The following is a 57,671-nucleotide window of genomic DNA, read 5'->3' as shown; positions in this document are numbered from 1 at the left end:
GGGCAGCTGTGGTCGTTGGTCAACCCACTGGCGACGATGCTGGTGTACACAATTGTGTTCGCGTTTATTCTCCGGGTCACTCCACCTCCCGGCAATCCCAGTGGGCTCAACATCTTCGCGGTCTGGCTACTCTGTGGCTTGCTGCCGTGGGCCTTTTTCGCGAACGTCGTGCAGACCGGCATGGGATCGATCATTGCCAACGCGGGCCTGGTGCAGAAGGTCTATTTCTCTCGAATTGTGCTCCCGCTCTCGACGGTCGGTTCCATCGGCTACAACTGGCTCTTCGAGATGGGCGTCCTCGTCCTCGTCCTGGCGATCTGCGGTTCGTTCGTCTGGCCGTGGATCCCGCTGGTGATCTTCGTCATGGTGCTGCTCGCTATTTTCGCGTCAGGCCTGGCCCTGATGCTCTCGGTGGCGAACGTCCGTTTCCGGGACACGCAGTACCTCGTCTCGATCGTCATGCAGATCTGGATGTACCTCACGCCGATCATCTATCCCATCAGCCTGGTCGAGGACCAGTCGCGGGCGCATGGGGGGCTGTTCGGGACGTCCATCACCCTGATGGACATCTACCGGCTCAATCCGCTCGAACGGTTTGTCGCCGTTTTCCGGCAGTTGCTCTATGACAACACCTGGCCCAACCCACAGGACCTCTTATTCTGTGCTGTGTGGGCGTTCGCGGCAATCGTCGTGGGCGTGTGGGTGTTTCGTAAGAGTGAGAAGGGCCTGGCGGAGGCATTATGAGTGACATTGCAGTGAGCGTTGACCATGTCAGCAAGAGATTCCGTTTGTATCACGAACGAAACCAGTCCCTTAAATCCGCGATTATGCGAGGGCGCCGGTCGGTTCACGAGGATTTCTGGGCGCTCAAGGACGTGAGCTTCGAGGTCCCGACCGGGTCGACGTTCGGTCTGATCGGCAGCAACGGTTCCGGCAAGTCGACCTTGCTCAAATGCCTCGCCAAGATCTACTTCCCGCAGAAGGGCTCCATCACCTACAACGGGAAGATCGCAGCCCTGCTGGAAGTGGGCTCCGGCTTCCACCCGGAGCTGTCCGGCCGTGAGAACGTGTTCCTCAACGGATCGATCCTCGGGATGTCCAAGCGCGAAATCACCCGAAAGTTCGACGAAATCGTCGACTTCTCCGGGGTGGAACAGTTCATCGACCAGCCCGTCAAGAACTACTCCTCGGGAATGTATGTCCGTCTTGGCTTCGCGATCGCCATCAATGTCGACCCGGACGTGCTCGTGGTCGATGAGGTGCTTTCCGTCGGCGATGCAGAGTTCCAGGAGAAATGCAGTCAGAAGTTCATCGATTTCAAGCGCGCGGGAAAGACCGTGATCCTGGTCAGTCATGCGATGACCGCGGTCCAGGAGATGTGCGATCACGCGGCCTGGCTGAGGCACGGCGAACTCGTCACCGTGGGGGAGGCAGAACCAACAATCGCGGCGTATCTCGACTCTCTGAACCGGGGCGAGACCAGTGCCGCCTGAGAAATCGGATGTCGCACCCCGCCAGGTGGGGCTGACGATTGCGGAGGCCCTCGGTGGACACCGCAACTCTCTGGGGTTGCTCAGACTGCTGTTGGCCTCGCTGGTCATCTTCGACCACGCCTTTCCCACGGGTGGCTTCGGACGGGACCCGTTCTGGGAGCTCACCCGCGGCCAGGCCTCGCTGGGAAGCATCGCCGTCGGAGGGTTCTTCGCGATCAGCGGCTACCTCATCGCCAAGAGCGGGATGTCGAGTGACATCCTCCAGTTCATGTGGAGGCGGAGTCTCAGGATCTTTCCCGCCTACTGGGGCGTCCTTCTCATCACCGCGTTCGTCGTCGCTCCCGTGATCTGGGTCACGGCGGGCGGCGCACTCGGCGACTTCTTCGCCCGCGCCCCGAACGGTCCGTTCCACTATGTCGCCGGCAACTGGACCATGAACATCGGGACCTACGGGATCTACGATATTTTTGCGGAGACGACGCCATACGGGCAGAGCGTCAAGGCATCGGTCTTCAACGGATCGATCTGGACACTCATCTATGAATGGCGCTGTTATCTGGTCATCGGGGTCTGCGTTGCGTTCGGCGTGCTGGCCAGAGCGAAGGCAGTTGTCCCGGCTCTCACCGTCGGCTTCTTCGTACTGCAGATCATCAACCTGTCGAATCCGGCGAGTCTCGGGTCCATCGCGCCCTTCCTTGCAGACACCCAGCTTGTCGCCCTGACCTTCACCTTCCTGGTCGGCTCCACGCTCGCGGTGTATTCCAGGTCGGTCCCCTTCGACGATCGTCTGGGTGTGCTTGCCGGACTCATCGTTATCGTCACCTTGCGTTATGGCGCGTTCAACACCCTCGGTATCATCGCCGGAGCCTATTTCGTCCTCTATCTCGCGGCCCGACTCCCTCGCCGGCTCCAGTGGATCGGTGCACGGAACGACTACTCATACGGTGTGTACATCTATGGCTTCCTTGTCCAGCAGGTCCTTGCCTACCTGGGCGTCTACCGCTGGGGCTACGGCTGGTTCGCACTCACCGCCCTCGTCATTTCTCTTGGCTGCGCCTGGCTGAGCTGGCACGGGGTCGAGAAATGGGCGATGTCGCTCAAGAATTGGGGCCCGGGAAAGGGACTCGTATTCTGGGCTGCGATGGTTCAGGGCCGGTGGCCGGGACGGAAACGGATCCGATCCACGGTGGGGGCGGACACGACTGATCGCATCCTAGATTCAGAGACAAAGAGGAACGCAAAGTAATGGACATGTTCTGTGTGACGCCAGATACCGACAAGAGCGGCGACTGGAGCACGGGGTTCCCCCGTGGCTGACCCTCGGTCGGTGTCGGTGCAGTCCGTATTGTTCGGTAACGATGCGTACGAAATCCTCCGAGCCGCCCAGGCGATGGCCAACTCCGTGAAGTGGGCGCGGTCAGACGGCCTGGTCGGGGCGTGGACGCTTCTCCTGGGTGACTGCAGCGCCGAACCCGTTCTGGGCGCGGACATTCTCGAGGAGATCCGCGCCGTCGTCGCGGCGGAAGCCGGAGAGCTCATCTACCGGGTCTTCGGCAAGAACCTCGGGTCTGCAGCGGGCCACAATGCTCTCGCCGCGCTCTCGGGCGCGGAGCTGATCCTCATCCTCAACCCCGATGCCATCGTTGCGCCGGATACGGTGCGCTCGCTCACCAGAGCCGTCACAGGTTCGGTAGGAATCGCTGAAGCCCGCCAGATCCCCATCGAGCACCCTAAAGACTTCGAGGTGAACACCGGCAACACGAGCTGGGCTTCGACGGCTTGTGCGCTGACCCCCCGGGCGGCATTCGACACGATCGGCGGATTCGATTCCGACACGTTCTTTCTCTACTGCGATGACGTCGATTACTCGTGGCGGCTGCGCCTGGCCGGCTATCGGGTCGTGTTCGAACCCTCCGCCCGGGTCTTCCACGACAAACGTCTCACTCAAACCGGTGATTGGCCACCGACGAGCGCCGAGGTGTACTACTCGGCTGAGGCCGCGCTGTTCATCGCGCACAAGTATTCGCATCCCGAGATCGTCGAGAAGCTCATCGCCCAATTCCAGAATGAGGGCACCGACGCCGTTCTGAAGGCTGTTGCGGCCTTCCACTTGAAGAGCAAGAGTGGATCGCTGCCGGCGCCCCTCGACGCCGGGCACCTGGTGGGACAGTTCATTGGAGACAAGTATGCAGTCCACCGCTTCTGACGTGACCGTGGGTGACGATCGTCGCTCTCCCCAGACGGCGACAATCCAGATCCTGCTGTCCGAGCTGATGTCGGGACCGCGGATCGACCCGCGCCTCCGGAACGCGCTCGAGAGCGCGAAACAGCTCATCGCAGAGGAGCGGGAGGGTGGGGTCTTCCTCAGCGTGCTTCTGCGGACTAAGGGAAAACGACCAGAGCCTCTCCGCGACGCGCTGCTGTGCCTGGCGGCGCAGAGCGACCAGGACTTTGAGGTCATTGTGATCGATCACGATGCCACCCCTGCCGATGCCGCCGAAGTCCGCGCGATTGTCGCTCAGCAGTCGACGGGCTTCCTCGATCGGATTTCCCTCATTGAAGTTCACGGCGGAAACCGGGGAAAGCCACTGAACGCGGGTATCCGCGCCGCACACGGTCGGTTCGTCGCGGTCTACGACGATGACGATCTCCTGTTCGGGAACTGGGTGGAAGAGTTTAAGATCGCCTCGCTGACGAGCGAGGGACGGCTTCTGCGCTCCCTGGTCGCCACCCAGATGGTCAAGCCGGAGCTCTGGCCACAGGACCAGATCGGCTTCCGCACCCTGTCCTGGCCCAAGGCGGAGTACCCGCGCGAATTCGATCAGCTGGCCCACCTGCAGATGAACTACTCGCCGTTCATGTCGTGGGCGTTTCCTGCGGCGCTCTTCAGCATCCTCGGATTCGAGTTCGACGAAGAACTGACCGTGTGTGAAGACTGGGACATGATCCTGCGTGGTTCCCTGCTCCTGGGCGTCACCGAAGTCGACTCATTGACGGCCATCTATCGTCGCTGGGAGGGTGGCAACTCGTCATACACTGACCATTCCAAGAAGTCCTGGGCCTGGTCAGAGGCGAAAGTGCTCCATCGCCTCGAGAGCTCGCTGCTGATCATGCCCGGGGACATCGTCCCCTACCTGCGCAAATCCTTCGCCCTTCTCGGCGTTCACGAGCAGCTTGCCGGATTGCTGCACAGCCGGGCGTGGCGGTACGGGCGTCCCATCCGCGGGGCACTCCGAGTGGCCGGCTTCGTAAAACGTCGGGTGAACGGACTCCGCGGTGCGATCGAACCGAGCCGCGCCCACGAGCCCGCAGATTTTGCTCCTCTGATCCACCCGGTGTCGGATGAATCCCTCCAAGCCGTCGTCGATGTGCTCGATGACGTGAACGGTGCGAACGACGCCACTGGGAGGACCGCCGGCTGATTGTTCCCCTGCGATTCCTTTTCGTCAACGCATGCACGTAACGTGTACCTATCTAGCTGGAAGATCAGGGTGAGCCAATGTTCGAGATCGTAGCCTTTTCCGTCGCAGAACTGATATTGCCGGCACAGCCGTTTCCCGGTGTAGACCTGTGACAGTGCTCGTGAGCGAGGTTCGACCGAGCAGGCGGCCGCTGCGCCGATTCGGGGCAATGATCGCGTTGGCGTCCCTCGTGGCAGCCGTGCTCACCGTACCGACGTTTGTCACCCCGGTCGACAGCGCTGCCGCGGTCACCGGCTCGCAGTTCCAACCAGGCAATATCATCAGTGATCAGGTTTTCTTTAACACGCAGTCAATGAGTGAGGCTGATATTCAGGCGTTCCTCGTTGGCAAGGAGAGCGCGTGCAATGCGGGCTATACCTGCCTCAAGGACTATCGGATGGACACGGTGTCGCGTGCAGCCGTCGCCCCGGGCCACTGCGCCGCGTACGACGGCGTGCCCAACGAACTGGCGAGCAGCATCATCTACAAAGCGGCACAGGCGTGCGGTATCAATCCGCAAGTCCTCTTGGTCCTTCTCCAGAAAGAGACGTCGCTCGTGTCGAGTTCCAGCCCGACGGCGAGCACCTACCGGAAGGCGGCGGGCTATGGCTGTCCAGACACGAGTAACTGCGACGCGGCCTTCTACGGATTCTACAATCAGGTCTACAAGGCAGCGTGGCAGTTTCGGCAGTACACGAACTTCCCCGCGCGAACATACGCCATAGGTCCCACCAGGATCCAGTGGAGTCCTGACGCCAGTTGTGGGGCATCGACAGTCACGATCGAGAACCAGGCAACGGCAAACCTGTACAACTACACGCCTTACCAGCCCAATGGTGCCTCTTTGGCAAGCCTGTACACCACGGGCGATAACTGCTCCTCGTATGGGAACCGCAACTTCTGGGTCTTCTTCAACAATTGGTTCGGTCCGAGCACAACGGCCCTCGGCTCGCCCGTCGGCCAGGTCAAGGAGATCTGGGCGACCGACAACATGATCAATATGTGGGGCTGGGCTGTCGACGGCAGCGCTTCCAGCAACGCGCTGGCAATCCACGTGAAGGTCAACGACCAATGGGTTGCCTGGACCGCTGATGCGCCCAATTCAACCGCCGAAACGATGTATCCGGGTGCCGGACAGAACCACGGCTTCGGGGGAAGCATCGCCGTTCCCCAGGCCGGTCCCTACAGTGTGTGCGTTTTCGCTGTGAACCAAGGGGCAGGCGAGAACACCCAGCTCGGTTGCTATAACATCACGGTTCCCGACGGCTCGCCTGCCGGCGAACTGAAGGATGTCTTTTCCAGCCCCGGGTCCGTAAGCCTCTGGGGTTGGGGACTGGACCCGGACACGACGAATCCGATTCAGATACACGTCACGGTGAATGGGATCTGGACCGTTCTGCAGGCGAACAGTCCGAGCACAGCCAGCCTGGGAACGTATCCGGCCAGCGGCTCCAACCATGGGTTCGGGGGGGTCATACCTGCAGCAGGTGGACCTGCAACGGTCTGTGTCTACGCTGTGAATATCGGGGCTGGATCGAATACTACCCTCGGGTGTCGAACGGTCGTCGTGCCGTCAGGTTCGCCGATCGGTGTCATGAGCGACATGTGGACCACTCCTACTGGAATCAGCATGTGGGGTTGGGCACTTGATCCCGACACCGTCGCTGCCATCCCGGTTCACGTCACGGTCGACGGCGTCTGGACCGTATTCACTGCCGACGCAGCGAACGCGGGCGTTGGGCAGGCCTATCCCGCATATGGTCCGAACCACGGATTCGGCGGGACGATCAAGGCGAACCCTGGAAAACACACGGTCTGCGCCTGGGGCGTCAATCAGGGCCTTGGCGCAAACCTGGCCCTCGGTTGCCGTACTGTCACGGTCTTGTCGGGTTCGCCCGTTGGCGCGCTGAACCAGGTGTGGGGAACCGCGGGCGGTGTGAGCATGTGGGGTTGGGCGCTCGACCCTGACCAGACAGGACCAATCCCGGTCCAGGTGCGCATCGACGGACAATGGACCGTGCTTAGCGCAAACTCCGCGAACGCCGCGGTCGGCGCCGCCTATCCCGGCTACGGACCCAATCATGGTTTCGGCGCCACGATTGCCGCAGCGCCGGGAGCTCACGAAGTGTGTGCATGGGGCATAAACGTGGCGTCTGGCGCGAACCTTAATTTCGGGTGCCAGACCATCATCGTGCCCGCGGCGCCGAGTGGTCCGCCCGTGGGCCTCGTCCAGGACCTGTGGGCGACCGCGGGAACCGTTGAGTCGTGGGGATGGGCGATCGATCCTGATTCGACCGGCCCTGTCACTGTCATCGTCACGGTCAATGGAACGAAGACGACAGTGGTGGCCGACGCCCCGAGTGCAGCTGCCGCTGCGCAGATGCCGGGATACGGCGCCAATCATGGCTATGGGATTCGCATCCCTGCCCAAACCGGCTCAAACGACGTGTGCGTGACGGCGCAGAATATCGGCGCGGGTGCGGACACCCCGCTGCTGTGTCGAACCATCGCGGTGCCGTGAACGGGAGGCGCGGCGACTGCCGCTGAAAGCGTGGTACCCGACAGAGTCCGGCGTTGCGCCAGCGGGGGCTTGGTAGGGTTTATGCGCACACCCACAAGTCAGGAAGCCATTCATGCCGAAGAAGCAAGCGGGCGTAGTGTCCGTCATCCTCGTTAATTTCCGGGGAACCGATGACACCATAGAGGCCATCGCCCAGCTCGGCCGGATCGATTGGCCGGCAGATCTCCTCGAAATCGTCGTGGTCGAGAATGCCTCCGGTGACGACAGCGCCGCGCGAATCCGAGCCGCAGCACCTCACGTCGTTCTGGTCGAATCAAAGGATAACCTCGGGTTCGCCGGGGGCTGCAATCTGGGCGTGAAGGCATCCTCAGGAGATTTTTTGGCGTTCCTGAACAACGATGCCAAGCCTGACTCCGCCTGGGTGAGGTCCGCAATCAGTCGTTTCGACCAGGATCCAGAGATCGGCGCCATCGCAAGTCGAGTGCTCGATTGGGACGGTCTTCTCGTCGACTACATCGGATCGGCCATGACCTGGTTCGGGCAGGGTTATAAGCCCTTGACCGCCCAGGCGGTCCCCACCGAACTAGACCACGCGCGCGACGTGCTTTTCGGGACGGGTTCGGCGATGTTCGTTCGTCGAAGTGTCTACGATGCGCTCGGCGGGTTCGATGAGCGATTCTTCATGTTCTTCGAGGATGTCGACTTCGGCTGGAGACTCAACCTCCGCGGATGGCGTTTCGTGTACGAGCCGGCGTCGCTGGCGTTCCACAAACACCACGCGTCCATGACGTCGTTCGGCGCCTTCAAGGAAACCTATCTTCTCGAACGAAACGCACTGTTCACCCAGTACAAGAACCTCGGCGACGAGGCGCTCGCGAAGATCTTTCCAGCGACCCTGGCGCTGACTGTTCGTCGGGCAGTGGCTCGTGGCAAATTAGATTCGACGTCACTCGATCTTCGCAAGGGTGGCGACAACGGACCCGTTCAGGAAGTCGCCAGGGATACCCTCGCCGGTGTCTACGCCATTGACCAATTCGTCGAGAACCTGCCATCCCTCGTGGAGTCTCGGGACCTGATCCAGTCGACTCGTGTCGTTCCCGACAAGACCATCTGGCGATTCTTCGGTGAGACCGACGCCCCGTCCTACCATTCAGAGCATTATCTGAAGGGCTATGAAAAGATCGTCAACGCGTTCGGGGTCACGGACACTCCGGTCGTGACGCGTGTCCTCGTGATCACGGGCGATCCCATCGGCGCCAAGATGGCCGGTCCCGCAATTCGAGCCTGGAACATGGCCGCCGCCCTGGCCAGGGGCAATGAGGTCACTCTGGTCACCCTTGCCGGGGCCGAACCCGTGGATGCTCCGTTCGAGATCGTGCATATTCGCCCGGGTGATGACCGAACGATGGGTCGCCTGGAGCAGCGGGCGGACGTGATTGTCTTCCAGGGGCTCGCGATGGCACTCTTCGATTCGCTGAGGAAGACCAACAAAATCGTCGTGGCCGATATCTACGACCCGATGCACCTTGAACAACTGGAGCAGGGCCGCGAGCAGGGCGCGGTTCAGTGGAACAAGCAGGTTTCCGATGCGACTGATGTTCTGAATGAACAACTCCTCCGCGGCGACTTCTTCATGTGCGCCTCTGAGCGCCAGCGGCATTTCTATCTCGGCCAGCTCGCGGCCCTTGGCCGGCTGAACCCCGCGAACTATGCCTCCGATCCGGATCTGACCGGTCTGATCGAAGTCGTGCCGTTCGGCCTCGACGGGGTCTTTCCTCCTGCGACCCGGCCGGTCCTCAAGGGCGTCCTGCCGGGGATCGAAGCGACAGACAAGCTTCTGCTCTGGAGCGGAGGCCTCTACAACTGGTTCGACCCGGAAACACTGATTCGTGCCGTTGCCCGGCTGTCGGAGACTCACGACAATGTCCGGCTCTATTTCCAGGGGACGAAGCATCCGCACCCGGGCGTGCCCGAGATGGGCATCGTCGCTGAATCACGGTCGCTCGCCTCTGAACTCGGCGTGCTCGACAGCAGCGTCTTCTTCAATTCCTCGTGGGTGGACTACGCGGAACGGCACAACTACCTCGGCGAGGCCGATGCGGGTGTCAGCACCCACTTCGCCCACGTCGAGACGACCTTCTCGTTCCGTACCCGGATCCTGGACTACCTGTGGGCCGGACTCCCCATGGTCGTCACAGAGGGTGATCACTTCGCGGCCCTCGTCCAGAGTGAAGGCCTCGGTATTGTCGTACCGCCCAATGACATCGGTGCACTCGCGGCCGCCCTGGAGAGAGTCTTGTTCGACGATGAGTTCGCCCAGGAAGCACGGGCGAACATTCAGCGGGTGCGCGCTGACTACGAATGGAAGACGGTTCTCGCCCCACTCGTGGATTTCGTCGCCGATCCCCGTCATTCGCCCGATCTCCTGGCCAGCGGCGTTGTGACTCCCGGGGAGGCCAGGAAGTCGCATCGACGTCCCGAAGTGCGCCGCAAGAAGCACGGCCTTCGCCATGACGCCGGCCTCTTTGTGCACTACTGGCGCGCCGGAGGCGTCAGAGCAGTGGCCAAGAAGGTCCGGAGCCGGATCAGCTACATGCGCTAGGAGGCCGACCCGTCTGTCATCGGCCGGTGGTACGCGCGGGCGGTGGGCTCTACCTCGACGGGGCCGACGTACGGGATTGAGTCAGCGCCAGCAGACCGGCTGCAACACCCGCGAACGCCGCGGTCCCGACGATCCAGACGGCCATCGGGGCCGGGCCGACCCCCCACCACCATTCGAGGCCGGCGTTGAGATTCCAACCGATGGCATCTGTCCCTGTGACATAACGCCGCAGGTTGACGTGCAATGCCACGGAATTGGCGACACCAAGACCGACGACGATAAGAACTGCTTGAACCCGTCCGAGCGCGAACGCGCGCCCGGCGGGCTGGAGAAAAGTGATCCCCGCCAGCAGGATCATGAGCGGCAGGATGTACCGGGGCTGGACCTGTTCACCCACGAACGCCCGGGAACGCACGAGCACATAGGTCGGAATGGCCCACATCATGCCGAATACGGCCGAGGTCGCCAGACCCTTTCGCCACGACGTCGACTGCAGGCCGGTGAACACTGTCGCGCTGAAGACGGACACAGCCAGGACCCAGACCACACCTGGCAGAGTGGTGTCCAGCCAGCCGAGTCCCCAGAAGCCCAGGACACCTGCCCAGAGTTGGGGAACATCGAGGACGTTCACGAACAGAAGCTGCTGCCAATCGCTTCCGCTTGCGTTCGAGGCAAGCCCGGATTCGGCAAACGAAGACTGGCCCGACGAGAAGTAGAAGAACGCAGCCGTCAGCGCCAGGGCGACAGGCAGGGACAATGACACCAGAAAACGCCGGGTTCGCCGGGCGGCGATCAGGACGACAATCCCGATGGCAAGGACTGCGTAGAGGGCGGCATCGGCTCGCGCCGCAGATCCGATGACCGTGGCTGCTGCGGCTAGCAGGCCGAGTCCCAGACGGCGCCGACCGTGCGTCTCAAAGTATCCCAGAAGGGAGATCCAGAGGGTGCCGGCCGAAAGAATCGCCCAACTGCCGGGATTGGTCGACGGGATCAGGAACATACCCAGTGGAACGACCGAGACGACCAGGGCGATGGGTAACAGCGGTCGTCTGGCGGGTGGCAACAGCCAGAACAACGCCGTCGTGAACGCGACGAACAGGAGGGCGTTGAACGCTCGCATCAGGAGGACTGAGATCGTGATGTTCGGCCCGGCAAACATCCCCATGACGGAATAGAACAGTGGGGGGTATGCGCCGGTCCAGTTGCCGCGACCAGTCGCGATCATCGTCGTGACGCTGGATGCGATGTCTCCGCCCTGGCAGGACGCGGTCTCCGTGGGTTTGAACGCGTAACACGCGGAGGTCGTCACCGATTCAGGCACAACTCGCTCTGCCTCCGACGGCCCCGTCTCACAGAGGCCCGCACGCAGTCCGTCCCCGCACCAGATGCTCGCGAGGTGAAAGTCGTCATCGGGGCTCGCGCCGACAGGCGAGGCTGTCGCCCAGCTCAGGAGAGCCACGAGAGCGAGGAGGGGAACCATCACCGCCGTCAACATCCGCGCCTGCGCAGGAGAAATCACAGTGAGTGTCACGTGGTGAGCTTACCTGCCGCCCGTTCGCGGTCGTCCGGAACACCGGACCGCGGATGCCGCCCCGAGCGGATGCCCCGCGACCGTCCCCGTCGACGCGAACCGCAGGGGGAATAGACTCAGAGCGAAAACGGATATCCGGGGGAGCACCGTGGCGATAGAGATCGAACCGGGTGACTCTGGTGCCGTTCACGTGGCGATCATCGTCAACAGTTATCCCCCACGCCTGGGCGGACTCGAGAGCCACGTCTTCCAGCTGGCCAACGCCGTGCGCGCTGCGGGCGCACGGGTGACGGTGGTGACACTGGACGTCACCCCCTCCGACGTCGACGAGGACGGAATTCGTGTTGTCCGGTTGCGCAGGCATGTCCCGGTCGCATCCGTCATATCGTTTCCGGCGTGGGGAACGGCTCGTCGGCTCAGTATCCTGCTTTCAACGACCGGTGCGACTGTAGTGTCCACCCACACGCGCTTCTTCCCGATGTCCTACGTCGGGCTCCGGGCCGCGCGGCTCGCGGGCATTCCCGTGATCCACACGGAGCACGGAGCCGGGTTCGTCCGAACCCCTTCCCGCGTCATCCAACTTGCCTCACGTCTGGTCGACCTCAGCGTCGGCCGGACCGTCCTGCGGCGTGCGGCTGCAGTGCTCGCCGTGTCGGCACCGGTTGCCGAGTTCGTTTCCGCGCTCGCTCGCCGGGAGTCTGTAATCTTCCCCAACGCCCTCCGGATGGAGGACTGGCCCGCGTTTGCCGATGATGCCCCGCCGACTGGAATAGCGTTCATCGGCCGGCTGGTGGGGGGAAAGGGATGGGAGGAATTCGTCGACGTTGCAGCGACGCTTCTGACGGAACCCGAGTTCGACGGGCTTCAGGTCCATATGCTCGGTGACGGGCCGGACCGTGAGAATCTCCGGACGCGGATTCGGTCTCGCGGGATTGACGGTAGTATCCATCTCTACGGCCACGCGGATACCGCGGTCATCAGGTCAGTCCTGCACGGTTCGGTGCTCGTCAACCCCAGCCGGCTGGCGGAGGGATTCCAGATCACGCTGCTCGAGGCCGCAGCATCCGGTGCCCAGATCGTTTCGTTTCCGGTTCCGTCGGTTGCGCCTATTCGTGCGGATGGAGGTCCCGTGCGTGAAGTCCGCGAGCTCTCACTGCAACCACTCATTGACGGCGTTCGGGATGCCTTGCGACGCCCATTGCCCGCCATGCCCAGGCCCGTTCTGGAGGCCCACTGGGCATGGGCGAGCCGGGCTCGGGAATATCTCGCGATCGTCTCGCGCCTGCATGGCGGGGACACAATGCAGACTCCGGGCGCCCCCACGCGCCCGGAAGACGTGACGGGCCGAGAATAAGATAGAGCACGTGCAAACGGCTTTGGAGAAAACCCTCATCGTGATGCCTGCATTCAACGAGGAAGAATCGGTGGGCGCCGTCGTCCGTGAAGTACTCGACCAGCTGCCCGGTGCCGGGTGCCTCGTGGTTGACGATGGCTCGTCAGACAACACGGCCGTTGCGGCGCGTGCGGCGGGAGCGCTGGTGGCCGTTCTGCCGATCAACCTGGGCGTGGGTGGGGCGATGCGACTGGGATTTCGCTACGCCCTCGAACATGGCTACTCGAACGTCGTCCAAATCGATTCCGATGGCCAGCACGATCCGGGCACCGTACCGGCGATGCTCGCCGGTCTCGCAGACGCGGATCTGGTCATCGGCGCCCGATTCGCCGGGGCAGGAGAGTATGTGGCGTCCGGTCCCAGACGGTGGGCGATGATCGTTCTCTCGTCACTCTTGAGCAGAATATCCGGGACCAGGCTCACCGACACCACGTCCGGCCTGAGAGCCAGTGGCCCCCGAGCGGTCATGCTCTTTTCGAAGCACTATCCGGCCGAGTACCTCGGCGACACGGTCGAGTCTCTCGTCATTGCCGTTCGTGGAGGGTGTCGTGTCATGCAGGTTCCCGCATCCATGCGCGTGCGATCCGGCGGAACGCCCTCGCATGGCGCCGGCAAGTCGGCGGTCTATCTCGGCAGGGCGATGATCGCACTGTTGTTCGCCCTCCTGAGACCCCCACTGGGCCGACGCGCCGAGGGCGGCACAGCATGACCCTGACGAGCTATGTGCTCGGGATAGCCGCCGCGCTCCTGACACTGGTCATCGTCGTCGAACTGCTCCGCCGAGGACGCCTGCGCGAGAGGCATGCCGTCTGGTGGATGGTCGCCGGCATTGCCGCGCTCCTGGCCAGCATCTTCCCGGTCACGCTCGAGTGGACCGCGCAGCTCCTCGGTATTCAGGTTCCGACGAACCTCGTTTTCTTCGTGAGCATCGCGATCCTCTTCCTCGTCTGCCTTCAGCACAGTTCCGAGCTGACCCGCATGGAGGGGCGGGCGAGAAGTCTCGCGGAATCCATCGCCCTGCTCGAACTGCGGCTGCGCGACGTCGAAGGAGAGGTGCCCGAACGGCAGCCTCCACCCCGCTGACGACCCAAAGTGGTGCTCCGCCGCGACTACGGGGCTTTCCACGGGGCGTCTAGACTGGTCGAGTTGTCCAAACGGGGCAGGGGGAGGACGGTCACACCATGTCGGCTGGCACTGTACTGATTACGGGAGGAGCGGGCTTCATCGGCTCGCGACTCTCACATTCGCTCATCAACCATTTTGACGAGGTCGTCATCGTGGACAACTTCAGTCCGCAGGTGCACAACGGCCGCCGGCACTCCGAGGACCTCCATCCCGCCGCGGTTGTCATCGAAGGCGATGTGACCGAGGTCGAGACGTGGAACCGCGTCCTCGACCGTACCCACCCTCGCGTCGTCGTGCATCTGGCCGCCGAGACGGGCACAGCCCAGTCCTATGACGAAGCCACGCTCCACAGCATGACCAACGTGGTCGGGACGACCCGCATGCTGGACGCCCTCGGTGCGTCCGGAGCGCTGCCCGAGGAGATCGTGCTCGCCAGCAGCCGTGCCGTGTACGGGGAAGGATCCCTCCGCAACGCCGACGGCATCGTCGTGCCCGCGGAACCGCGGACCACAGCAGACCTCACCCAGGGAATCTGGGCTGCGGCGGGCTCCGAACCTGTTGCCATGGACGCGCGCTTCACGCAGACACGCCCGGTCAGTATCTACGGTGCCACCAAGGTCGCGCAGGAGCTCCTGCTCAGGGCATGGTGCACCCCGCGCGATGTTGCTCTCGGAATCGTCCGGCTTCAGAACGTCTACGGTGCGGGCCAGTCGCCGACGAATTCGTACACGGGAATTCTCCCGCTGTTCTGCGGCGTCGCCAGAAGCGGTGAGAGCATTCCGGTCTACGAGGACGGCGAGATCCTGCGTGACTTCGTTCACGTCAGCGACGTCGTTGAAAGCATCCGCCTGGCGATCGTTCACGGACGCAGCGGACTCTGGGACATCGGATCCGGAGTCCCGGCGACGATCGGCCAGGTCGCCACGATGATCGCGGACAGGTATTCCGCGCCGGCCCCCACGGTCACCGGCCAGTACCGTCCGGGCGATGTCCGCGCCGCGTTTGCGGACAATTCCGCTGCGACTGCGGACCTCGGCTGGTCGCCGCGAGTCTCCCTTGATGAAGGGCTGACCGAACTCATCTCCTGGCTGGAAGACATCCGTGCCTGAGTACGCTGAACAGTCCGTCACCGTTCAGTGCGTCCTCTACAACAACGACGTCGGCGCCATCGAACGGGCACTCGAAAGTCTCAACCGCTGCGCTGAACTGGCCGTCCCCGAGGGAGCCGTCTGGCCTATGCAGGTGGCCTACGGGGATGCGTCCCCGCGTCCCCTGCTCGACACCGACGTCCTTGAGGCCTGGGCCGAGAGGTTTCCCTCCCTCCGAATCCGCTACGAATGGTTCGGCAGGAATACCGGTTCCGCTCTCGGGCACAATCTCATTGCCGAGCATCTGGACACGGACCTCGTCCTCATCATGAACCCGGATGTCGTGCTCGCCCCCCGTGCCCTCGGGTTCCTGATCCGTTCCCTGGACGACCCGCTCGTGGGCATGGCCGAGGCGAAACAGCTCCCCATCGAACACCCCAAGGACTACGACCCGGTGACCGGGGAGACGATGTGGGCTACCACGGCCTGCGCGCTGATCCCGCGCGATCTCTTCGTCGAACTCGGCGGCTTCGACAGCGACACCTTCTTCATGTACTGCGATGATGTGGACTTCTCGTGGCGTGTTCGTCTAGCCGGCCGGCTGGTCGTCTTCCAGCCCGCCGCGACGGTGTTCCATGACAAGCGCCTCGGCGACGACGGACAGTGGCAGCCCACCTCGGCCGAGCAGTATTACTCGGCTGAGGCAGGGCTCCTCCTGGCGCACAAGTGGTCTCGCGATGACCTCGTCGAGAAGATAGCCGGCTACTTCCGCTCTTCCAAGGACGAGACACTGCTTCGCGCGGTCGCCGAGTATGAGCGGCGGCGTCTTGCCGGTTTACTCGCCCCCCAGGTGGATTCCGACCATGTCGTCGGAGTGTTCACTCCGACGAACGAATACGCGAAGCACAGGTACCTTCTATGAGCGGCAACCCGTATGACAACGCCTATGCGGTGGACAACGTCTATGGGCACACGATCGCACTCCTCAAGGAGTACCGGATTTCCGACGGGGACGGTGTCCACCTCGACCTCGCGGCCGGATTCGGCGTCATCGGCGAGGTCGTCCAATCGGAACTGGGCAGGCAGTACGTGGGGGTTGACCTCGATTCCGAGGGTCTCCGCTCGGCACGCGCCCGTGGCCTCGAGATGCACGCTCACGACCTGACACTGCCGGACACGTTCTCGTTCATCGAGAAGATCCTGGCCGGTCGCAGGGTGCGTTCCATCTCCATCCTGGACGGGCTCGAGCACATCGGCACCGCGAGCGGCCTTCTCGACGTCATCGCCCAGCTCTGCCGCAGCAACGACGCGCACGTCGTCGTCAGCGTGCCCAACGTCACGCACCAGGACGTGACCCACAAGCTTCTGCTCGGCGAGTGGGACTACACTGCGTCCGGTCTCCTCGACGCGACGCACATCGAATTCTTCAGCGAAAAGTCCCTCGTGGCGAAGTTGGGCGCTGCCGGACTGCACAGGGTCGGGATGCAGAACGTCGAGCTGTCGCAGAGTGACCAGCATTTCCCGTCCACCCATCCTGCGTTGCAGGACGGAACGACTCTCAACTCCTTCCTCCGCTACGTCCGTGAATCCGCCGAGTCCAATGGCCGCGTGAACCAATTCGTGTGGTCCTGCGTTGCGGGTCCCGCGCAGGCGTCTCATCTTGTCGACAGCACCGACGTCCAGGACGACCGCCCGTTCCTGACGATTCTCACGCGAACACAGGGCCGGCGCATTGCAGAGCTGCGGGAAGTGTTCAACTGTCTCGCGGGCCAGACGTCTGACGACTTCGAGGTCCTCGTCCTCGGGCACAAAGTGCTCACCGCTGAACAAATCCAGGTGGAACAAGCCATCGAGGACAATCCGCGGTGGCTCCGAGAACGGATCCGGTACGTCAAGGTCGACCACGGCGGGCGTGCGACCCCGCTGAACGTCGGAATGAAGTCTGCCCGCGGTCGCTATGTTGTCGTGCTGGATGACGACGACAATGTCTTCGCCCACTGGGTCGAGGCCTTCCTGACCAGCGAGAGAAGGAAGCCCGGTGCGCTCCTGCGCGCGGTCGCGACCATGCAATCGGTCGATCGGGTCACGGTGCGTCAGGTTCCGGGGATCCGGGCGATCGGCAGCCCCAAGTTCCCATACGCCCCGAGTTTTTCGTTCACATCGCACCTCGTGAGCAACAGCACGCCGCTTATGTCGATCGCTTTCCCGCGAGGGATTTTCGACGACCTCGGAATGACCTTCGACGAGACCATGACGACCACCGAGGACTGGGACCTGATCCTGCGCAGTGCGGCGATCGTCGGCGTGGAGGACTCCAAGAAGATCACCGCGATCTATCACTGGTGGGAGACCGAAGAGTCCTCGAGAACGGAACATGAATCCCGCGAGTGGCGACTCAACCATCTCGCCATCGACCGGAAGCTCGATGCCTTACCCATACTTCTGCCGATCGGGGAGGCCCGCGCGGTACGGGACCTCGTGACAGGACGGGCGGGGAATGGCGGCGATGAGGACCACAATTCGGCATTCCAGACCAACACGCACCTTCGGATCGGGCTGCTGCGGCGGATCGCGACCATCCTCGAATCGCGATCGTGGCGCATCCAGGCGCCCATGCGTGCCCTGTCGCAGCTCTTCGGCGGCGGACCGGCCCTCCGCATGAGCGACTGCGTCACCTACTCCACGGACGAGCTGGCATCGACGATCCAGAAGCTCGAGGCATCGCGGTCCTGGCGAACGACGTCCTGGATGAGACGGGCGCGTCGCGTCCAATAGGACCGGCGGGGTCTGCGGGGAGAGGGCACGATGACTGGCGAATCCACACCACCCTCACACGTTTCGGTTGCTTTGTGCACGTACAACGGGGCCGCATACGTCGGTGAGCAACTCGCCAGCATCCTGGGCCAGACGCTCCGGCCCGACCAGATCGTTGTTTCGGATGATGGGTCAAACGACGCGACCCTGGATGTGATCGATCGTGTCGTTCGCGAGTGGCGCAGGACGAACGCGGGGCTCGGCATCGAGCTCGTCATCATCCGGAACCCCGAACCACTGGGCGTGGCAGTGAACTTCGAGCAGGCTCTGGGCGCATGCACCGGCGACCTCCTTGCGCTGAGCGACCAGGACGATGTCTGGAAGCCGAACCGACTGGAACGGATGAAGACAGAATTCGGTCGGCGCCCCGAACTACTGCTCGTGCACACCGACGCCCGGCTCGTGGACGGCGACGGGCATCCGCTCGGCATCACCCTCCTGCAGACCCTCGGTGTGACCGACGCGGAACGGACCCTGGAACATCAGGGCCGGGCCTTCGAACTCCTCCTCCGACGCAACATCGTCACGGGGGCCACCACGATGCTGCGGCGGGAGCTCCTCGAACGCGCCCGCCCGTTTCCGGGCGCGTGGGTACACGACGAATGGCTGGCGATCGTGGCTGCGGCGACCGGGAGCATGGATCTCCTCGACGAGCAACTCGTCGACTACCGGCAGCACGGTGGCAATCAGATCGGAGTGACGACCTTGGATGCCGCGGGTCGACTCGGGCGCCTGCAGGCATCCCGCAGTGAACGAAACCAGCGCCTGCTGGAGAGGGCTGAGGTTCTCGCCCAACGCGCACCTGAACTCGCCCCACAACCTGGACCGACCGAGCTCGCACTCATTAACGACAAGCTCGATCATGAGCTGATGCGCAGTTCGTTGCCCGCAGCGTACGCGGCGCGCATCCTCCCCGTTGTTCGTGAGTGGCGTACCGGACGCTACGCCCGGTTCGGGCGTGGCGCCCAGGATGTGCTGCGCGACCTTGTGCAGCCCGTCTAGGCCCTTTCGATGGCCCTGGCACCAATCGTCTACTCTGGGTGAGGGTCGGCGCCGGGGTGCCCGTGGCCCCGATGCGGACGTATTCCGCGCAAGTGATGGAGGAACTCGCCGTGCCACAGGATCTGACGCCCGTTGTCGGGCGATCGCGGCTGCACGCCTGGCGCGACAGTTATCGGCGGTTCACCGAACCGGGCACGGACGGCCTGCCGCGCACGCGGGTCCTCCTCGCCTTCCCCGCGCTGCTCCTGATCCTGGGCAGCGTGCTCGTCGCACTCGGAATCAACGGGTCGTCCTCAGGCGTCTTCCACAGCCAGATCGCCTACGGCAGTGACTCGAGCCTGATCGCGGGCACGCCACAGCTCACCAGGTCCGATGAATGGAACGTGCAGACGGTGTGGGCGATCGCCCAGGTGCAGCAGGGGCTTCCGCTCGTGAACGAGACGTTCCCCGGCGGGATGGATGCGACGTTGCCGCAGGACCTGCCCCGGGTCGACTGGACGGTGGCCTTCCGGCCGCACCTCTGGGGATTCATGGTCATGGACGTCGACCACGCGATCGCCTTCAAATGGTGGCTCCCCGGGCTCGCACTGGCGGCCGCCGCGTACATGTTCCTCGTCACGTTGCTGCCCAGGCGGCCCGGCGTCTCCGCGATGATCGCAGTCGGATTCCTCTACAGCCCGCTCTTCCAGTGGTGGTACCTATCCACGACGCTGTGGCCGGTCGTGTGGGCACTCACCGCCATGACGGCGTTGATCCACGCGTTCTCGAGCAGCTCCCTGCGGTCCCGATGGGGCTGGGCGGCCCTCGTGGGCTACCTCACGGTGGTCATGGCGACGGGCATCTACGTGCCCTTCATCGTTCCGGCGGTACTTGTCGTGTTGTTCTTCGCGGTCGGCCTCGTGATCGAGCGTCGCCGGGAGAACCCTGGGCTGCGGGCAGTGCTCTCGCGGGTCGGACCGGTGCTCGTGGCCGGCGTTGCGGCATCCGCCGTGACGGTTCTCTGGCTCGCGACCAAACTCACGACCGTCGAGGCGTTCCTCGGCACCACGTACCCGGGCAACCGGGTGACACCGACCGGTGGCGGCAGCCTGCTGAGTTTCGCCTCGGCGATCGGATCCTCGTTCACGCAGACTCTCAATGCGCAGCGCCCAGGCCTGCTCGGAGCGAACGGCTCTGAAGCGTCGACCTTCTTCTACATCGGCATCTACCTGCTGCCCGTCGTCGGTTGGATCGTGTTCAGGCAGGCCAGGGCGAAGCGGATGCTGCCCTGGACGCTCATCGGGCTCACCGCCGTGATCCTGCTGCTGCTCGCCTACCTGTACGTGCCCGGATGGGATGCGATCGCACGGCTCCTGCTGCTCGACAAGACCAGCCAGAACCGCGTGCGGCTGGGCATGGGGCTTGCGTCCCTCGGCCTGCTCGCCTACGTGCTGCGCTACCTCGACGAACACCGGGTGCGCGCAGGCTTCTGGATCGCCGCGATCTCGGCCGGCCTCTTCGCGCTCTCCCAGGCCGCGATCGGATACGTGGCCATCCGGCACCTCCCCGGAATGCTCGAGGCCGTGCAGCTCTGGTGGCTCTGGGCGCTGCTCTCAGCGGCGGCCATCTACTTCGCCGCGCGCCGTCAGCCGAGGCTCGCCGCGACCGCGTTCCTGATCGTGACGATCGCCGGCTCTGGCCTGACCAACCCGATCTACAGCGGGGTGCTCGATCTGCGCGAGACGGCGGTGTCCAGGGCCGTCGTCGCCCTCGACGCTTCGGCGCCGAAGACCTGGGTCGGTATCGGCGGCGGACTCACGACTGCGGTGCTGCTGGAGTCCGGCGTGCGTGCGGAGAACGGCTTCCAGGGTGCACCCTCCCGCGCAATGTGGGGCGTCATCGACCCGGCGAACCAGTACGCCTTCCAGTGGAACCGACTCGCCGGCGTGAGCTGGGTCGCGAGCCCCGGGGAGCCCGTGGTCTCCAATCCCGCTGAGGACCAGATCCGGGTCACCTTCGACGCCTGCTCCGCGTTCGCACAGGCGAACGTGGGCTACGTGCTCGCAGACGATCACCGTCTTGACTCGACCTGCCTGAAGCCCGTGCAGGCTTTCGAGCTGCCGAAGGCGACCCTGGAGATCTACCAGGTCGTCCCGCGCTAGAAACACGCCGCCCGGCTCTCGCCGGCACCTACCGGCGTTCGGCCGGCTCTGCGAGGCTCAGGCCGAGGGCGTGCCTGGCCAGAATGCGGATGCCGGCCGTCTGACGAGCGGAGACGGCCTCGGGCAGGCGCGTGAGGGCATTGATCCGCGAGGAGATGTGCCAGCGGGCCGTGCGGGCCGCCCGAGGCCAGCCGTGCTCCTCGAACTCGGCCGCGAGTGCCCGGAAGAAGCGCTGCTCCTCGACGAACCTGCTGCCCTCCGCCGCCCGCCACGACGAGACGCTCGAGGCATGGCGGCGATACTCGAAGACGACCTCGTCGTCGAGCAGCAGGCTGCCGCCCTGGAACGCCACGTCGAGGGCGAGGCCGAGGTCCTGGATGACCGAGAGGTTCGGCCGGAACCCCACCGCGGCAACGGCCGAGCGGCGCCAGGCGATCGCGGGGAAGTTCATCCAGTTGCCCCTCGTCACGCTCACGGCGAGCTTCTCGCCGCCCAGCTCGATGGTGCCGCGCACGTGCGGGCGGTAGAGCGCCTTCATCCGGTCGACGAGCGGCCGGTAGACCCGGCCGTCGCCGTCGATGACCCGGGTGCCCGGGTGGATGAAGTCCGCGGTCGGATGCGCCTGGCCGAGCGCCTTGACCCGGGCGACATAGCCGGGCAGCATCACGTCGTCGCAGCCGAAGATGGTCAGCCACTCGTTCACGGCCAGGTCGATCGAGGCCTGGAAGTTCACGTTGATGCCCGCGTTCACCGGGTTGCGCCGGTAGACGATCCGCGGATCTGCGAGGCCGACGAGCCACTCGCCGGCCGTGACGTCGGGATAGCAGTCGTCGATGACGACGAGACGCCAGTCGGGATCCGTCTGCGCGAGGACGCTCTCCACGGCGATGCGGAAATGGTCGACGCGGCCGTAGAACGGCATCATGATGTCGAGTGTCACGCGGTTCTCCCTCGCGGCATCCGGTTTCGGAACCGCTGCTTCCGTGTTCGCCGAGTAGCATTCACAGGTGAAACCATCTTCGCTCATGTCCCAGGCAGCCATCTCCACCGGTGGTGTCCTCGCTCAGGGACTGGCCCGTTTTGCCTACACGGTGCTGATCGGCCGCGTGATGGGGCCGGAGGATCTGGCTCACGTTTCGGCCTGGATCGCCCTGGCCCTGATCCTCTCGCTGCTCTGGCCGACCGGGGCGGGAAACGCGGCAGCGCACTTCCTCGCGCACGAGCGTGCACTCGGCCATTCTCCTGTTCCCGCCCTCCGCCTGATCCAGCGCTCGTTCTGGATCTCCTGCGCCGGAATGCTGTTGATCGGGCTTCCTGTCGCCATGATCGCGCTCGGGGCGGACATCGGCGACACCATCGCGATCGGGGTGCTGATCGTGACGTGGTCCGGCTATGTCCTCGCGCGGGGGATCGAGGTCGGCCTCGGCCGGATCACGTCTGCGGCAATCTGGGACGTGATCTCCTCGGCGACGACGATCGGGCTCCTCACGATCGTCCTGGTGACACGCCTTCCCGGGGCGCTCCTCTGGCCGATCGCGATCGGCTACGCCGTCTTCGCGCTGCACTCGCTCCGTGGCGCACACCTCGGCCACGACGAGCTCCGGCAGGAGAGCGGGCTGGAGCCGGCGCGCATCCTGAAGTTCATCTCCTGGAATTCCCTCGGATTGCTCGCCTCGAACGGGCTGATCCAGTTCGCGATGGTGTTTGTATTCATCGTCGAGCCACCGCTCACGGCCGGGTTGTTCGCCGCGGCGATGTCGCTCGCCACCCCCGCGTCGATGCTCAGCCAGGCCATCACCCAGGTGCTCATCCCGCGCTTCACCGAGTGGGTGGCGGCCGATCGGGTCGCCTCGCGGCGTCGGTACCTGATGGTGTTCGGAGTGATGTTCCTCGGCCTCGGCGCCGTCTTCGGAGCTGTCGCCCTCGCCAGCCCGATCGTCGTCGACGTCGTCTTCCACGCGACCTACCGGGAAGCCGCACCGATCATGGCCTTCCTCCTGATCGGCGTCTTCGCCTTCTCGATCTCCCTGGTCGCCACGGCATACCTGCTGACGACGGGGCGCACCCGGGTTGCGACGGCCGCCTCGGTCGTCGGCCTGGTCGTTGGCCTGATCGTTATGGTCGCGGGCACGCCGGTCCTGACCGGGTCGTGGGCGGCCGTGGCCGGAGTCATCTCCGGGTATACCGTGACCGCAGTGTGGGTCATCGCCGCATCGTTCGGGCGCGTGCAGGCGGATGCCCCGCGCGGCATCCGTGTTCCACTCGTCTAGGGTGAAGGATTAGCTGTAACCGCCGTCCCGAAGGAAATGATGTCCGACACGTCTGTCGCCGAGCTCGAACTGTCCATCGTCATGCCGTGCCTGAATGAGGCCGAGACGCTGGCGATCTGCATCGACAAAGCCCAGGGCTACCTGGCGCGGTCGGGAGTCCGCGGCGAAGTCGTCATCGCCGACAACGGCAGCACCGACGGATCCCAGCAGATCGCGATCGAGCACGGCGCCCGCGTCGTCGACGTCGCGGCCAAGGGCTACGGCAACGCCCTGATGGGCGGCATCGAAGCCGCCAAAGGCACCTATGTGATCATGGGTGACGCCGACGACAGCTACGACTTCAGCTCCCTCGACCAGTTCGTCGAACGGCTCAGGGCCGGCGACGAACTCGTGATGGGCAATCGGTTCCGCGGCGGCATCGAGCCCGGCGCCATGCCGCCCCTGCACAAATATCTCGGCAATCCCGTGCTCTCGACCATCGGGCGGATGCTGTTCCGCTCGGAGATCCGCGACTTCCACTGCGGCCTGCGCGGCTTCAACCGGCAGTCGATCCTCGACCTCGGCCTGATCACGACCGGCATGGAATTCGCCAGCGAGATCGTCGTCAAGTCGACCCTCGACGGCCTCCGGGTGAGCGAAGTACCCACGACGCTCAAGAAGGACGGCCGCAGCCGTCCGCCGCACCTCCGCAGCTGGCACGACGGCTGGCGCCACCTCCGGTTCCTGCTCCTTTTCAACCCGCGCTGGCTGTTCCTGATCCCCGGTTCCGTCGCGTTCGCCCTCGGAATCCTCGGCTCCATCCTGCTCACCTTCGGACCGGTGCAGATCGGCACCGTGGGCCTCGACGTGTCCAGCCAGGTCTATCTCGCAGCGCTCGCCGTCGTGGGCTACCAGGCGATGCTCTTTGCGCTGCTGACGAAGCTCTACGCGCAACACGAGGGTTTCCACCTGCCGCGCAGCCGGGCCTTCGAACGGTTCGCCCAGCGGGCGAGCCTCGAAAGCGGCGTGATCGTCGGCCTGATCCTCTTCGTGATCGGCTTCGCCGTTGCCATCCTCCAGCTGAGCGTCTGGGCCGCCTCCGGATTCGGCGCCCAGGACCCCGTCGACACGATGCGGCTCGCGGTTCCCGCCGCCCTGTTCATGATGCTCGGGTTCCAGACCGCGATGTCGGGGATGTTCCTCGGGATCCTGTCCATCGACATCCGTCGCCCGCGCTAGCGACAGCTCTACTCGGCCCCGTCGTCGGTCTCGGGCGGGCGGGGCCTGGGCTGCAGCCCGCTGCGCCAGCTCTTGCCCTGCGCGGCCGTGAGGGCGCAGATCAGGAGCAGCAGCCAGCCGGCCTCCACGAGAACAGTGCTCTCCGCGAGGCTCGTGACGATCAGCACCACGAGGATGAGCGGCGCCCACGCGTAGATGAGGGTGCGCTTGTTGGAGGCGAGCACCCAGGACCGCCAGAAGGCGAGCACGACGAGGACCAGGAAGCTCAGGAAGCCGATCAGGCCGAGCTGGAAGTACACATCGAGGAACGCGTTCAGTCCGGTCTCGTAGTGTCGGCGGATGCTGAAATCGAGCCACCCGTACGGGGTCGCGGTCCCCGGCCACAGGCCCGACCAGCCCCAGCCCTCGAGCGGGTGCAGCCCCACGAGGCGCCACATCTCCCGCCACAGGGTCGCGCGCACGCCGAATTCGCTGCGGGCGTTGAGCGCTTCGACAATGGCCCCGCGGGTGAGGAACGCGACGACCCCGGCGACGACGGTCACGCCGAGGAGGGCGAACTGCAGCAGCCGACGGCGCGGCTGGGGGGTGTTGCGCAGCCAGGTCAGGGCGAGACCGGCGAGACCGACGAAGACCGCGACGATGAAGATGACCGGAGACCCGGTGAGCAGGAGGCAGGCGGTTGCCCCGATCAGCGAGACGATCGCCACCCCGCGCCGCACCGACCGGGTCCGCAGCTCGATGACGAAGGTGACACCCGCGATGAGGGCAGCGAACCCGAGCGCGTTGCGGGAGCCGAAGATGCCCTGGATCGGACCGAGCTCGTCAAGATGCCCCTGGATGTCGAGGAACCGGATCGGCGCGTCGAGCAGCAGTCCGGCGACGATCTCGAGTGCGACGGAGGTCGCGAGCAGCACCCGGAGCACGTCCCCTGTCGCCCGCACGATCTGGATCATGGTGCGCGCGAGCACGATGTAGAGCGCGAGGAAGGCGAAGGCGAGCTGGTAGATGAGCCCGATCGCCGTCGCGAACGGGTACCCGGTCCAGAGCAAGGACAGTGCGCACCAGCCGAGGAATACCAGGATCGAGATCGGCAGCAGCCCGTGCCATTCGATCTGTTTCCTGCGGGCGACGAGGGAGAACGCGGCGAGCACGACGAGTCCGCCGAGCACGCCGATCAGGCCGGGCCAGCCGACCAGCCCGCGCAGGAAGACCGAGCCGAACGCTGTCGCGATCGTCGCCTGGGTCAGCGCCGTGGCGAAGTGCGGGCCCCGGAAGAGCCGCATGAGTGCCCTCGGTAGTTCGGGGGAGTGCGCGCGGGAGTTCATGGGCTTCCTAGGCTACCCGCCGGCATCCGCCCCGCCCGGTCTGGCGTGTTTCGCAGTCACACGGATGCCTAGGGCATCGGCCGGTTCAAGGCCTGCTGTCTCTTGGTGGTGACGCTGACGAGCACGAGGAGAACCCAGCCGTATTCGATGAGCAGCCGGCTCTCTGCGACACTCTGGGCGATGAGCGCGGCCATCAGGAGCAGCGGGAGCAGGGCGGAGACGGTGTACGGGGCGGTGTCGGAGACGGTCGTGCGCGGCCGGTCGACCGCGAGGAACCAGGACCGCCAGAGTGCGCCGGCGACGATCGCGACGAAGGCGATGAGGCCGATCACCCCGACCTGGAACCAGACGTCGAGCCAGGCGTTGTGCGCCTGCAGGTAGACGACGCCCTTGCGGTTCGCGAGGCCCGCGAAGGGTTCGGCCCACGGCACCCAGTAACTGACCCAGCCCCAGCCGAATGCCGGCCGCTGCACGGCGAGGCCGGTGACGCTCGCCCAGATGTCGAGGCGGCCGGTGAGGTCCTCGCTTTTACCGAAGAGGCTGAGCAGCCACGGCGACAGGGTTGCCACCGCGACCCCGCCGGCGACGATGAGGCCTGTGGCGGCGACATAGACGGGACGGCGGCGCTGCGGGCCGCGGCGGCGGGTCCAGAGGGCGAAGATCAGCACGATCGCGACGGAGCCGGCGGCGAGGGTCACGGTCGCAGAGCGGGTCAGCACCAGCACGACCGCGGCGGCGGCGAGCCAGGCGATGCCCCAGCCGCGCCGGACTGTGCGGGCGGCGAGCTGTACCGCGAAGACGATGACCGCGAGGAGAGCGACGAAACCGAGCAGGTTGCGGTTGGCGACGATGCCCTCGATCGGGCCGCCGTGGAAGAGCAGGCCGCGGGACCAGTAGAACGCGTCCGGGATCTTCTCGCCGGGGTAGGACACCCAGAGCGGGAGCACCCGCTGCCGCACGAAGGCGCCGACGATCACTTCGAAGAGCAGCGACAGGGCGATCACCCAGCGGAGCGCCGCGGCCAGGGTGCGGAGCAGTTCGGCCCAGCTGAGCACGAGGGCGAGGAAGAGCGCGGCGATCGTCGTGGCCCAGAGCACGGCGACGCCGATGGCCGAGGCGCCCGGGTAGAAGGACCAGGCGATGGACAGCGTCGGGATCACGAGGAAGACGCCGATCGAGCGCGGGAACTTCGACCAGACCCAGTCCGGCTTCAGGCGCACGAGCAACACCACGCTGCCGACGAGAACCACGACCGCGATGGCGCCGAAGCCCCACCAGCCGAGCAGGTTGCGCCAGAATTGACCGGCGAGGGCCGTGAAGAACACGAGCGTCGCAAAGGACCGGACGACGAAACGGCTCTGTACGGCGGGCATGAGTCCTAGAGTACTGCCGGGGTTCCCGCCCGGCTGCTGTCGAGCACACAGCCACCCAGACATTTTTATACCCATGGGGGTATAGTTCAGCCATGAAGATTCTTATTGTGGGCGGAGTGGCGGGCGGCATGTCCGCTGCGACGCGGATGCGCCGGCTCGACGAAGCGGCAGAAATCATCGTATTCGAGCGCGGGCACTACGTGTCCTTCGCGAACTGCGGGCTGCCCTACTACGTGGGCGGCCTCATCGAAGACCGGTCGGCGCTGCTCCTGCAGACGCCCGAGTCACTCGCGAGTCGTTTCCGCCTCGACGTGCGCATCGACCACGAGGTCACCGGCATCGACCGTGCGGCCCGGACGGTCAGCGTTCGGGACACGGTGACGGGGACCGTCACGACCGAAGGCTATGACCGTCTGGTGCTCGCGGCCGGGGCGACGACCCGCAGCGTGCTCCCTGCCGGGTCGGACCTGCCGGTGCACACCCTGCGCACGGTCGACGACGTCGACCAGATCACCGCGCTCCTCACGCGCGCGTCCGGGCCGGGCTCCGCCGAAACTGGCCCCGCCGCCACGGTCGCCGCCGTCGTGATCGGCGCCGGCTTCATCGGCCTCGAAGCTGTCGAGAACCTCGTCCTGCGCGGCGTGCAGGTCACGGCCGTCGAATTCGCCGGCCAGGTGCTCGGGCCGCTCGACCCTGAGATGGCGGCCCCGGTTGCCGCGGTGCTGAAAGCGCACGGCGTGGACGTGCGGGTGGACACCTCGGTGCGGGGCGCATCCGCCGGGCGCGTGCTGTTCAGCGACGGAACGGATGTCGCGGCCGACCTGATCATCGAGGCGACCGGAGTGCTCCCGGACACCTCGCTCGCCGCTGCGGCCGGCCTGCGGATCGGCGAGAGCGGTGCGATCTGGGTGGACGACACCCAGCGGACGAGCGACCCGCTCATCTATGCCGTCGGCGACGGCGCCGAGAAGATCGATGCGATCAGCGGCGGGCCGACCCGGATCGCGATGGCCGGGCTCGCCAACCGGCACGGCCGCGCCGCCGCGGACAGCATTGCCGACAGCGCAGCCGGCGCTTCCGGGGTCGCCGTCGCCGCGGAGCCGGCCTTCGGCGTCGCGATCGTCGGCGTCTTCGGCACGACCGTCGCCATGGTCGGCTGGAGTGAACGGCGCCTGCTGGCCTCCGGCCGGGGGCACCGGGTCGTGCACACCCACCCGAGCGACCACGCCGGTTACTACCCGGGGGCCGAGCAGATGTCGGTCAAGCTCCTGGTTGATGCCGCGACGGACGCGATCCTCGGCGCCCAGATCGTGGGCGGTCACGGGGTCGACAAGCGGATCGACGTGATCGCGACGGCGATGGCCGGCGGGCTGACGGCATCCGCTCTCAGTCGGCTGGAGCTCGCCTATGCGCCGCAGTACGGCTCGGCGAAGGACCCGATCAACCAGCTCGGCTACGTTGCGGACAACCTCGCGGCCGGCACCACCCGCAGCCTGCAGTGGCACGAACTGGCCGCGGCGCTCGCCGCGGGCGAGGCGTTGGTCGATGTGCGCACGGCGGGCGAGTTCGCGGCCAAGAGTATCCCGGGGGCGATCAATGTGCCGCTCGACGAGCTCCGCGACCGGTTCGGCGACCTGCCGGCCGGGCCGCTCGTGGTGCACTGCCAGGTCGGGCAGCGCGGGCACACCGCCGCGCGGCTGCTCAGCCAGCTCGGCCGTGAGGTGCGTAACCTCGATGGAGGCTACAAAACCTGGGCGGCGGGGGCCGCGGCGCTCGCCGCGTCGCCCCGCGCCGCGGTCGCTCCTGCTCCTCCTGTTTCCCCCGTAGTTCCCACTCTCTCTACCGAAAGGATCGTCGCATGAAGGAAATCACTGTCGCGGAACTCGCCGCGCTCGACCACCCCGCCATCGTCGACGTGCGCGAACAGTCCGAATACGACACTGTCCACGCCGAGGGAGTGCGGTTGATCCCGCTCGGCGAGCTCGTGCAGCGCGTAGACGAGGTGCCGCGCACGGGCCCCGTCTACGTGGTGTGCCACCTCGGCGGGCGCAGCGCCCAGGCGACCGGCTTCCTCGCGGCGCAGGGCATCGACGCGATCAACGTCGTCGGCGGCATGGACGCGTGGCAGCGCGCCGGGCTGCCCGTTTCCGGAAAGGCCTGAGATGACTACTGAAACTGTCGCCGTAGCGGATGCCGCCGTTCAGCCCACCGCTGTGCAGGGGGCCGCGCACGCCGCGAACCAGAAGAAGATCCTGAACCGGTTGCGCCGGGCCCAGGGCCAGCTCGGCGCGGTGATCGCCGCGGTCGAATCCGGCGGTAGCTGCAAGGACGTCGTGACCCAGCTTGCCGCGGTGTCGAGCGCCCTCGACAAGGCGGGCTTCGTGATCGTGTCCACCGCGATGCGCGACTGCATCGACAACCCGGACACCCCGAACGCGCTCACGGTCGACGAGCTTGAGAAACTCTTCCTCACCCTCGCCTGACCCCGCGCGCCCGCCCCTGACCACGGGTCAGGGGCGGGCGGGGCATCAGCGCCGGGTCAGGTGCGTGACCGTGAAGCCGCCGGGGGCGACCGTGACGGATGCGCGAGCCGGGTTCCCCCGCTCATCCGCGTGGGCGACGGGCCGGCCAGCGGCATCGTAAGCGGCCTGCTCCAGCCGGAACCCGCGCGGCACGAGCACGGGCCGCACGCTGGACTCCCGCGCGGCGCTCACGTACAGCGTCGAATCGCCGGCCGGTCCGGTCACCGTGACCGTGGACACGAGCGGCTGCAGCAGCAACGCGTCGATCGCCGCCGCCCCGCTCGACGTGCCGGTCACAGCGGTCGAGCCGGCCGGCAGCGTGCGGGACAGTGAGAGCGGCAGCAGGCGGCCGGGGGCATCCGTGATTCCCTGCGCCCCCGCGCCACCGTTCGCCGTGCTGCCGAGCGCTGCCCGGGCGGATGCCCAGCTCGTGTTCCCTGAGCGGGCTTCGGTCTGGTTCACGATCGGGTAGACGTTGCGGGCCTGGTCGTTCGCCGGGACGGGGACGCTGAGCGACCCGCCCTTCGTCAGGCTCACGTATGCGCCGCCGGAGAGGTTGGCCTCGCCGGTCCACGCCGATGCGGGGGTGACGACCGAGCCGCCGGTGATCGTGCCGGACTCGGCTTCGACGACGCTGAGTCCTGCGGTTGCGACGGTCTTCTCGATTCCGAGCGCCTTGGCCCTGAGCTCGGGGTTCGCGTCGAGGGTGAGCATGGTCAGCAGGGTGTGGATCGTGGATTCGGCGCCCGAGTTCGGGTTGACCCGGCCGTCGCGCTCGATGCCGTCGATCGCGGTGCCTGTCGCCGGGTTGTATGCCGGGAGGCCGCTGCGGTTGGCGCCGAAGAACCAGCCGGCGTAGATCGCGGCGACGTCGAGCAGGCCGGGCGCGTTCGCGGCCTTCGCGGTCGCGACGAGGCCTTCGACCCGGGAGTCGACGCCGTAGGCGATCTGCGCCTCGCCGGGGGTCGGGCTCCACGCGTTGTCCGCGCCGCCCGCGGCGAGAAGCTGCGGGGTGAACTGGGCGGAGTCGGCGACGGCGGCTTTCAGCAGGTCGGGTCGGCCGAGCACGGTCCCGGCCGTCGCGACGGCGGCAGGGGCCAGGCCGCCCCAGGCATGCCAGAGCGACTGCGACTTGTTCCACGGCAGGATCGCGCCGAACGGCCACTGGGTGAGCGAACCGGAGGACATCGCGGCGACGCCCTCGGTCAGCCGGGTCAGCGCGGTGCGCACAACGCTGTCGCCGGGGTCGGCCGCGCTGAAGGCGGCGAGGCCGATGGCGGCCTCTGCCGAGGCATCCGCCCCGCCGGCGATGAGCCAGGCCGGGACCTTCACGCCGTCGGCGACGTCGAAGGTGCCGTACCGGGCGAGGGACTGCCGGTTGAGCGCGTCGAGGCTGAGGTGCAGCCGGTCCTGGAGGAACGCGGCGAAGGCGGGGTCTCCGCCGGCGCCGGTACCTGAGAAGGCCGCGTAGCCCTCGCCGAGGGCCCAGAGGGTGCGGGCGACCCAGTACGACTCCGCGGAGTCGCTCGGGTCCGGCAGTTCCTTGGGCGTCGCGCTCGGGGTCAGCGTGCCGTCGGCTTGCTGCCAGAGTACGACGTTGCCGGCGTTCGGGCCGGACGCGGTCTGGAGGTAGGTCAGGGCGCGCAGGGTCTGCACCGCGTGGTCGCGGCTCGAGGCGTCGCCGGTGAGCTTCCAGTGCCGCAGGTAGACGACCGCGGTGCGGGCGATGTCGTCGGCGTTGTATGCGCCCTGGCTCCAGTGGCCGGTGCCTGCGTCGAGGGAGCCGCCGCCGATGCGGGTGTAGCTCCCGTCCGCGTTGCGGTTGGCGTAGGTCCATGGCGCCTGCGCGGTCGGCTGCTCGGCGAGGCGGTAGGTCGTGTGCTCCGCGGTCTGCGTGAGCGGAACCGCGTCGAGCAGGAAGTCCAGGTGAGCGAGGTTGGTGAGCGGCTGGCCTGCGGCGGGGGCCGGTGGCGTGGTGGTGCTGCCGACCGCGGTTGCGGTGCCGCCGGCGACGGATGCGGCCGCCCGGCCGGGCTGTGCGGCCGCGGCTCCCGCACCGGCTCCCCACAGCAGCAGCGAGACCGCGCTCGCGAGGGCGACGGAGCCCAGCGCCGATCGGCGCGGGGTGAAACGGAAACCAACGGCATTGTGCGTCATGCGTGACTCTCCTTTGAGTACTGAACCGGTTCAGCACTCCCCACTAAACCGGTTAAGGTAGCGAGTGTCAAGGGGGACCGTCGCCGGGCATCCGTGGGCGCCTTGATAGTTTGGACTCAACCGAGTCGCACGAGACGTACAGGAGCAGTCATGTTTGTGGGCATCAGCAATACACCGCGGGACTACGCGTGGGGCTCGACGACCGCGATCTCGGGACTGCTCGGCACGACTCCGTCTGGCAAGCCGGAGGCCGAACTCTGGCTCGGGGCGCACCCGGGGTCGCCGTCGGTAATCGAGGATCCCTCGCGCACGGGCGGGGCCAGGACCCTCGTCGACTGGATCCTCGCGGACCCCGAGCGGGCTCTCGGCTCCGCGCTCGCGGAGCGGGAGACCGACGCAGGGTCGGTGCCTCCGCGGCTGCCGTTCCTGCTCAAGGTGCTCGCCGCCGCGAGCCCGCTCTCGCTGCAGGCGCATCCCACGAGTGAGCGGGCGCGCACCGGCTTCGCCCTCGAGAACGCCGCGGGCGTCCCCATCGATGCCTTCGACCGCAACTACCGCGATCAGTTCCACAAGCCCGAGATCATCTTCGCGCTGAGCGAGACCTTCGAGGCGCTCTGCGGTTTCCGCGAGCTCGGCGAGGTGCGGCGCATCGTGGGGGAATTGCGCGCCCTCGACGCCGCGTCGGAGAACCCGCAGCCCGGAGCCCTCGACGCCCTCGAGAGCCGGCTGCTCGGTGACACCGGCCTGCGGGACACCGTGGACTGGCTGCTGCGTGACGGGCGCGGCGGCGACACCGGCGAGGTCTCCTGGCTCGTCGAGCGCGTGGTCAGCCTCGCGAAGGACGCCGTGTACCTCGCGGAGGGCGGGGCCGCGATCCGGTTCCCGCTCGAGCTCGCGACCGTGCGCGACCTCGCCGTGGCGTACCCCGGCGACCCCGGCATCGTGATCTCCCTCCTGACCAACCGGGTCTCCCTGAAACGCGGAGAGGCCCTCTATCTGCCGGCCGGCAACATCCACGCCTACCTGCTCGGGCTCGGCATCGAACTCATGGCGGCGTCGGACAACGTGCTCCGCGGCGGGCTCACCCCCAAGCACATCGACGTCGACGAACTTCTCGACGTGCTCGCCTTCTCTCCGGTTCCGGTGCCCTACCTGGCCCCGATCGTGCACACGCCCGGCGTGTCCGAGTACCGGCCCGACGTGGACGACTTCGCGCTCGTGCACATCGAGGCCTCTGCGGCGGATGCTGCCGCTCCCGCCGCCGGGGTCCCGATGCGCCAGTTCACGCTCACGGGACCGGGAATCGCGCTCTGCACGGCCGGAGGCTTCCTCGTGGCCGGTGCAACGGCATCCGTCACCCTGAAGCGCGGCGAATCGGTCTACATCACCCCCGACGAGGGCACCCTCACCTTCGCGGGCGCCGGAGACGTCTTCCTCGCCACAACCCCCTAGTCCCCGCTCGCCGGTCTTTGCTCGGCGCGAGGAGCCCGGCGGTCAGCCGGCGCGGCGGGCCCCGAAGGTGCGCCGGTACGCGGTCGGGGTGGTCTGCAGCACCTTGAGGAAGTGGTGCCGCATCACGGCGGCCCCGCCGAACCCGGTGTCGCCGGCGATCTCCTCGAGGCTCCGCGTGCTCTCCTCGAGCAACTGCTGCGCCCGCAGCAGGCGCTGCCGGTTGAGCCACGCCGTCGGCGTCGTGCCGAGCTCCGCGCGGAAGCGCCGGGCGAAGGTGCGCGGCGACATCAGCGAGCGCCGGGCGAGCTCCTCGACGGGCAGCTCGCGGTCGAGGTTCTCGAGCATCCACGCGGTCACGCTCGCGAACGAGTCGCTGTCGCAGTCGACGACGGGTGCCTCGATGAACTGGCACTGGCCGCCGTCGCGCTGAGGCGGCACGACCATCCGCCTGGCGATGTTGTTGGCGACGGATGCCCCGAGCACCTTCCGCACGATGTGCAGGCACGCGTCGATGCCGGCCGCAGTACCGGCCCCGGTCACCACGCGGCGGTCCTCGACGAAGAGCACGTCGGGGTCGACCCGGGTCTGGGGGAATCGGCGCGCGAGGGCATCCGTGTACATCCAGTGCGTGGTGCTGCGCCGGCCGTCGAGGATGCCCGCCTCGCCGAGCACGAACGCGCCGCTGCAGACGCTCAGCACCCAGGCGCCCCGGGCCTCGGCGTCGCGCACGGCCTGCAGCACGGCGGGATGCACCGGTGTGCCCTTGTCGAATGCGGGAATCGCGAGCAGGTCGGCGTCGGCCGCCGCGGAGAGGTCTTCCGTCACGATGATGTCGAAGCCGAGCTTGGTGCGGATCGGCCCGGGCTCGGCGGCCGTCACGTGGAAGTCGAAGACGGGACCGCCGGTGTCGCTCCTGTCGATGCCGAAGACCTCGCAGATCACGCCGAACTCGAACGGCGCCATGTCGGGCAGGGCGATGCAGACGACCTTGTTGAGCGAGGCAGGGGCGAGCGCGGCGGGCATGCGAACCTCCGGTAACGGCATTGGCAGGAAATGGTCGAACACTGGCAAGACTGCCACTCGCGGCAGGATATCGCAATGCCTAGAGTTCCTGCCATGATGACATTCCTGGTCCTGGTTCTCGCCCTCCTCACCCTCTGGAGCGCCGTCGCGACGTTCAGCACGGTGACCCGCGACGGCTACGGCGACCCGCAGATCGCCCGGCGCACCCACGGCCCCGACGACGACTGGCCCTGACCCACACGCGCTACTTCCGCTGCTTCGCGCCTGGCACGCCTGGCGCGAAGCGGCGCAGGGGGCGCGCAGCGCCGGAATCGGCCCGAACGCTAGGCTGGCAGCACCGGCATCGCTAGGTTGCCGAGCGATCCTGCGAGGGTAAACATGGCGTGGCTTGTCACCGGCGGAGCCGGCTATATCGGATCCCACATCGTCCGCGCGTTCCTCGCCGAGGGCATCGACGTCGTCGTGGTCGACGACCTCTCGAGCGGCCACGCCGAATTCGTCCCTGAGTCCGTGCCGTTCGTTCACGGCGACCTGCTCGACGGCCCCCTTCTCCTCAACACCTTCTCCGATCACCCGATCACGGGCGTCGTGCACGTCGCCGGTTTCAAGTACGCCGGGGTCTCGGTGCAGCGCCCGCTGCACACCTATGAGCAGAACGTCACGGCCATGGCCACCCTCCTCGCTGCAATGCAGGAAGCCGACGTGAAGCGGATGGTGTTCTCCTCGAGCGCGGCCGTCTACGGCACCCCGACGACCTCGCTCGTCACCGAGGAGACCCCGAAGAGCCCGGAGTCCCCGTACGGCGAGACCAAGCTCATCGGCGAGTGGCTGCTCCGCGACCAGGCCGTCGCGGCCGGACTCAGCTACACCGCGCTCCGCTACTTCAACGTTGTCGGCTCCGGTGCCCGCGAGCTCCGCGACACGAGCCCGCACAACCTGTTCCCGATCATCTTCGACGCGCTCCTCGCCGGCCGCACGCCGCGGATCAACGGCAACGACTACGCGACCCCCGACGGCACCTGCGTGCGCGACTACATCCACGTCGCCGACCTCGCCGTCTCGCACGTCGCGGCCGCCCGACTCCTCGACGCCGGCACTGCGATCGAACCCGTCTACAACCTCGGCAGCGGCGACGGCGTCTCCGTCGGCGAGATCATGACGACGGTCGCCCGCGTGACCGGCATCGACTTCACGCCCGACATCGGTCCCCGCCGGGCCGGCGACCCCGACCGCATCGTCACGAGCGGCGCGCTCGCGGCACGCGACCTCGACTGGAAGATGCGGCACAGCCTCGAAGAAATGGTGCGCAGCGCCTGGGAATCGCGGCAGGCGGCATCCGTTTCATAGGGCTCTGGACGCATATTCGTCAAGCCCCCGGCGAGGTCACATTTTCTGTCTTTGGGCGAGTCGAAACTCTCCAGCCGACATTGAGGGTTTATTATCGGCGACTTGACGTGGGGGAATTACACGGCTGTAATTAGTGCGGACGAGTTATTAGGGCACGTATTGCAAGGGGTGGGAGACGATATGACGCAAGCCGAGTATCGTTCCGGAGTACCCGAGGACTGGTTCGTCGATCCCGTTCGCTTGGGCATTCCCGGAATTCGCAAGGACAGCACCGGACACACCCTTCCCGACGAAGGCGACGCCCTCGCCTGGCAGGCGGATTCGCTGTGCGCCCAGACCGACCCCGAGGCGTTCTTCCCCGAAAAGGGCGGCTCCACCCGGGACGCGAAGAAGATCTGCACCTCGTGCGAGGTGCGCACCCAGTGCCTGCAGTACGCGCTCGCCAACGACGAACGCTTCGGCATCTGGGGCGGTCTCTCCGAACGCGAGCGGCGCAAACTGCGCAAGCGCGCCAGCTGACGCCGTTCCCACCCACATCGGCCGCGTGAATCGGGCCGTGCATATCGGGCACGCCCGTCCAGGGGCCACCGCACAACGACGATGCAACCTAGGCTTGGCTTGATATGCATGCACGAGTCACAGCCATCCTTGTCGCCCGCAACGGCGCGAAACACCTTGAGCGCACTCTCGAGGCTCTGAGTCGGCAAACCCGTCAGCCGGATGTCGTCATCACCGTCGACTGTGGATCCAGCGACGCGACGGCCCAGCTGCTCGCCGCGCACGGTCCGACGCACTTCATCTCCGCCGACTCCGACCTGACCTTCGGGCAGGCGATCGCCGCCGCCGTGCGCGTGATGGCGCCGCCGGAATCCGACAGCGAGATGCTCTGGCTGCTCGCCCAGGACAGTGCCCCCGAACCCGGCGCGCTCGCAGCGCTGCTCGGCGAACTCGAGATCGCACCCTCCGTCGCCGTCGCCGGACCCAAGATCATGGACTGGCGCGCCCACGACTACATCCACGACGTCGGCCTGTCGATGACGCCGGGCGGGGCGACCGTGACCCTCGTCGAGAGCGAACTCGACCAGGGCCAGCACGACGGCATGAGCGACGTGCTCGCCGTCGACGCCGGCGGAATGCTCGTGCGCCACAGCGTCTGGAACCAGCTCGGCGGTTTCGACCCCGGCCTGCCGTCCGCGGACGACGCCCTCGACTTCTGCGTGCGCGTGCGCCTGTCCGGCCGCCGGGTGTCCGTCGTCGCCGCGGCGCGCGTCGCCTCGGCGGGCGACGGTGTCGCCGGGCTCAGCGGGTCCTCGCGCGGACGGGCCCGCCGCAAGCGACTCCGGGTGGCCAGGACCGCACAGCTGCACCGGCGCCTCGTCTACTCCGCGGGGTGGCTGATCCCCCTGCACTGGATCGCGCTCGTGCCCTTCGCCTTCTTCCGCTCCATCGGAGCGCTGCTGCAGAAGGAGCCCGGCGCGATTCCCGGCGAGTTCTCGGCCGCATTCCGCACCGCGTTCAGTGGCTCCCGGGTGCACAATGCCCGCCGTCGACTCGCCGAGACCCGCACGCTCGGCTGGGGGTCGATCGCGTCCCTGCGCCTGACGAATGCCGAGGTCCGCCGCAGGCACGCCCTCAAGCGCGAAGCGGTGCTCGTCGGCCTCGGCGCCGACCGGCCGGAGATCCACTTCTTCGCGAGCGGCGGCGCCTGGACCGTGCTCGCGGCTGCGCTCGTCGGAATCATCATGTTCGCCTCACTGCTCGGTGCGCAGAACCTCGCCGGCGGGGGACTCCTGCCGTTGTCGAGCACCCCGGCAGGGCTCTGGGCGAGCGTTGGATACGGCTGGCGCGACCTCGGCCTCGGCTTCGTCGGCGCCGCAGATCCTTTCGCCGCCGTGCTCGCCGTGCTCGGCTCGCTCACGTTCTGGGCCCCGTCGTACTCGCTCGTGCTGCTCTACTTCGTCGCCCTCCCGCTCGCGGCACTCGGCGCCTGGCTCGCGGCGACCCGCCTGACCGACCGCGGGCTCCTCCGCTTCACCGCCGCAGCATTGTGGGTGCTTGCCCCGACCTTCCTCACGGCGTTCTCGGCCGGTCGCCCTGCCGCGATCCTCGCGCACCTGCTGCTGCCCTGGCTGTTCTTCGCCGGCTATTCCGCCGGCCGGTCGTGGTCCGCGTCGGCGACAGCATCCCTGCTCTTCGCCGCCGTGCTGTTCTGCGCCCCCTCGCTCACGCCCGCGCTGCTCATCCTGTGGTTGCTCTGCTCGGTCGCCAGCGGACGCGGCATCGCCCGGTTCATCGGCATCCCGCTGCCCGCCGTCGCCCTCGCGCTCCCGCTGATCCTGGACCAGGGCCTGCGCGGCTCGTGGCTCGCGCTCCTCGCCGACCCCGGGGTGCCGGTGCCCAGCACCCCCGCCCCGGACTGGCAGCTGCTGCTCGGCTTCCCGACCGGCGACTTCGGTGGCTGGAGCACGCTGCTCGGCCAGGCCCCCGCGTTGCAGGGCCTGCCGCTGTCCTGGATCATCCCGGTCCTGTTCGCCCCGCTCGCGATCCTCGCCGCACTCTCGTTGTTCCTGCCCAGCATCCGCAGCGCGAGCGTCGCGGTCCTGACCGCCCTGCTCGGCGCCGGCACCGCGATCGCCGCGACGCAGCTCAGCCTCGCGACGACGGGCGCCGCGAGCGTCAGCATCTGGCCCGGCTCCGGCCTGAGCCTCTACTGGCTCGGCCTCGTCGGCGCCGTGATCTTCGCCCTGCGCGAGTTCCGCCGCTTCGCCGTCGCCCCCGCCGTCGCCGCAACCGTCCTTCTCGCTGTCGCCGTCGTCCCGCTCGCCGGAGCACTCCCGCTCGAGCTGAGCGCCGTCCATGAGGGCAGCGACCGCACCCAGCCCGCCTTCGTGACGGCAGAAGCGCAGACGGATGCCCGGGTCGGCACCCTCGAAATCGTCCCGCAGTCCAACGGCGGCATCCTCGCCACGATCGTGCGCGGCGCGGGCACCACCCTCAACGAGCAGAGCACCCTCGTCAACACCACGACCACGCTCTCCGCGGCGGATAGGGAACTCGCCACGCTCGCGGGAAACCTGGCCTCACGCAGCGGACTGGATGCCTCGGCCGGACTGGCCGACCTCGGCATCCGCTTCGTGCTGCTGCGGCCGGCCGCCCTCACCGACACCGGCAGAGGTGCCGCGGCGGCAAGCGTCGCGGCCACGGAGACCCTCGCCAGGGCGACGACCGCGCTCGACGGCGAAGCAGCGCTCGTGCCCGTCGGGGACACCGCGTACGGGCGGCTCTGGCGCCATGACGGGCCCGCCTCCGCCGCCGGTGTCACGGCGAGCGAGGTCCCGGCCCGCGCCGGGGGAGTCTTCTCTCTCGCCGCCCTGCTTCTTGCCGCGATCACGGTCGGCTCAGCCCTGCTCCTGTCGATCCCGACCGGGGCAGGCCCCGAAGCCGTACGCCAGGCGAATCGCGACGCCATGCGCCGCTCGGCCCGCTCGGACACCCAGGACCGCAAGGCAGAGGCACGGGATCTCCACCGCGAAGAACGCAGTGCGAAGTCCGAGGCGCGGTCTGCCCGCTCCGAGGCTCGTGCCGCACTGCGGCGCAGCGTGAAGGCCGGCGCGATCGTGCCGGCCGAGGGCACCCCGGCCGCCCAGGCGATCGAGTCTGCTGAAGCCGCCGAAGCCGCCGAGGCCGCGGAGGCCGGCGAGCTCGCCGCCGCTGTCGAACTCGCGCACGCCGCGGAACGGGAGCGCTCCTCCGACCTCGCCCTCACTTCGGGCCACGGCGACGAGACCGAGGACGGCCCTGCCGACGTGACCGCGGGCGAGATTGCCGAGCACGTCGCCCCCGGCACTGCTCCGCCCAAAGAACCGGCAGCGTCACCCCGCGAGGAGAAGGCGACGGACCCCGTCGAGCCTGCCGACCGTCCGAGTGGACAGGAGGACCCGAACAATGCCAGGTAAGCGCGCCATCGCCCGGACCGGTGCCCGGTTCCTCATCGCCTTCGGCGTGCTCGGCGTCGCCGGCGTGCTCGGAGCGGCCGCCGTCGTCGTGCCCTGGCCAGCCTTCGGCACCGCCCCGGCCTATCTCGCCGTCGCGCCGGTTCCGAGCGAGCAGGTCCGGGTCTGCCCGGGTCCGCTGCTCACCCTCGCAGAGGACTCGACGCAGGCGAAGTCCGCGAGCTCGCTCGGGCGCCCGGACACCGCATCCGGCGCCTGGGCTCCCGCCACGACCGCATCCAAGGCCGCGGTCCCCGCGGGCGCATGGAGCGCACCGTCAGCGAGCCTGCTCAGTGCCGTCGACAACCGCAAGACCACGGACGGCGCCCCCGTCAAGCTCAACATCCCCGTCGCGAAGGGCGCGTCCACGGCACCGCTCGTGGCCGGCAGCCAGTCCCAGTCCGTCGCGGCGGAGGCCGTCCTCGGCGGCCTCGCCGTCGCGGCCTGCGGCGAGGCCACCGGCGAATCCTGGCTCGTCGGCGGGTCGACGGATGTCGGCCGCACGACCCTCGTGCTGCTCAGCAACCCGACAACGGTCGTTGCAACCGTCGACCTCGACGTCTTCGGCGAATCGGGCCGGGTCACCGCGCCGGGCTCCACAGGGATCCTCGTCCAGCCCGGCGCCCAGCGCGTCGTCTCGCTCGCCGGCCTCGCGCCGAACCTCCGCTCTCCCGTCGTGCACGTGACGACCCACGGCGGCCAGGTCGTGGCCACCCTGCAGCAGAGCATCGTGCGCGGCCTCGCGACCGGCGGGGTCGACCTGCTCGGGACATCCGTCGACCCGAGCCTCGAGCAGAGCATCGCCGGCCTGCGTATCGAGAACATTCCAGCAGACGACGCCGGAAGCGACGCGGGAGGGGTCGCGAGTGACACACCCTCTGTGCGTCTGCTCGCCCCCGGTGATACGGCTGCGACCGTGCAGATCGGCGTGATGAGCGAGGGAGGCCAGGCCGCGGGTACCTCCGTCGAGGTCACCCTCCAGCCCGGCCTCGCGACCGACGTGCCGCTCTCCGGACTCGCCGTCGGCAGCTATTCGCTCACCGTCTCGAGCGACCAGCCCGTCGTGGCCTCGGCCCTCGGCTCGGCGACCGGCACCAACGGCCGTGACTTCGCCTGGTTCGCGTCCTCCGCCTCGCTCACCGGCGACTTCGCCGTCGTCACGGCGCCGGGACCCTCGCCGCTGCTCAACCTGCTGAATCAGGGCACCAAGGACGTGACCTATACGGCGACCGCCGAGAACGGTGCGTCCGGCAGCGTGACGGTCGCGGCCGGTGCGGCCGGAGCGCTGCCGCTCTTCGCGTCGACGCGGTACATCGTGTCGGGCGGCTCCGAGACGGTGTCGTCGGTCGGCTATGCGGATGCCGGCATGGTCGCCTCGTTCCCGGTGCGCCCGCCGGGCCCGCTCGCCGAGTCGATCCGCGTCTACACGCACTGACGGCTGCACGCACTGACCGGTACCTTTCCGGTCGAGAGTGACCCGCGTACCGGGAACTTTCGACCGGAAAGGTGACGGGGTCGGCGCTGCCCGGACGGAGTTCAGCGCACGCCGGCGCGGGATGCAAGACTGGACACCCCGCCCGCCGAACGAGGAGCACAGAGTGACCGAGCAGACTCCCGCGCAACCACTCGCACATGCCCCGGTGGAGATCGCGGTGATCGGCGGATCCGGACTGTACCGGCTCTTCGATGCCGGCACCGTCACCTCGATCACCATCGACACCCCGTACGGGTCGACCTCCGCGCCGATCACGGTCGGCGAGCGCGCCGGACGTCGGGTCGCATTCCTGCCCCGGCATGGAGCGGGGCACACCGAGGCGCCGCATCGGATCAACTACCGCGCCAATATCTGGGCGCTAGCCTCCCTCGGCGTCCGCGCGATCATCTCCTCCTCCGCCGTCGGCGGCGTCAGCCCTGAGTACCCGCCGGGGCTCCTCGTCGTCACCGACCAGTTCATCGACCGCACGAGCGGCCGCGCCGACACCTTCTTCGACGAAGGCGTCGTCGCGCACCTCGCCGCTGCCGACCCCTTCGACCCGGTGCTCCGACGCACCGCGGTAGCCGCCCTGAACGCACTCGGCGAGCGGTTCGCGCCCACAGGGACCGTCGTCGTGATCCAGGGCCCCCGGTTCTCCACCCGGGCGGAGTCGCTCTGGTTCCGTGCGGCCGGCGCCCACATCGTCAACATGACCCAGTACCCCGAGGTCGTCCTCGCATCCGAACTGGGCATCGGAACGGTCAACCTCTCCTTCGTCACCGATGCGGACGCCGGACTCGCCCCCGCCGAACCCGGCGCGGACGCGGCGGCATCCGCTCTCGAGGCGCACCTGCCCGAGACAACCCTGACCGAGACAGCCCTGCCCGGGACTACCGAGACGGATGCCGTCACGGCCGAGCTCGTCTTCGCTCGGCTGGCCGCGGCGCAGCCCCGGATCCTCGCGGCCATCGACGGCATCCTCCGCGGCATTCCCGCCGGGTACGCCCCGCGGACCCTGATCGATCCCGAGCTGGTCCGGACCGTGCTCGACCGGCCCGTGCGACCGGTCCGGCCCGGGCAGCCCACCCGGCTCTCGACCGAGACGGCAGCGGACGCCGAAACGGAGCCCGGCACTGTGCCGACGCCGGATCCCCGGCCGTCCCCTGGCCCTCCTCCGGTTCCGCATCCCGTTCCCGTGCCCGCGCCGACGACCGAACCCGGGCCCGCCCGGTGAGCCCCCGGCTGCTCGTCACGGGCGGCGCCGGGTTCATCGGCGGCGTCATCGTGAGCCAGGCGCTCGGGCGCGGCTGGGACGTGCGCGTGCTCGACTCCCTGCGCCCCGACGTGCACGGCGGCTTGCCGTCGATCGACGCGCGGGTCGACCTCCTCGTCGGCGACACGACGGACCCGGAGACGGTCGACCTCGCTCTCTCCGGAGTCGACGCGGTCTGCCACCAGGCCGCGAAGGTCGGGCTCGGCGTCGCCTTCTCCGACGCGCCGGACTATGTCCGCAGCAACGAGGTCGGCACTGCCGTGCTCCTCGCGGGCATGACCACCGCGGGCATCGACCGGCTCGTGCTCGCCTCCTCCATGGTCGTCTACGGCGAGGGCAGCTACCGCGGCCCGGACGGCTTCACCCGGCCCGGCCCGCGCCAGGAGGCCGACCTCGCCGCCGGCCGGTTCGACCCGCTCGACCCGGAAACCGGAGAGCCCCTCGAACCGCTGCTCGTCACCGAGGACGACCCGCTCGACCCCCGCAACGTCTACGCCTCGAGCAAGCTCGGCCAGGAGTACCTCGCGAGCAGCTGGGCCCGCTCGACGGGCGGGCGCGCGCTCGCCCTCCGGTACCACAACGTCTACGGGCCGGGGATGCCGCAGAACACGCCGTACGCCGGGGTCGCGTCCCTGTTCCGGTCGGCCCTCGAACGCGGAGAGGCACCGCGCGTCTTCGAGGATGGCAGGCAGCGCCGCGACTTCGTGCACGTCGCCGACGTCGCATCCGCCAACCTGGCCGCGCTCGAGCACACCGCGGACGCCCCCGCCGCCCTGTTCCGGGCGTTCAACGTGGGCTCGGGGGTCGTGCACACGATCGGGGACATGGCCGGGGCGCTCAGCCGCGCGGCCGGCGGCCCCGACCCCGTCACGACGGGGGAGTACCGGCTCGGTGACGTGCGGCACATCACCGCGTCCTCCGAGCGGCTGCGCACCGAGCTCGGCTGGATGCCCGCCGTCACCTTCGCGGACGGCATGCGCGCCTTCGCGACCGCTCCGCTCCGGGCTGCCGTCCGCCGCTGACGCGTTCCGGAGGGGGTCCCTGCCGGGACGGCAACAGGAACGAGAGCGCGACTCCGAGCCCGGTGAAGCCGACGGCCCACCAGAACGCCTGGTCGAAGGCCGTGGCGAGGTCGGCGCCGCCCACGACCCGGGCGTGCAGGATCACTGCGAGCACGGCGACCCCGAAGGACCCGCCGACCTGGGTCGCGATCCGGGTGATGACGCTCGCGTGCGGGACCTCGGCCCGTTCGAGCCCGACAAACCCGCCTGCCATCAGGGGGATCGTGACCGCCCCGAGTCCGAAACCGCGCACGAGCAACGCGGCCATCAGCATCCACTCGTTCGTCGACGCGGTCGCGACGGCGAACGGGAGCGTTCCGACGCCGACGATCGCGAAGCCGGCCACGGAGACCCAACGGGCACCGAACCGGTCGGTGAGACGACCGGCGGACGACCGGCTGAGGAAGGTCCCCACGCCCTGCGAGATGAGGAGCAGGCCGGCGCCGAGTGGGTCGAAGCCGCGCACCTCCTGCCAGTACAGCGGAAGCAGGAGCATGGCGCCGTAGAGCGAGACGCCGGTCAGGAACAGCAGGGCGGAGGAGGTCGCGAGGGGGCGGTGCGTCAGGAGGCGCACGTCGATGAGGGCTGTGCCCGGGCGCCGGATCGCCCAGGCGACGAATCCTGTGAGGAGGGCAGCGCCGAAGATCAGAGGCAAGACGACGTCGGCACGGCCAAATCCGCCGTCCTTGGCGCCGTTGGAGAGGCCGAAGAGTAGCCAGACGATGCTGGGCGAGAGCAGCAGGAGGCCGACGACGTCGAGCCGCACCGGCCTGGCGGGCTCATCCTTCGGGAGCAGGAGCGTGGCGAGGATGAGCCCGACCACGCAGAACGGGACGTTCACCCAGAACAGCCAGCGCCAGTCGAGGGTGTTCAGGATCAGGCCGCCGAGGACGGGACCGAGAATCGGGCCGAGCACAGCGGGCAGGCTCAGCGTCGCCATCACCCGGCCGAGGTTCCGGCCCTGGGCGGCCTGGATCACGAGGGTCGACGACAGCGGCAGGAGTGCGCCGCCGCCGAGGCCCTGCACTATGCGGGAGGCGATCAGGCTCTGCGGGTCCCCGGCGAGGCTGCACAGGACGGACGCGACCAGGAAGAGCGACAGGGCCGCGATCCAGAGGCGCTTCCCACCGATCCGGCTCTGCGCCCAGCCGACAAGCGGGATGGCGACGCCGAGGGCGAGCAGGTAGCCCGTCGTCACCCATTGGATGACGTCGACGGTCGTGTTCAGCTCCGTCGCGAGCGTGCGGAGGGCGATACTGACGATCGTGGTGTCGAACACCACCGCGAGCGCCCCGACGACAACGGCGATCGCGGTCCGCCGCAGGACGGGATCCAACGTCTCCATCTCAGCCATGGCTCCTCATAAGGTACAGTGTGTATCGAATGATTCGAAGCATAGACGAGGAATTTAGGATACGCAATGTCTCTTAGTGGCCAGGATGACGCCCGCACGCGCCGCCGCGGACCCGCGCTCGAGGGCGCCCTGCTCGACGCGGCGTGGGCCGAGCTGACCGAGCGTGGCTACGAGAGTTTCACGATCGACGCCGTCGCCACCCGCGCAGGGACGAGCCGCGCCGTGCTTTACCGGCGCTGGCCGGGCAAGCCGGAGCTGGCCCGCGCGGCCATCGTCCACGTCGTTGCGCAGGACCCGATCGAGGTGAAGGACACCGGAAGCCTGCGCGGGGACGTGATCGCGCTCCTCCGGCAAGCGAACGAGCGCCGCGTCCGGATCGCGACGCAGCTCGTCGTGTCCCTCGCCGACTACTACCGCGCCACCGGGACGAGCCTGGCCGACCTCCGGGAATCGATCTCCGGTGGCCAGGGCCCGATCATGGACGGCGTGATCGCCCGGGCACTCGAGCGCGGCGAGATCGATGCCTCGAGGCTGACCCCGAGGATCAGGAACCTTCCCGTCGACCTGTTCCGGCACGAGGTCCTGATGACGCACTCCGCCGTGCCGGAGGAGACCATCCTGGAGATCGTCGACACGATCTTCCTCCCGCTCGTGCTGGCCTAGACGGCGACCGCGCGCCGCGGCAGCAACACGTCGAAACGGCATCCGTTCGGCACGTTCTGCACGATCACCTCGCCCTGGTGCGCTGTGACGATGCCCTGCACGATGGCGAGGCCGAGTCCAGCCCCGCCGGGGGTGCGCGGCTCGCTCGCCCGCCAGCCGGCCTCGAACACCCGGTCGATGTCCTGTTCCGGGATGCCGCCTGCCGCGTCCTCGACGGAGATCACGGCCCCGCCGTCCCCCCGTTCGCGCACCGACACCGTGATCGGGCTCCCGGACGGCGAATGCTGGATCGCATTCATCACGAGGTTCCCGACAACGCGGGACAGTTCGCGCGGATCGGCAAGGACCGTCAGCCCCGTCTCGCCGGCGAATCGCAGGTCGAGGGACTTCGCGTGCGCTACGGGTCCGAAGCCCGCGACGGTGTCACTGATCAGGTCGTAGAGCGCGACCGGCTCGAGCGCGAGGCGCAGCGTCCCTGAATGGATCCGCGACAGTTCGAAGAGGTCGTCGACCATCCCGCTCAACCGGTCGACCTGGTCGCGCATCCGCGGGTAATACCGGGCGGGGTCCTCGACCATCCCGTCCTCGAGCGCCTCCGCCATGGCGCGGATGCCGGCGAGCGGCGTCCGCAGGTCGTGCGAGATCCACGCGATCAGTTCGCGCCGGGATTCCTCCACGCGTCGTTCGCGAGCCCGGGACTCGGCGAGGCGGGCCCCCGTCGCGGCGAGTTCCCCGGCGAGGTCGCTGAACTCGGTCGTGCTGTGCCGCGGGGCGGCGGCGTCGCCGTCGGCCGCGACCGATTCGCCGCGGCCGAGGCGTTCGGCCGCGCTGCGCAGGTGCCTGCTGTCGCGCACGAGGGTGCGTCCGAGAAGCGCGGCCATCACGAGCGACACGAGCCCGGCGACTGCGGCGACCGAGTAGAAGACGCCGAGGTCGTGGGTCGAGACGTACATCTGGGTGGCGACCGCCGACATCCCCCCGACGACGGAGACGATCGCCGCGAGGGCGACGAGCATGAGCTGCACCACGAACGAGGACCGCTTCATCATCCGCAGCGCGAGCAGGCCGAGCGCGCCGGTGACGACCGCGCACGCAAGGGCGTTGAGCGCGACGATGACGAGCACCTCGGTCGTCATGAGATCGTCCGGTCTTCTGCGGTCGCGGAATCCGGTGCGCCGCGGCTACCCGACGGGCCGAGCGGGACAGGGTCGAACCGGTAGCCGACGCCCCACACCGTCTGCAACAGCAGCGGATGCGCCGGGTCGGCCTCGATCTTCTCCCGCAGCCTCCGCACGTGCACGGTCACGGTCGAGAGGTCCCCGAATTCCCACCCCCACACCGAGCGGAGCAGGTCCTCCCGGCCGAGGACCGTGTGCGGGTGCCGGAGCAGGTAGGAGAGCAGGTCGAACTCGCGCACCGTGAGCACGAGCGGCGTTCCGTGCAGGCGCAGCTCGTGTGCGGCGGTGTCGAGGGTGAAGTCGCCGATCGCGAGCGGCACGGTCGGCGGGCCCGATGCATCGCCCGCGCCCTGCCCGGCCGACTGCGCGGCGGCCTGGGCTGCGGCCTGGCCGGTGCGCCGCAACACGGCCTGCACCCGCAGCACGAGCTCGCGCGGCGAGAACGGCTTGGCGAGGTAGTCGTCCGCACCGGCCTCGAGGCCGTCGATGCGGTCGTCCTCCTGGTTGAGGGCGGTGAGCATGATCACGGGGATGGCCCAGGTGCTGCGCACCCGGCGGCACACCTCGATCCCGTCCAGGAGCGGAAGCATCCGGTCGAGCACCACGAGGTGCGGCCGCTTCTCCTCGGCGAGGCGGAGCGCGCTCAGCCCGTCCGGGGCCTCATCGACCAGGAACCCGGCGGCGCGGAGGTACCGGCAGACGATCTCGAGCACGGTCGGGTCGTCGTCGACCACGAGGATGCGCCGTTCCTCAGGGGGAGCGGGGGGAACCGGGGCGGTGGGAGTGGAAGGGGCTGTCACGGTCTCAGGATACGGTGGCCCCGGCCGGCCGGAAACGCCGCGGGGCTGCTCCCGGTGTTCTTCCTCAGTCCGTAATGTTCTCGGCCCTGTTCCGGGTCGGCGCCCCTTTAGGGTCGGAAGATGACTCCGATCCAGGTCGACCTCGTGCTCCCGTGCCTCAACGAGGCCGGCGCCCTGCCGTGGGTGCTGTCGCGCCTGCCGGAGGGCTACCGGGCGATCGTCGTCGACAACGGGTCGACCGACGGCTCGGCCGAGATCGCCGCAGCGGCGGGCGCCCTCGTCGTGCACGAGGAGCGCCGCGGCTTCGGCGCCGCCGCCCACGCGGGGCTCCTTGCCGCGACCGCCCCGATCGTAGCGTTCTGCGACGCCGACGCGTCGATGGACCCGGCCGAACTTCCGCGCATCGTCGGCCCGATCCTCGCCGGAGACGCCGACCTCGTGCTCGGCCGCCGCCGTCCCACGACCCGCGGATCCTGGCCACTGCACGCCCGCCTGGCCAATTCCAGTCTTTCCTGGCGCCTGCGCCGAATAACCGGTGTGAACATACATGACCTCGGCCCCATGCGGGCCGCCCGGCGCCCGGCGCTGCTGTCCCTCGACCTCCAGGACCGACGCAGCGGCTACCCGCTCGAGATGTTCCTCCGTGCGTCCGACGCGGGATGGAGCATCCGCGAGGTCGACTCCTCCTATTCGCCGCGGGTCGGGCGCAGCAAAGTGACCGGAACGATCCGCGGCACCGTGACCGCGATCGGCGACATGTCCGCCCTGCTGCGCGAGGCCCGGAAATGACGGCCCTCGTCGTGATCGCCAAAGAGTGCCTGCCCGGCCGGGTCAAGACCCGCCTGCACCCGGCGCTCTCCTTCGAGCAGGCCGCCGAGCTCGCCGCCGCGAGCCTCGACGACACCCTGACCGCAGCGCTCGCCCTCCCGGCCTCGCGCCGCATCCTCGCCTTCGACGGGGTCACCCCGCCGCGCCTGGCCGCTGAGTTCGAGATCCTGCCCCAGGTCGCCGGCGGTCTCGACGAGCGCCTCGCCGCCATCTTCGACGGGCTCGACGAACCGACCGTCCTGATCGGCATGGACACCCCGCAGGTGACCACCGAGCTGCTCGCGCCGGTCTTCACCGACTGGCCAGACGACACGGATGCCTGGCTCGGCCTCGCGGACGACGGCGGCTTCTGGGCGCTCGCGCTCGCCGAGCCGCGCGGAGGGTCGAGCCGCGGTCACTCCCGGAACGGTCACTCCCGGCGCGGGGACCTGATTCGCGGCGTCGCGATGTCGATGGACGACACCGGGGCCCGGCAGCTCGATCGCTTGGAGGAGGCGGGCCTCCGGGTGCGGCACCTGCCCGTGCTCACCGATGTCGACACGATCGCAGATGCGCACTCCGTCGCCGCCACGGTTCCGAATGGGCGCTTCGCACGTACCCTCGCCGCACTGCTCCCCGGCGCTACGGCCGCCCGCACGGACGCCCGCCCCGCCGATCGCGACGCGACCGGCGCTGTCGCCACCGGAATTCCGGTGCGCGCATGAACGCGCAGGCCGCCCGCATCCTCGAATGGGACATCCTCGAACCCGATCGCCTCGATCGCGTCCCCGGCGAGCGGACATCCGCCCTCGACCTCGCCCCCGCGACCTTCGGCGCCGGCGGGGCGGAACCCTATGCGGCCGCGCTGCGCAACGCCGACAACGTTCTCTACCTCCGCCGTTCCCGGGACGGCGGCCTCATCGCCGCCGCGACCATGGACGCCGCCCGGTGGAGCGCCGACGCCGACGACACCGACCAGCTCCTGCTCGACGGCCTGACCGGTCCTGTCCTCGACATCGGCTGCGGCCCTGGTCGGATGGTGCGTGCCGCGATGGACCGCGGCCTGTCCGCGCTTGGAATCGACGTTTCGCCGACCGCCGTACGGATCGCCGTCGACGCCGGCCTCAGCGTGCTCAAGCGCAGCGTCTTCGACCCGATGCCGCTCGAGGGCGGCTGGGCGGGCGCGCTCCTCGTCGACGGGAACATCGGCATCGGCGGCGACGTGACCGCGCTCCTAACCCGCTGCGCCGAACTTCTCGCGCCCCGGGGCGCGCTCCTCGTCGAGGTCAGCCACGACCCGGCGCGCAATGAACGCTACGAGGGCCGGCTCGAGGATGCCTCCGGCCTCCTCAGCGACGTCTTCCCCTGGGCGGAGGTCGGCGTCGACGCCCTCGCCGGCCATGCCGCCGACGCGGGGCTCCGGGTCGCGCACGACTGGCGCCTGGATGGCCGCTGGTTCGCCCGCCTCCTCCACGCCTGAGTCCCCGCGCTCGCCCCGCGCCCGCAACCGGGCATTCGCCCGTCGTCTCGATCGGCGTGAAGTCGGAGTTTTTCGCGACACTCCGTCACCTCCGGCAGCGGATGAGGTGTGTCGCGAATTTCTCCGACCTTACGGTTCTCGCGCGCGACGCGGGTCAGCGCAGCCGGCGCCGGCCCCGCGCGTAGAGGCCGAACGACACGGCCGCGGTGACGACGGCGACAGCTGCCCAGAACACGGCGAAGTTCACGCCGTAGTCGAGGGGCAACACCGTCGGGTTGCCGGTGCCGCGCGACTGCGCGATCAGCAACGGCACCACGATCAGGCTCATGACGGAGCCGACCACAATCGCCCCCTGCACGACGAGGATGACCGTTCCGCTGATTCGGTGCCCGGCCCGGCGCAGCAGGATCCCGCAGAAGAACACGAGCGGCGAGATCACCCCGTCGTGCAACACGATCGCCGCGCCCATCCACAGGGCGATACCGGGAATCCGCGCGGGCTTCACGCTGTCGAACAGTACATAGGCGCCCCAGGCGAGACCAGCGAGGCCGAGCGTGATCAGCACGATCCGCGTGACGCGGAGGGCCGGCCCCAGTTCGCCGGATCCGGATGCTTCGACGCTTCGGTTTCCTGCAGTGCGTGCGGTACTCATACGTCCATCGCCTCGATCCGGCTCAGCCATTTGGTTTGCAGCACCCCTGGCCGCCCGGGGGCGATCATCCGGGCCGGGTAACCGTGCTCGAGGTCGAGGGTCTCCCCGTTGAGCTCGAGAGCGACGAGAGTGAGCTGGTCGCGCACGTACTCCGACCCCATCGTGGTCTGGCGGTACGCGCCCTTCTTCTCGAGGCTGGTCAGGCGAAAGGATGCCGCGGCATCCGCCGACACCAGATCGGCCAGATCGCTCAGGCGAACCCCGCGCCACCGCGCCAGCTGGCTCCAGCCCTCGACGCAGGCGATCGGCAGATCGACCTCGGTCTGGGGCATGGCGAGGAGTTCGGACCGGCTGAAGCTGCGCTCCACCCCGGCGTGCGCCACCGTCAGTACCCAGCCGGCCGCGAGGGCATCCGCGGCCACGTCCGCCTGCTTCGAGGTGCGATTGACCGGCACCCCCTGTTGACCGACGCCCTTCTTCCGCGGTGCGAAGGCATTGACCGCGTCGAGCGGGGCGACCGTCTGCCCGGTGGTCAGCACGACGACCGTGCCGACGCTCACCCCGACCGTGGTGAGGAAGCCGCGCCGACTGAGGCGCGTGTGAGCCGTGCGCGCTGCGTCTTCCGCGTCGGCCGTGTCGTCCCGGGAAGCTGAGGCGGATCCTGTGTCGAGCCCTGACGGCGCGCGTTCCGCAGTGGCGTCCGCCCGAAGGTCCGGTGTCGCGTCGATCCAGGCGAGCAGCCGGCCGGTGACCCCGGTCGGCCGGCTCGAGCCGAACAGGCGAACGGCCTCCGGCGTCGCCGTGCGGTCGCGGGCGACGGCATCCGTCAGGTGGTCGTCGTCGCCGGAGCCATCGTCGGCCTCTTTGCGCCAGACCCGGGCGATGATCGGCAGCTTGATGCCGATGTGCAGGGCGAGCGATCCGATCAGCACCCAGCCGAGCGCGAAGTGCGTCTCCCGGAACGGGAACGGCCACGGGTACCACTGGTAGGTGTTGAGCAGGCCGATCGTGATCTGCACGAGCGAGGCGCCCACGAACAGGGCGATCGACGCGCGTTCGAGGAAATTGAGGAACGATTTCACCGGCGGCTGCTGGAACAGGTCGGGGAAGACGATGAACAGCTTCGCGAGCAGCAGCGGGAAGCAGGCGATGCCCGCGATGATGTGGGTGCCCTGGGTGAACTGGTAGAGCAGCTCCGGCCGGGTCGCGAAGTGCATGCCCGGCAGCGGCTCCTGCAGAAAGTGGCTGTACAGCCCGGTGCCGAAGCACAGCACGAAGGCGAGCCCGAGCAGTCGACCGATCACGGTCGCCATCCGCGGGTTTCGCACGGGGGAGGCCAGTGCTCGCTGGGCTTCGTACATCACTTGGCGCATGTTCCATTGCACCATCCAGCGGATGCCCGCGGGCGGGTCTACACCTTACGGTTCCGTGACGGGGCGGGTCCGTTCGGCTCTCCGAACCGGGATTCGGCGGCGCTCGCCGCGGAACTCCGACAGGATGGCCTCGTGCGCATTACGATCATCTCCCTCCTCCTGGCCGCGAGTGCGACGCTGACCGGGTACTGCGTGCTGGTCTTCTCGCTCTTCCAACCGACGCGGGACACGGTCCCCCTCCTGGTCTGCACCGGGGTGCTCTGGGCGCTGTTCGCAGCGGCCGTCTTCCTGCTGCGGCGGGTCCGGGGGCGCGCCGTGGTGGTGCTCGTGCTCGCCGGGTCGCTCGGCATCGGGGTCGCGGCGATGATCGGGCCGCCGAACACGAGCACGGACTCGGCACGGTATGCCTGGGACGGCATCGTGCAGAACGCCGGCATCTCGCCGTACGCCTACGTCCCGGCCGACGACCGGCTCGACTCCCTTCGCCCGGAGTGGTTGTTCCCGGCGACGGTGCCGTCGGGCACGGTCCCGGAGACCTGCCAGGGCCGGCGCATCGTGGTGACGCACAAGACTGCCTCGGACGCCGTGCTCTGCACCGCGCTCAACCGGCCGACCGTCCCGACGATCTACCCGCCGGCGGCGGAGCTCTACTTTGCGGGCATCCGCTTCCTGGTGCCGCCGACGGCGACCTACTGGCCGCTGCAACTCGGCGGGCTGGTGCTCAGCCTCGGAACGACCGTGCTCCTTCTCGCCGGGATGCGGCGCCGCGGCATCGACCCGCGGTACGCCGCGTACTGGGCGTGGTGCCCGCTCGTGGCCTCAGAGGCGATCACGAATTCGCACGTCGACCTGCTCGGCGTGGTGTTCACCCTCGCCGCGGCGCTTCTCGTCACCCGGGCGCGGTATTGGCGGGGCGGCATCGCCCTCGGGATCGCGATCGCCGTGAAGCTCGTCCCCGTGATCGCGGCCCCGGCGATGCTCCGCAGGCAGGGCTGGAAGGTCGGCCTCGCCGCGGTCGTCACGTTCTTCGCGCTCTACGTGCCGTACGTTCTCACGACCGGGATCGGCGTGCTCGGCTACCTGCCCGGCTATCTCAGCGAGGAGGGCTACGACAACGGCAAACGTTTTGCGCTCGTCTCGCTCGTGGCCCCCGGCGGTGCCGCGGTCTTCGTTGCCGGCGGCCTGCTCGTGATCATTGCGGCGCTCGTGTTCTGGAAGACCGATCCCGATCGGCCCTGGCTCGGCCAGCTCGTGATGATCGGCAGCACCCTGCTCATCCTGAGCCCGCGGTACCCGTGGTACGCGCTGCTGCTGCTGCCGTTCGTGGCGCTCAGCGGTCGCTGGGAGTGGCTCGCCATCCCGCTCGCGCTCACACTGCGGCAGATCCTGCCTTCGCTCGAGCTGACCTGGGCGATCACGGCTGCGCTCGTCATCGTTCTCGCCGGGTCGGCCGTCCGGCTCGACCCAGCCGTGCGGGCGCGGATGCTCGGTGCGCCCCTCCGCGCCGTGCGCTTCCTGCGCCCCCCGCGCTGAGCATCCGCCAGCGCACCCCGCCCCCGAAACGGGCCGGTTAACGCCGAATTGCGGACAGAGCACCTTCGTCGTGTCGACGAAGGTGCTCTGTCCGCAATTCAACCGGGCCGGTCGGGCCCGCTTCGAGCGGTGTTACTTGGTGGCGACGGTGATCTTCGCGATGCCGACGAGGAGCTGGTCCTTGACGGCGTCGGTTCCGAAGGTCTTGTTGAGCAGGCCGGCGGCGACGGACGAGATGTGCACGGTCGTGCCCTCGAGGATCGCGTTGTCGCCGTCCATCTGCAGCGGCTTCAGGGTTCCGCCGTAGAGGTCGAACAGGAGGACCTGGGTGGCGGCGGAGGTGCCGTTGACCGACACGTCACCGAAGAGCTTCGAGGTGCCGGGGTCGATCGTGAAGTTGGTCAGTTCGACGACGGTCGAGCCGGCCGTGAGCGAGAAGCCGGAACCTTCGTGCTTGATCGAACCCTGGACGAACGGGCGGTAGCTCTGTGCGGGGTCGTAGTAGTCCACGTTTCCGCCGGTGATCGGGAAGTGCAGGCTGCCATCGGTGAGGGTGGCGGTGCCGACGGTGCCGGGGGTCAGGCCGAGGCTCGTGAGCGCCGCGGCGAAGTCGCCGTCGAGGAGAACGGCCGTGTCGACGCCCTTGAGGGAGGGGATCGAGGCGACGGGCGTCGGAGCGGACGAGGAGGTTGCGGAGGGAGTCGACGCCGCGGAGCCTGCGGTCGCGGTGCTGGAGCAGGCGGCGAGGCCTCCGAGGAGGAGGGCTGCTGCGGCGAAGCTGATGGTTGCCTTCTGGAAAGTGCGCATGATGTGATCCTTCGTGTCTGTGGGGGAAGTGGTTGTCTGTGGTGCTGACAATGGTTCGGCCCCGACACGGAATCGGTTTGGAATTACTTTTTGGGCGGCATCCGCTCACCCGCATTCACTGTGAGAAGTGGTGCTGTTAGAAGTGCCGGAAGCGATCGGGCGCGAGGTCCCAGGGATCCTTGCCGAGCAGCTCGGCGATCGCGCGGAAGACGCAGCTCTCGATCACCATGCGGCGGTGCAGGTCGTCATTGCGGTGCAGCCGGGTGAGGCGCTGGATCGGCAGCCGGTAGAACACGATGCGCCGCTCGGCGGCGTGAACGGCCCAGCGTTCGACGCCGACGCCCGGAACGACAGAATAAGGGCCTGCCGCGACCTCGAAGGCCACGTCGGCGAGCTGGTCCGGCCAGACCGAACGCAGGTAGTCGACGGTCGAGGCGACGGTCATGTCGAACAGGTCGATCCGGGTGTTCAGCGGCGGCAGGAACGGCCCCGTCGCCGAGCTGCGGATGCCGCGCCCGTGCCGATCGCGCCCGCTTCCGCGCTGCATCGGCGCGGGCGGCGGCGCGGCAGATCGACGGGATCGGGACATGCCTTCATCTTACTTCTGGCGCCGACGCGGGTAGCCTGAACGGTAATGTCATTCCGCCCTTGCTCCCGCGTCGCCTGTCCGGACGAGTCCGTCGCGACGCTCACCTTCGACTACGGCGACTCCATGGCCGTGCTCGGCCCGCTTTCGATCGAGCGTGAACCGCACGCCTTCGACCTCTGCGACCGGCACGCCCGCCTGACAAGCGTCCCGCACGGCTGGCAGCTCATCCGGCTCAGCACGATGGGCGCGATGAGCGAAGCGGACACCCCGGGCGGCCCCGACGCCTGAACCCGGGCGGGCGAGGGCGAACCCCGGCCGTGGGACACACCCAGCCGGGGCGGCGCAGGGAATGGCATGATGGTCGCATGACTGTCGCCTCGTCCCCTGTATCCACCGCGCCCTCGCTCGCGCCCATCTTCAAGATCGCCGACCCGCAGCTCGCCGAGGCGGGCCGGCACCAGTTGCGTCTCGCCGAGAACGAGATGCCCGGCCTGATGGCCCTCCGCGCCGAATTCGGCGAATCGAAGCCGCTCACCGGCGCACGCATCGCCGGGTCCCTGCACATGACCGTGCAGACCGCCGTCCTCATCGAGACCCTCGTGGCCCTCGGCGCGCAGGTGCGCTGGGCGAGCTGCAACATCTTCTCCACCCAGGACGACGCCGCCGCGGCCATCGCGGTCGGCCCGACCGGGACCCCGGAGAACCCGGCCGGCGTTCCCGTCTTCGCCTGGAAGGGTGAATCGCTCGAGGACTACTGGTGGTGCACCCAGCAGATCTTCGACTGGAGCATCGAGGCCGCGGCGGCGGGGGAGACCTGGGCCGGACCGAACATGATCCTCGACGACGGCGGCGACGCCACGATGCTCGTGCACAAGGGCCGCGAATTCGAACTTGCCGGCGCCGTCCCCGAGGCGACCGCGTCCGACAGCCATGAGTACCGGGTGGTACTGGACGTCCTCCGTCACTCGCTCGCGGAATCTTCCAACCGCTGGACCGAGATCGCCGCCGGTCTCGCCGGCGTGACCGAGGAGACCACGACGGGCGTCCACCGCCTGTACGAACTGGCCAGCGCCCACGAACTGCTCTTCCCCGCGATCAATGTGAACGACTCGGTGACGAAGTCGAAGTTCGACAACAAGTACGGCATCCGCCACTCCCTGCCCGACGGGCTCAACCGGGCGACCGACGTGCTCATCGGAGGCAAGGTCGTCTTCGTCGCCGGATACGGCGACGTGGGCAAGGGTGCGGCAGAGGCCCTGCGCGGCCAGGGCGCTCGCGTGATCGTAAGCGAGATCGACCCGATCAACGCCCTGCAGGCCGCGATGGACGGCTTCCAGGTCGCCCGGCTGGAGTCGGTCGTCGAGCAGGTCGACATCTTCGTGAGCGGCACCGGCAACTTCAACGTAATCCGCACCGAGCACATGCTCAAGATGAAGCACCTCGCGATCATCGCGAACGTCGGCCACTTCGACAACGAGATCGACATGGCCGCGCTCGAGACCCTCGAAGGCGCCGTACGGGTGGAGATCAAGCCGCAGGTCGACGAGTGGCACCTGCCGAGCGGGCGCAGCATCCTCGTGCTCTCCGAGGGGCGCCTGATGAACCTCGGCAACGCGACCGGACACCCCTCCTTCGTGATGAGCAACTCCTTCACGAACCAGGTGCTCGCCCAGATCGAGCTGTACTGCTACCCGGAGAAATACCCGGTCGGCGTGTACGTGCTGCCGAAGCACCTCGACGAGAAGGTCGCCCGGCTGCACCTCGACGCCCTCGGCGTCGAACTCACCGTGCTGAGCCCCGAGCAGTCCGCCTACATCGGCGTGCCCATCGACGGCCCATACAAGGTCGACCAGTACCGCTACTGACCCGCACGCCGTGTTTCAGAGCGCCCGCATCCACCGCTCCTGCGGCGGTTGCGGGCGCTCTGTCGTATCCGCCGGCGTCCCCGCCCGCCGCCCGCCCGCAGTCGGGTGGGCTTCTTTCGTGCCGCGAGAGCGCACTTTTGGCCCTTAAACCGCGGGTTTAAGGGCCAAATGTGTACTCTCGCGGATGCTCGTGGGCGGGCATCGGGGGCGTGACACGCCCGGGGTGGTGCGGGTTTTGACGGGGGTGGTGGGGGCACGTAATGTCTTCACGTACCCCAAAGGTGCGGAAAAGCCGCAGTGCTTTCCGGCCTCACGTGGGACCACAGTTTTTATCTTCTTCGCCTTGTTTGTCCCCTTTGCTGGGGTAACCGGTGTGGGAGGTCTAGGCTGGTAACTCTCCTTCCTTTCGGTTGTTTGTCGGGTCGGTGTTCGGTGTTTCGAGTTCGCTTTGGCGTGCTCGGAGGGCGGGATTCACCGGATTTGACAGGGACTGATTGGATCGGTAANACTGATTGGATCGGTAAGTTAGACAAGTTGCCTCGGAGCGACAGCCACTAAGCCGGTTACGGTGTGGCCTGAAGCCGGGTGCGTCCGATCCTTGAGAACTCAACAGCGTGCACAATGTCAAATGCCAAAAACCTCGTGGTTTGGATCCGTTTCTAGCGGTGAAGGGCCAGGAGATTCCTTTGGAAAACATTTATAACAACAAAGCAAGTCAGTAATGATTTGTTCTGTCAGTTTCAAACTTGTGTCGTGTTCGCCCATTCCGGCGGCTCGGCACACTAGATGTGACGCCAGGCTTGCTTGGTTAGTCAATCAAACATTTACGGAGAGTTTGATCCTGGCTCAGGACGAACGCTGGCGGCGTGCTTAACACATGCAAGTCGAACGATGATGGAGAGCTTGCTCTTC

48 protein-coding genes and 1 rRNA gene (1 of these 49 running past the window's edge) are annotated in these 57,671 nt (G+C 67.8%); 36 read left to right on the top strand and 13 right to left on the bottom strand.

Annotation, left to right across the window (positions count from 1 at the left end; all coding sequences use genetic code 11):
• From E3O39_RS07340 to E3O39_RS07310, 7 genes are all read left to right on the top strand, one after another.
• Nucleotides 1-744: the 3' portion of an ABC transporter permease gene (locus tag E3O39_RS07340; protein ID WP_241985002.1), read on the top strand. The gene continues 84 nt to the left of window position 1, outside the view; the window shows 744 of its 828 coding nt (coding positions 85-828); its start codon lies off the left edge, out of view; it ends in the stop codon at nt 742-744.
• A gap of 83 nt (nt 745-827) precedes the next feature.
• Nucleotides 828-1,493 (top strand): ABC transporter ATP-binding protein, encoded by a 666-nt coding sequence (locus E3O39_RS07335; protein ID WP_241985001.1) that lies wholly within the window; start codon nt 828-830, stop codon nt 1,491-1,493.
• Nucleotides 1,483-2,739 (top strand): acyltransferase, encoded by a 1,257-nt coding sequence (locus E3O39_RS07330; RefSeq protein WP_134449055.1) that lies wholly within the window; start codon nt 1,483-1,485, stop codon nt 2,737-2,739. The genes E3O39_RS07335 and E3O39_RS07330 overlap by 11 nt, the downstream gene beginning before the upstream one ends.
• Nucleotides 2,740-2,802: 63 nt before the next feature.
• Entirely contained in the window at nt 2,803-3,699 is an 897-nt protein-coding gene (locus E3O39_RS07325) for a glycosyltransferase family 2 protein (protein ID WP_134449054.1), read from the top strand.
• Nucleotides 3,680-4,915 (top strand): glycosyltransferase family A protein, encoded by a 1,236-nt coding sequence (locus E3O39_RS07320; protein ID WP_134449053.1) that lies wholly within the window; start codon nt 3,680-3,682, stop codon nt 4,913-4,915. Before E3O39_RS07325 ends, E3O39_RS07320 begins: the two co-directional genes overlap by 20 nt.
• 229 nt (nt 4,916-5,144) lie before the next feature.
• Complete coding sequence (locus E3O39_RS07315; RefSeq protein WP_134449052.1) at nt 5,145-7,475, top strand: hypothetical protein; 2,331 nt, start codon at nt 5,145-5,147, stop codon at nt 7,473-7,475.
• 112 nt (nt 7,476-7,587) lie between these two features.
• Nucleotides 7,588-10,077 (top strand): glycosyltransferase, encoded by a 2,490-nt coding sequence (locus E3O39_RS07310; protein WP_134449051.1) that lies wholly within the window; start codon nt 7,588-7,590, stop codon nt 10,075-10,077.
• Nucleotides 10,078-10,126: 49 nt separating this feature from the next.
• Here E3O39_RS07310 and E3O39_RS07305 read toward each other — a convergent pair whose 3' ends face one another.
• The gene (locus E3O39_RS07305) at nt 10,127-11,557 is read right to left on the bottom strand and encodes a DUF2142 domain-containing protein (protein WP_241985004.1); all 1,431 of its coding nucleotides are present in this window, start codon (nt 11,555-11,557) and stop codon (nt 10,127-10,129) included.
• Between the two features lie 241 nt (nt 11,558-11,798).
• On the opposite strand from E3O39_RS07305, the gene E3O39_RS07300 reads away from it, so the two are divergent.
• The 8 genes from E3O39_RS07300 (at nt 11,799) to E3O39_RS07265 (ending at nt 21,171) form a co-directional block, all read left to right on the top strand.
• Nucleotides 11,799-12,962 (top strand): glycosyltransferase family 4 protein, encoded by a 1,164-nt coding sequence (locus tag E3O39_RS07300; protein WP_134449049.1) that lies wholly within the window; start codon nt 11,799-11,801, stop codon nt 12,960-12,962.
• A gap of 43 nt (nt 12,963-13,005) precedes the next feature.
• Nucleotides 13,006-13,710: a glycosyltransferase family 2 protein gene (locus E3O39_RS07295; protein WP_166787368.1), complete on the top strand. Its 705-nt coding sequence runs from the start codon at nt 13,006-13,008 to the stop codon at nt 13,708-13,710.
• A complete protein-coding gene (locus E3O39_RS07290; protein WP_134449047.1) occupies nt 13,707-14,084 on the top strand; it encodes a DUF2304 domain-containing protein in 378 nt (125 codons plus the stop codon). Before E3O39_RS07295 ends, E3O39_RS07290 begins: the two co-directional genes overlap by 4 nt.
• Before the next feature lie 98 nt (nt 14,085-14,182).
• Nucleotides 14,183-15,235 (top strand): NAD(P)-dependent oxidoreductase, encoded by a 1,053-nt coding sequence (locus tag E3O39_RS07285; protein ID WP_134449046.1) that lies wholly within the window; start codon nt 14,183-14,185, stop codon nt 15,233-15,235.
• Entirely contained in the window at nt 15,228-16,136 is a 909-nt protein-coding gene (locus E3O39_RS07280) for a glycosyltransferase family 2 protein (RefSeq protein WP_134449045.1), read from the top strand. Before E3O39_RS07285 ends, E3O39_RS07280 begins: the two co-directional genes overlap by 8 nt.
• Entirely contained in the window at nt 16,133-17,989 is a 1,857-nt protein-coding gene (locus tag E3O39_RS07275; RefSeq protein WP_134449044.1) for a methyltransferase domain-containing protein, read from the top strand. The genes E3O39_RS07280 and E3O39_RS07275 overlap by 4 nt, the downstream gene beginning before the upstream one ends.
• Before the next feature lie 30 nt (nt 17,990-18,019).
• Entirely contained in the window at nt 18,020-19,030 is a 1,011-nt protein-coding gene (locus tag E3O39_RS07270) for a glycosyltransferase family 2 protein (RefSeq protein WP_134449043.1), read from the top strand.
• A 110-nt stretch (nt 19,031-19,140) separates the two neighbouring features.
• A complete protein-coding gene (locus tag E3O39_RS07265) occupies nt 19,141-21,171 on the top strand; it encodes a hypothetical protein (protein WP_134449042.1) in 2,031 nt (676 codons plus the stop codon).
• 28 nt (nt 21,172-21,199) lie between these two features.
• Here E3O39_RS07265 and E3O39_RS07260 read toward each other — a convergent pair whose 3' ends face one another.
• Nucleotides 21,200-22,111 (bottom strand): glycosyltransferase, encoded by a 912-nt coding sequence (locus E3O39_RS07260; RefSeq protein WP_134449041.1) that lies wholly within the window; start codon nt 22,109-22,111, stop codon nt 21,200-21,202.
• Between the two features lie 67 nt (nt 22,112-22,178).
• Between E3O39_RS07260 and E3O39_RS07255 the strand changes: the two genes are divergently transcribed.
• Together E3O39_RS07255 and E3O39_RS07250 are read left to right on the top strand one after the other, a co-directional pair.
• Nucleotides 22,179-23,441, top strand: coding sequence for a lipopolysaccharide biosynthesis protein (locus E3O39_RS07255; protein ID WP_134449040.1), 1,263 nt, complete (start codon nt 22,179-22,181; stop codon nt 23,439-23,441).
• 39 nt (nt 23,442-23,480) lie between these two features.
• Complete coding sequence (locus E3O39_RS07250) at nt 23,481-24,659, top strand: glycosyltransferase family 2 protein (protein ID WP_241985000.1); 1,179 nt, start codon at nt 23,481-23,483, stop codon at nt 24,657-24,659.
• Nucleotides 24,660-24,667: 8 nt separating this feature from the next.
• On the opposite strand, the gene E3O39_RS07245 is transcribed toward E3O39_RS07250, so the two are convergent.
• Together E3O39_RS07245 and E3O39_RS07240 are read right to left on the bottom strand one after the other, a co-directional pair.
• Nucleotides 24,668-25,984, bottom strand: a complete 1,317-nt coding sequence (locus tag E3O39_RS07245; RefSeq protein WP_134449038.1) for an O-antigen ligase — start codon at nt 25,982-25,984, stop codon at nt 24,668-24,670.
• Nucleotides 25,985-26,052: 68 nt separating this feature from the next.
• Nucleotides 26,053-27,357, bottom strand: a complete 1,305-nt coding sequence (locus E3O39_RS07240; RefSeq protein WP_166787367.1) for an O-antigen ligase — start codon at nt 27,355-27,357, stop codon at nt 26,053-26,055.
• Between the two features lie 92 nt (nt 27,358-27,449).
• Between E3O39_RS07240 and E3O39_RS07235 the strand changes: the two genes are divergently transcribed.
• Genes E3O39_RS07235 through E3O39_RS07225 form a run of 3 tightly spaced genes read left to right on the top strand, consistent with a single transcriptional unit; the run spans nt 27,450 to nt 29,840 of the window.
• Complete coding sequence (locus E3O39_RS07235; RefSeq protein ID WP_134449036.1) at nt 27,450-29,219, top strand: FAD-dependent oxidoreductase; 1,770 nt, start codon at nt 27,450-27,452, stop codon at nt 29,217-29,219.
• Nucleotides 29,216-29,518 (top strand): rhodanese-like domain-containing protein, encoded by a 303-nt coding sequence (locus E3O39_RS07230; RefSeq protein ID WP_134449035.1) that lies wholly within the window; start codon nt 29,216-29,218, stop codon nt 29,516-29,518. The genes E3O39_RS07235 and E3O39_RS07230 overlap by 4 nt, the downstream gene beginning before the upstream one ends.
• Before the next feature lies 1 nt (nt 29,519).
• Nucleotides 29,520-29,840, top strand: coding sequence for a metal-sensitive transcriptional regulator (locus tag E3O39_RS07225; protein WP_134449034.1), 321 nt, complete (start codon nt 29,520-29,522; stop codon nt 29,838-29,840).
• A 45-nt stretch (nt 29,841-29,885) separates the two neighbouring features.
• Here E3O39_RS07225 and E3O39_RS07220 read toward each other — a convergent pair whose 3' ends face one another.
• Nucleotides 29,886-32,036, bottom strand: coding sequence for a hypothetical protein (locus tag E3O39_RS07220; protein ID WP_134449033.1), 2,151 nt, complete (start codon nt 32,034-32,036; stop codon nt 29,886-29,888).
• A 150-nt stretch (nt 32,037-32,186) separates the two neighbouring features.
• Here E3O39_RS07220 and manA point away from each other — a divergent pair, with 150 nt between their 5' ends.
• The gene (gene manA, locus E3O39_RS07215) at nt 32,187-33,488 is read left to right on the top strand and encodes a mannose-6-phosphate isomerase, class I (RefSeq protein WP_134449032.1); all 1,302 of its coding nucleotides are present in this window, start codon (nt 32,187-32,189) and stop codon (nt 33,486-33,488) included.
• Between the two features lie 42 nt (nt 33,489-33,530).
• Here manA and E3O39_RS07210 read toward each other — a convergent pair whose 3' ends face one another.
• Entirely contained in the window at nt 33,531-34,511 is a 981-nt protein-coding gene (locus E3O39_RS07210) for a GlxA family transcriptional regulator (protein ID WP_134449031.1), read from the bottom strand.
• A gap of 93 nt (nt 34,512-34,604) precedes the next feature.
• Between E3O39_RS07210 and E3O39_RS18940 the strand changes: the two genes are divergently transcribed.
• The 7 genes from E3O39_RS18940 to E3O39_RS07180 all read left to right on the top strand — a co-directional run bounded on the left by E3O39_RS18940 (nt 34,605) and on the right by E3O39_RS07180 (nt 43,619).
• Nucleotides 34,605-34,745 (top strand): hypothetical protein, encoded by a 141-nt coding sequence (locus E3O39_RS18940; RefSeq protein ID WP_166787366.1) that lies wholly within the window; start codon nt 34,605-34,607, stop codon nt 34,743-34,745.
• A 144-nt stretch (nt 34,746-34,889) separates the two neighbouring features.
• Entirely contained in the window at nt 34,890-35,858 is a 969-nt protein-coding gene (galE, locus tag E3O39_RS07205; protein ID WP_134449030.1) for a UDP-glucose 4-epimerase GalE, read from the top strand.
• Between the two features lie 180 nt (nt 35,859-36,038).
• The gene (locus E3O39_RS07200; RefSeq protein WP_134449029.1) at nt 36,039-36,377 is read left to right on the top strand and encodes a WhiB family transcriptional regulator; all 339 of its coding nucleotides are present in this window, start codon (nt 36,039-36,041) and stop codon (nt 36,375-36,377) included.
• A 104-nt stretch (nt 36,378-36,481) separates the two neighbouring features.
• On the top strand, nt 36,482-39,814 hold the full coding sequence (locus tag E3O39_RS07195) for a glycosyltransferase (protein WP_134449028.1): 3,333 nt from the start codon (nt 36,482-36,484) through the stop codon (nt 39,812-39,814).
• Nucleotides 39,804-41,285, top strand: coding sequence for a DUF5719 family protein (locus tag E3O39_RS07190; RefSeq protein WP_134449027.1), 1,482 nt, complete (start codon nt 39,804-39,806; stop codon nt 41,283-41,285). The genes E3O39_RS07195 and E3O39_RS07190 overlap by 11 nt, the downstream gene beginning before the upstream one ends.
• A gap of 163 nt (nt 41,286-41,448) precedes the next feature.
• On the top strand, nt 41,449-42,558 hold the full coding sequence (locus E3O39_RS07185; protein ID WP_241984999.1) for an MTAP family purine nucleoside phosphorylase: 1,110 nt from the start codon (nt 41,449-41,451) through the stop codon (nt 42,556-42,558).
• Nucleotides 42,555-43,619: an NAD(P)-dependent oxidoreductase gene (locus tag E3O39_RS07180; RefSeq protein WP_134449025.1), complete on the top strand. Its 1,065-nt coding sequence runs from the start codon at nt 42,555-42,557 to the stop codon at nt 43,617-43,619. Before E3O39_RS07185 ends, E3O39_RS07180 begins: the two co-directional genes overlap by 4 nt.
• Here E3O39_RS07180 and E3O39_RS07175 read toward each other — a convergent pair.
• Nucleotides 43,555-45,012 carry an MDR family MFS transporter gene (locus tag E3O39_RS07175; RefSeq protein WP_134449024.1) on the bottom strand — a complete coding sequence of 486 codons (1,458 nt, stop codon included), beginning with the start codon at nt 45,010-45,012 and terminating at the stop codon, nt 43,555-43,557. The genes E3O39_RS07180 and E3O39_RS07175 overlap by 65 nt on opposite strands.
• A gap of 66 nt (nt 45,013-45,078) precedes the next feature.
• Between E3O39_RS07175 and E3O39_RS07170 the strand changes: the two genes are divergently transcribed.
• Nucleotides 45,079-45,675 (top strand): TetR/AcrR family transcriptional regulator, encoded by a 597-nt coding sequence (locus E3O39_RS07170; protein WP_134449023.1) that lies wholly within the window; start codon nt 45,079-45,081, stop codon nt 45,673-45,675.
• Here the strand turns inward: E3O39_RS07170 and E3O39_RS07165 are convergent.
• The gene (locus tag E3O39_RS07165; RefSeq protein WP_134449022.1) at nt 45,672-46,811 is read right to left on the bottom strand and encodes a sensor histidine kinase KdpD; all 1,140 of its coding nucleotides are present in this window, start codon (nt 46,809-46,811) and stop codon (nt 45,672-45,674) included. The two genes, E3O39_RS07170 and E3O39_RS07165, sit on opposite strands and share 4 nt — an antisense overlap.
• On the bottom strand, nt 46,808-47,653 hold the full coding sequence (locus E3O39_RS07160) for a response regulator transcription factor (protein ID WP_198413398.1): 846 nt from the start codon (nt 47,651-47,653) through the stop codon (nt 46,808-46,810). The genes E3O39_RS07165 and E3O39_RS07160 overlap by 4 nt, the downstream gene beginning before the upstream one ends.
• Nucleotides 47,654-47,773: 120 nt before the next feature.
• On the opposite strand from E3O39_RS07160, the gene E3O39_RS07155 reads away from it, so the two are divergent.
• From E3O39_RS07155 to E3O39_RS07145, 3 genes are read left to right on the top strand one after another with little or no spacing between them, the layout of a single operon-like run.
• On the top strand, nt 47,774-48,442 hold the full coding sequence (locus tag E3O39_RS07155) for a glycosyltransferase family 2 protein (RefSeq protein WP_134449021.1): 669 nt from the start codon (nt 47,774-47,776) through the stop codon (nt 48,440-48,442).
• Nucleotides 48,439-49,185 (top strand): DUF2064 domain-containing protein, encoded by a 747-nt coding sequence (locus tag E3O39_RS07150; protein WP_134449020.1) that lies wholly within the window; start codon nt 48,439-48,441, stop codon nt 49,183-49,185. The genes E3O39_RS07155 and E3O39_RS07150 overlap by 4 nt, the downstream gene beginning before the upstream one ends.
• Nucleotides 49,182-49,940 carry a bifunctional 2-polyprenyl-6-hydroxyphenol methylase/3-demethylubiquinol 3-O-methyltransferase UbiG gene (locus E3O39_RS07145; protein ID WP_134449019.1) on the top strand — a complete coding sequence of 253 codons (759 nt, stop codon included), beginning with the start codon at nt 49,182-49,184 and terminating at the stop codon, nt 49,938-49,940. The genes E3O39_RS07150 and E3O39_RS07145 overlap by 4 nt, the downstream gene beginning before the upstream one ends.
• 154 nt (nt 49,941-50,094) lie before the next feature.
• Here the strand turns inward: E3O39_RS07145 and E3O39_RS07140 are convergent, their stop codons facing one another.
• On the bottom strand, nt 50,095-50,592 hold the full coding sequence (locus E3O39_RS07140; RefSeq protein WP_134449018.1) for a hypothetical protein: 498 nt from the start codon (nt 50,590-50,592) through the stop codon (nt 50,095-50,097).
• Nucleotides 50,589-51,953: a molybdopterin-dependent oxidoreductase gene (locus tag E3O39_RS07135; RefSeq protein WP_241985003.1), complete on the bottom strand. Its 1,365-nt coding sequence runs from the start codon at nt 51,951-51,953 to the stop codon at nt 50,589-50,591. Before E3O39_RS07135 ends, E3O39_RS07140 begins: the two co-directional genes overlap by 4 nt.
• A 144-nt stretch (nt 51,954-52,097) precedes the next feature.
• Between E3O39_RS07135 and E3O39_RS07130 the strand changes: the two genes are divergently transcribed.
• Nucleotides 52,098-53,498: a glycosyltransferase family 87 protein gene (locus tag E3O39_RS07130; protein ID WP_134449016.1), complete on the top strand. Its 1,401-nt coding sequence runs from the start codon at nt 52,098-52,100 to the stop codon at nt 53,496-53,498.
• Nucleotides 53,499-53,630: 132 nt separating this feature from the next.
• On the opposite strand, the gene E3O39_RS07125 is transcribed toward E3O39_RS07130, so the two are convergent.
• Together E3O39_RS07125 and E3O39_RS07120 are read right to left on the bottom strand one after the other, a co-directional pair.
• Nucleotides 53,631-54,305 carry a hypothetical protein gene (locus tag E3O39_RS07125; protein ID WP_134449015.1) on the bottom strand — a complete coding sequence of 225 codons (675 nt, stop codon included), beginning with the start codon at nt 54,303-54,305 and terminating at the stop codon, nt 53,631-53,633.
• A gap of 136 nt (nt 54,306-54,441) precedes the next feature.
• Nucleotides 54,442-54,894: a metallopeptidase family protein gene (locus E3O39_RS07120; protein ID WP_134449014.1), complete on the bottom strand. Its 453-nt coding sequence runs from the start codon at nt 54,892-54,894 to the stop codon at nt 54,442-54,444.
• Between the two features lie 45 nt (nt 54,895-54,939).
• Here E3O39_RS07120 and E3O39_RS07115 point away from each other — a divergent pair, with 45 nt between their 5' ends.
• From E3O39_RS07115 to E3O39_RS07105, 3 genes are all read left to right on the top strand, one after another.
• Nucleotides 54,940-55,182, top strand: coding sequence for a DUF3499 family protein (locus E3O39_RS07115; RefSeq protein ID WP_134449013.1), 243 nt, complete (start codon nt 54,940-54,942; stop codon nt 55,180-55,182).
• Nucleotides 55,183-55,259: 77 nt separating this feature from the next.
• Complete coding sequence (gene ahcY, locus E3O39_RS07110; protein ID WP_134449012.1) at nt 55,260-56,759, top strand: adenosylhomocysteinase; 1,500 nt, start codon at nt 55,260-55,262, stop codon at nt 56,757-56,759.
• Nucleotides 56,760-57,582: 823 nt separating this feature from the next.
• Nucleotides 57,583-57,671 (top strand): 16S ribosomal RNA (locus E3O39_RS07105); the annotation flags it as partial.

The organism is Cryobacterium sp. MDB2-A-1, from assembly GCF_004402675.1.
In the GTDB taxonomy this organism is placed as follows: domain Bacteria; phylum Actinomycetota; class Actinomycetes; order Actinomycetales; family Microbacteriaceae; genus Cryobacterium; species Cryobacterium glucosi.
The sequence above is the reverse complement of the archived record's forward strand: the minus strand, read 5'-3'. Positions and strand labels throughout refer to the sequence as shown.

Excerpts from the sequence above, each read along its gene's own strand:
- E3O39_RS07120 (WP_134449014.1), bottom strand. The coding sequence starts at position 54,894 with ATGTCCCGATCCCGTCGATCTGCCGCGCCGCCGCCCGCGCCGATGCAG.
- E3O39_RS07235 (WP_134449036.1), top strand. The coding sequence starts at position 27,450 with ATGAAGATTCTTATTGTGGGCGGAGTGGCGGGCGGCATGTCCGCTGCG.
- E3O39_RS07225 (WP_134449034.1), top strand. The coding sequence starts at position 29,520 with ATGACTACTGAAACTGTCGCCGTAGCGGATGCCGCCGTTCAGCCCACC.
- E3O39_RS07140 (WP_134449018.1), bottom strand. The coding sequence starts at position 50,592 with ATGAGTACCGCACGCACTGCAGGAAACCGAAGCGTCGAAGCATCCGGA.
- E3O39_RS07190 (WP_134449027.1), top strand. The coding sequence starts at position 39,804 with ATGCCAGGTAAGCGCGCCATCGCCCGGACCGGTGCCCGGTTCCTCATC.
- E3O39_RS18940 (WP_166787366.1), top strand. The coding sequence starts at position 34,605 with ATGATGACATTCCTGGTCCTGGTTCTCGCCCTCCTCACCCTCTGGAGC.
- E3O39_RS07165 (WP_134449022.1), bottom strand. The coding sequence starts at position 46,811 with ATGACGACCGAGGTGCTCGTCATCGTCGCGCTCAACGCCCTTGCGTGC.
- E3O39_RS07240 (WP_166787367.1), bottom strand. The coding sequence starts at position 27,357 with ATGCCCGCCGTACAGAGCCGTTTCGTCGTCCGGTCCTTTGCGACGCTC.
- E3O39_RS07155 (WP_134449021.1), top strand. The coding sequence starts at position 47,774 with ATGACTCCGATCCAGGTCGACCTCGTGCTCCCGTGCCTCAACGAGGCC.
- manA (WP_134449032.1), top strand. The coding sequence starts at position 32,187 with ATGTTTGTGGGCATCAGCAATACACCGCGGGACTACGCGTGGGGCTCG.
- E3O39_RS07250 (WP_241985000.1), top strand. The coding sequence starts at position 23,481 with ATGTCCGACACGTCTGTCGCCGAGCTCGAACTGTCCATCGTCATGCCG.
- E3O39_RS07145 (WP_134449019.1), top strand. The coding sequence starts at position 49,182 with ATGAACGCGCAGGCCGCCCGCATCCTCGAATGGGACATCCTCGAACCC.
- E3O39_RS07170 (WP_134449023.1), top strand. The coding sequence starts at position 45,079 with ATGTCTCTTAGTGGCCAGGATGACGCCCGCACGCGCCGCCGCGGACCC.
- E3O39_RS07220 (WP_134449033.1), bottom strand. The coding sequence starts at position 32,036 with ATGACGCACAATGCCGTTGGTTTCCGTTTCACCCCGCGCCGATCGGCG.
- E3O39_RS07245 (WP_134449038.1), bottom strand. The coding sequence starts at position 25,984 with ATGAACTCCCGCGCGCACTCCCCCGAACTACCGAGGGCACTCATGCGG.
- E3O39_RS07310 (WP_134449051.1), top strand. The coding sequence starts at position 7,588 with ATGCCGAAGAAGCAAGCGGGCGTAGTGTCCGTCATCCTCGTTAATTTC.
- E3O39_RS07195 (WP_134449028.1), top strand. The coding sequence starts at position 36,482 with ATGCATGCACGAGTCACAGCCATCCTTGTCGCCCGCAACGGCGCGAAA.
- E3O39_RS07335 (WP_241985001.1), top strand. The coding sequence starts at position 828 with ATGCGAGGGCGCCGGTCGGTTCACGAGGATTTCTGGGCGCTCAAGGAC.
- E3O39_RS07210 (WP_134449031.1), bottom strand. The coding sequence starts at position 34,511 with ATGCCCGCCGCGCTCGCCCCTGCCTCGCTCAACAAGGTCGTCTGCATC.
- E3O39_RS07295 (WP_166787368.1), top strand. The coding sequence starts at position 13,006 with ATGCCTGCATTCAACGAGGAAGAATCGGTGGGCGCCGTCGTCCGTGAA.
- E3O39_RS07150 (WP_134449020.1), top strand. The coding sequence starts at position 48,439 with ATGACGGCCCTCGTCGTGATCGCCAAAGAGTGCCTGCCCGGCCGGGTC.
- E3O39_RS07285 (WP_134449046.1), top strand. The coding sequence starts at position 14,183 with ATGTCGGCTGGCACTGTACTGATTACGGGAGGAGCGGGCTTCATCGGC.
- E3O39_RS07135 (WP_241985003.1), bottom strand. The coding sequence starts at position 51,953 with ATGTACGAAGCCCAGCGAGCACTGGCCTCCCCCGTGCGAAACCCGCGG.
- E3O39_RS07275 (WP_134449044.1), top strand. The coding sequence starts at position 16,133 with ATGAGCGGCAACCCGTATGACAACGCCTATGCGGTGGACAACGTCTAT.
- galE (WP_134449030.1), top strand. The coding sequence starts at position 34,890 with ATGGCGTGGCTTGTCACCGGCGGAGCCGGCTATATCGGATCCCACATC.
- E3O39_RS07175 (WP_134449024.1), bottom strand. The coding sequence starts at position 45,012 with ATGGCTGAGATGGAGACGTTGGATCCCGTCCTGCGGCGGACCGCGATC.
- E3O39_RS07125 (WP_134449015.1), bottom strand. The coding sequence starts at position 54,305 with ATGCGCACTTTCCAGAAGGCAACCATCAGCTTCGCCGCAGCAGCCCTC.
- E3O39_RS07115 (WP_134449013.1), top strand. The coding sequence starts at position 54,940 with ATGTCATTCCGCCCTTGCTCCCGCGTCGCCTGTCCGGACGAGTCCGTC.
- E3O39_RS07230 (WP_134449035.1), top strand. The coding sequence starts at position 29,216 with ATGAAGGAAATCACTGTCGCGGAACTCGCCGCGCTCGACCACCCCGCC.
- E3O39_RS07200 (WP_134449029.1), top strand. The coding sequence starts at position 36,039 with ATGACGCAAGCCGAGTATCGTTCCGGAGTACCCGAGGACTGGTTCGTC.
- E3O39_RS07270 (WP_134449043.1), top strand. The coding sequence starts at position 18,020 with ATGACTGGCGAATCCACACCACCCTCACACGTTTCGGTTGCTTTGTGC.
- E3O39_RS07305 (WP_241985004.1), bottom strand. The coding sequence starts at position 11,557 with ATGGTTCCCCTCCTCGCTCTCGTGGCTCTCCTGAGCTGGGCGACAGCC.
- E3O39_RS07320 (WP_134449053.1), top strand. The coding sequence starts at position 3,680 with ATGCAGTCCACCGCTTCTGACGTGACCGTGGGTGACGATCGTCGCTCT.
- ahcY (WP_134449012.1), top strand. The coding sequence starts at position 55,260 with ATGACTGTCGCCTCGTCCCCTGTATCCACCGCGCCCTCGCTCGCGCCC.
- E3O39_RS07290 (WP_134449047.1), top strand. The coding sequence starts at position 13,707 with ATGACCCTGACGAGCTATGTGCTCGGGATAGCCGCCGCGCTCCTGACA.